The following is a 54,804-nucleotide window of genomic DNA, read 5'->3' as shown; positions in this document are numbered from 1 at the left end:
AGGTGCCCGTCGAGCGCGGTCGGCCACGGCGCGAAGACCGGCCCGTCGCCGGGGGCCGGCCGGCCGTCCGGGTCGAGCGCGCAGTAGCCGCCGGCGCCCTTGCACCAGTACCACATCGCCCAGCCGGAGGAGATCGTCTCCATCGCCGCGACCTGCCGGCGGACCAGCTCGGTGTTGCCCGGCCGGCGGGAGTCCGGCGGGCCCCACTCACCGATCAGCACCGGCAGCCGGTGGGCGGCCGGGTAGGCGGTGACGGCGGCGACGTACGCCTCGACGAAGCCGCCGGCCGGGTCCCAGTCGGCGCCGGACTCGACGGCGGTGTCGTAGAAGTGCGGGGCGTAGCCGAGGCGCGGCGGGCCGGGCCGGGGATCGGTGAAGCCGGGCAGCTGGGTGGGGACGCCCTGGCCGACCAGGACGGTGGGTTCGACGAACAGCCAGGCGCGGTCGTCGGCGGCGCGGACCGCCCGGATCAGCCGGCGGTACATGTCGGCCAACCGGCCGCGTTCGAGTGCGGCCGAGCCGGCCACCTGGTCGGCCGGATCGGTGGGGTCGCCGGGGATCGGGCCGAACGGCTCGTTGAACAGGTCGTAGCCCAGCAGCGAGCGGTGGCCGCGCAGTTCGCGGGCGATCCGGGTGTAGAAGTCGCTCTGGGCGCGGCGCAGGTCAGGGTCGTCGTAGAGGTGGCGGAAGGCGGCCTGGACGGCGGGCTGGAAGTACCCGGCGAACCAGTCGTCCGGGTCCGGGACGAAGGGCAGGTCGTCGTCGCGGGTGGCCCAGAGCGGGATTCCGCGGTCCCCGCCGCCGAACTTGGGCCCGTAGACGTCCTGGTGGAAGTCGATCAGGGCGAGCAGCCCGTACCGGTCGGCCCGGTCGAGGAGTTGGTTCAGGCGGTCGAGTTCGGTGCGGTCGTACCGGCCGGGGCCGGGCTCCAGCCGGGTCCAGGAGACCGCCACCCGCAGCAGGGTGAAGCCGTGGGCGGCGATGGCGCGGACGTCGGCTTCGGTGGTCTCGGCGTACTTGTCCAGGTTGAAGCCGTGCAGCCGCAGTTCGCGCCCCCGGGCGTCGGTGAGGGCGGTGCGGCCGTCCGGCGAGGTGCTGGTGCCGGTGGGGAACTCCGCGTGACGGCCGCGGGGTTCGGCCGCCCCGGCCGGGGATCCGGCCAGGGCTGTGGCGGTGGCGAGCAGGAGGGCGGCGGCGGTACGGAGCAGGCGCATGGGGCTACCTCGCTGGGCCGGCGGCGGTTTCGGGTGGGGCCCGATGATGCCCGACTGGCATGTACCGCACAAGAGTTCAGTCGGCCGGCGCGGCCGCCGGGGCCGGCGGGGTGGCGGACGGCAGCTCCGCGGCCGCGGCGAGCCGGCCCCAGAGCAGGTCGGCCAGGGCCTGCACCATCCGGGCGCGCGGGCAGGGTTTGGTCTCCAGCCACCAGTCCCCGGCCGCCAGCACCATGCCGGTGATCCCCCGGCCCCAGGCCTCGGAGAGCAGCGGCGTCTCCGGCCCCAGGTCGACCTGGACGGCCACCGCGTTGGTGATCTCGTCGGCGATCTGCTTGAGGGCGGGCGCGAGGGCGTTGCCGGCGCCGGTCGGGTCGCCCGCCTCCGGGTGGGTCAGCAGCCGGTAGACCTGCGGGCGCGACTCGATGCCGGCCAGGTAGGTGTCCAGCACGTGCTCGACCCGGTCGCGGCGCTCCAGCGGCTCGTTCAGCGCGGCCCGCACGGCGGCGAGCAGTCCGCCGGTGTGCCGTTCGGTGAGGGCCCGGATGAGGCCGGTGCGGTCGCCGAAGTGGCGGTAGAGGATCGGCTTGGTGATGCCGGCCTCGGCGGCGATGGCGTTCATGCTGGCGCCCGGGCCCTCCCGCTGGACCACCCGGTCGGCGGCGTTCAGCAGTTGTTCCCTGCGGGGCTCGCCGGGGGTGGCGGGGTCGGCGGGCGGCACGGGCGGCTCCTGGCTGGGGTGCTGACGCCCGGTCGGGCGGCGCTGGGCGGGGCGCCGGGGTGCGGCGCCGGGGTACGGGCGGGCTGACGCGGGGTCGTGGCGGGTGGTCGAGGTCCGGGTACGGGGGCCGGGTCGGGCCGCCGGGGCCGCCGCGGGCGTTGACATTTCCTACGTATCAGTAGCAGACTCCCAGCGATGTTACCGGCGGTAACCCCGGTACGACACCCCCTCCTCGCCACACCTCCCCACACGGCGGCCCGCCGCTGCCGGACCCCTTCGACCGGAGGCACCATGAGCACCTTCTCGCTGGACCCGGGCCCCGACCAGATCGCCGTCCGCGACTGGCTGCACGGCTTCGCCGCCGACGTGATGCGCCCGGCGGCGGCCGAGTGGGACGAACGCGAGGAGACCCCCTGGCCGGTCATCCAGGAGGCGGCCGAACTCGGCATCTACTCCCTGGACTTCTACGCCCAGCAGTACTTCGACCCCTCCGGTGTCGGCATCCCGATCGCCATGGAGGAGCTCTTCTGGGGCGACGCCGGCATCGGCCTGTCGATCGTCGGCACCACGCTGGCCGCCGTCGCCGTGCTCGCCAACGGGACCGAGGAGCAGATCGGCACCTGGGCGCCGCAGATGTTCGGCACCCCCGACGACGTGAAGGTCGCCGCCTTCTGCTCCTCGGAGCCGGACGCCGGCTCCGACGTCTCGGCGCTGCGCACCCGCGCCGTCTACGACGAGGCCAAGGACGAGTGGGTGCTCAACGGCACCAAGACCTGGGCCACCAACGGCGGGATCGCCGCCGTGCACGTGGTGGTCGCCACCGTGGACCCGGCGCTCGGCGCCCGCGGCCAAGCCTCCTTCCTGGTCCCGCCCGGCACCGCCGGGCTCGCGCAGGGCCAGAAGTTCAAGAAGCACGGCATCCGCGCCTCGCACACCGCCGAGGTGGTGCTGGACGGCGTCCGGGTGCCCGGCCACTGCCTGCTGGGCGGCAAGGAGAAGCTGGACGAGCGGCTCGCCCGGGCCCGCGAGCGGGCGGCCGCCGCCGCGAACGGCGACACCAAGGGCGCGTCCGGCAAGGGCGGTTCGGGGAAGAACGCCGCGATGGCCACCTTCGAGGCGTCCCGGCCCGCCGTCGGCGCCCAGGCCATCGGCATCGCACGGGCCGCCTACGAGGTGGCCCTCGACTACGCGCGGACCCGGGTCCAGTTCGGCCGGCCGATCATCGACAACCAGGGCGTCGCCTTCACCCTGGCCGACATGAAGACCCGGATCGACGCCTCCCGGCTGCTGGTCTGGCGGGCCTCCTGGATGGCGGCGAACCAGCAGCCGTTCACCTCGGCCGAGGGATCGATGTCCAAGCTGTACGCGGGCGAGACGGCGAAGTGGGTGACCGCGCAGGCGATGCAGATCCTCGGCGGCAACGGCTTCACCCGGGAGTACCCGGTGGAGCGGATGCACCGGGACAGCGCCATCTACTCCATCTTCGAGGGGACGAGCGAGATCCAACGGCTGGTGATCGCCCGGACCATCTCCGGGATGCCCATCCGGTAGACCGGGCCGGCGGGGTCCGTCCGGCCGGGCCGGGCGCCGGGTCGGCGCCCGGTCAGCGGGCGGCCCAGAAGGTCAGGCCGGCGCTCAGCGCGCCGACCAGGGCGCCGGCCACGGTCTGCGCCCTGGTGTGGTCCCGGAGCACCACCCGGGACCAGCCGATCACCGCGACCATCGGGTAGAGCAGCAGCCACCAGGCACCCAGCGCGATCGCCAGGCAGGCCACGGCGCCGCTCGCCACGGCGGTGTGGACGGAGATCTTCCACCAGACGGTGATCACCATGATCGGCACCAGGGCGGCGAACATCGCCAGCACCATCGCGGTCATGTCGGTCGGCGCGTCGACCAGGAGCATCACGGCGAAGCTGGTGAGCACCGACAGCATGATGAACGGGATCACCACCAGCCGGCGCCGGCGCTGGCCGACGTGCCGGTCCTCCCACTTGCCCTTGCGCATGCCGCGCCGGATGAACCAGGTGGGGATCACGGCGGCGAACAGGGCCGCGAACAGCGCCCAGCCGAGGCCGGTCCAGCCGTAGCGCAGCACACCGACCAGCGGCAGCACGGCGATGATGACGTTCTTCGGCTCCACACCGTCGGTGACCCGCCGGGCCCAGGTGGTCTCGGTCATCGGGTTCTCCAGAGGGCGTACGGACGGGTGTCCGATGATCCTATCGCCGCCGGCGGAGCGCTCAGGTCCCGGTCCACGAAGGCTCGTTGGACGACGTACGGCTGCCCGCGCCGGGGTCCGCCCGCCGCCTCCCCGGCCCGGACCGTGCGGTGGGCGCGCCGGGTCGACGCCGGGCCGGCTCCGGCCCGGCGCCGGTCAGAACCGGGGCTCGCGGCGCTCCAGGAAGGCGGCCAGCCCCTCCCGTACGTCGGGGGCCTCGCGGGAGCGGCGGGCCCACGGCTCGATCGCGGCGGCAGCCTCCTCCGGCGGGCCGGCCAGGGCCGCCTTGACGGCGCCGATGGTCTGCGGCGAACGCTTGCCGAGCAGGACGGCGAACTCCAGGGCGCGGGCGTCCAGCTCGCCGACGGGGACGACCTCGTCCAGCAGGCCGATCTCGGCGGCCCGGGCGGCCGGCACCAACTCGCCTGAGAACAGCAGGTACTTGGCCCGGGCCGGCCCCACCAGCCGGGCCAGCCGCAGGGTCGGCACGGCCGGGTAGACCACGCCCAGCTTGGCCGGGGTGATCCCGAGCCGGGCGTCCTGCGCGCCGAACCGCAGGTCGCAGGCGACCGCGAGCTGGCAGCCGCCACCGACGCAGGCCCCGTGCACCACCGCCAGGGTGGGGTGCGGGAAGGCCGCGAGCGCCTCCTCGGCGGCCACGTTCTCCTCGTGGTAGGCGTCGGCGCGCCGGGCGTCGCCGTACACCTCGGAGAGTTCGGAGATGTCGGCGCCCGCGCTGAAGGTGCCGCCCGCGCCGGTGACCAGCAGCGCACGCACGCCGGGCTGTTCGGCGAGCAGCGCGAGGACCTTCGGCAGCGCCTGCCAGATCGCGAGGGTCAGCGCGTTGCGCTTGTGCGGGCGGTCCAGCAGCAGCACCGCCACGCCGTCCGGGCCGGTGTACGCCCGCAGGCCGTCGACGCCGGTGGGGAGCGCGGCGCGCCCCTGGAGCAGCGGTGATCCGGTCATGAGTACCTCCGGGGAGCGGGTGGGCGTGCACCGGACACTCTCGCAGGGCGGCGGGCCGGACCGCCCCGCAGGGCGGGCCGGCGGGCCGGACCGGAGGGCGGCGGGCCGGGTGTTGCCCGACCGCTTCGCGGGTGCGGGGTGCGGCGGTCAGCCGCCGCAGTAGTCGCCCAGCCCGTTCTCGACCAGCGCGAAGGCGCGCAGGGCGTTCGCCCGGGCATCGGGCAGGACGCTCGCGGCCGGTTCGCCCGCGAGCATCCGGCGCTGATTCTCCCGCACCAGGGTCCTTCGGGTGCCCAGCAGCAGGGCTGCCGCCAGTCGGGCGGTGAGCCGGTCGCCCTCGCGGTCGCCGTCGCCGTCGCGGTCGGCGGCGCCGAGCTCGGCCGCGAGCAGCTCCTCGGCGCGGGCCATGGTGGCCTGGGCCCGCAGGGCCAGCGCCGGCGTGCCGCGGATCAGCCGCAGCACGTCGAGCACCGACCCCTGGTCGCAGAGGCCGGAGGCCGGGTCCTGCGCGTCGAGCGCGGCCAGGTACTGGCGGCGGACGGCGGCCACGGCGGAGCAGCCGGCCGGGCGCTCGCGCACCACCTCGGCGACCTCCCCGGTGTGCCGCTCCATCGGGAGCAGGACCAGGTCCTCCTTGGTCGGGAAGTAGTTGAAGACGGTCATCTTGGAGACCTCGGCGGCGGCCGCGATCTCGGCGACGGAGACCTGGTCGAAGCCGCGCTCCACGAAGAGGCCGATCGCGACGGTCCAGAGCTTCCGGCCGGTCTGCTGCTTCTTGCGCTCGCGCAGGCTCAGCTCCTCCGGCGCGTGGGTGGCAGCGGGTGACTTCGGCATGGCATCACTGTACCAGGATCAAAGATGTACCAAGCAAAAGAATTGACTGACTACAAAAATATCTGCCATGGTGGCGCTGCCGTCCGGACCACCAGGCCCCGCCGGCCACCACGCACCCATCGCACCGGGGGGACTTCCCATGCCTGCTGCCGTACCACCGACACCCGCCGCACCATTGGCGGTCGCCGCACCCGCACCCGCACCCGCCGCCGTGCCGTCCGGCCCCGCCCCGTCCGGCCCCGCACCGTCCGGACCTCCGGCGACCGCCGCCCGGCGCGGGCTCGCCAAGATCATCTGCTTGGTGACGATCCTCCTGGCGGTGCTCGACATGAACATCGTGTCGGCGGCCACCGTGCCGATCGTCCGTGACCTCGACCCGGTTCACGGCGTCGACCGGCTGCCCTGGCTGGTCAGCGCGTTCGCCCTGGCGGCCACCGCCCTGCTCCCGCTCTACGGCAAGCTCTGCGACCTGTACGGCGCCAAGCGGGTCTTCCTCGGCGCGGTCGCCACCTTCCTGGCCGGCTCGGCGCTCTGCGGGGCGGCCGGGTCGATGGACCAGCTGATCGCCTTCCGGGCCCTCCAGGGCATCGGCGGCGGTGGGCTGATGAGCGTCACCATGGTGGTGATGGCCCAACTGCGCGAACCCGGGGACGAGGGCGGCGGGGGCAGCATCGGCGGGATCGTCGGCGGCGCGGGCATGGCGGTGGGGCCGCTGATCGGGGCGCTGCTCGCCGACCACTTCAGCTGGCGCTGGATCTTCTACGTCAACCTGCCGGTGGGGCTTTTCGTCCTGGCCGGGGCCGCGTTCGCGCTCAAGCTGCCGCACCGCACCGGCCGGGGCCGTCTCGACTTCCTCGGGGCGACGCTCGCCGCGGCCTTCGCGACCGGTCTGCTGCTGGTGACCGAATGGGGCGGCAAGGAGTACGCCTGGTCCTCCACGCCGATCCTTCTCCTCGGCGCCGGCACCCTGGCCGCCCTCGGGCTCTTCCTCCATCGCCAGGCCACCGCCGCCGAACCGGTGCTGCCGCTGTCGCTGTTCCGGATCCCCGCCCTGCGGACCGGCTTCGCGGTGCAGGGCCTGGTCGGGATGGGTCTGATGGGCTCCGTCGTGTACGTGATGCTGTACCTGCAGGTCGCCCGCGGTGTGGCCGCCACCTCCGCCAGCCTGTTCCTGATCCCGATGGCGGCCGGGATGACCGCCGTCGGCCTCCTGGTCAACCGGCTCTCCCGGCGGGGCCGGTCACCGCGCACCTTCCTGGTGGCCGGTGCCGGCTGCTCGGCGCTCGCGCTGCTGCTGCTCGGTCTGAGCGGGCCGGACACCGGGCTGTGGACCGTGCGGGCCGAGCTCGCCCTGCTGGGCGTGGGCTTCGGGCAGTTGGTGGGCCAGCTGATCGGGGTGGTCCAGGACGCCGCCCCGGCGCACCAACTGGGCGTCGCCACCACCGCCGTCCGGTTCTTCCAGACCTTGGGCGGCGCGCTCGGCGCCGCACTCTTCGGCACGGTGCTGGCCCGGGTCTTCGGGGCCGCCGAGCCCGGCACCCCGCTCGGCGCGGTGGCCACCCTCGCCGGCGCGGAGCACGAGCAGGCGGTGCGGGCCTTCGTGGACGCCGCCGACGTGGTGTTCCTGTCGGCGGGCGGGCTGATGGTGCTCGCCATGCTGTTGGCGCTCCGGCTGCGGCCGGTGGCAGGCCGGGTGAACGGGTCATCTGCCGCGGGTGCCACGGGAGTCGGACAAAACGGGTGACCGTCGGACCGGTTCGGGGCGGCTGCGGGATGGCGCCCGTGGCCGCCCTGCGCCGGCGGGCGGTCGCTCCAGGACCGCCGTGCGATCGGCGGGACCGGCCACTGGGGGAATGAACTCCCAGGTCAGGCACTGTGCGTGCCCCCAGCAGGATTCGAACCTGCGACCTACCGCTTAGAAGGCGGGTGCTCTATCCGCTGAGCTATGGGGGCGTGACCGGCCGACCCGGACAGGGCGTGACCGTCGCCGGGATCGGGTGTCGAGTGCCCTTCGGCGCCCGGTGCCCGGCCCCGTCGTGGGGGTGCGGTTGGGGTTGGCGGAACCCTTGCCCTGTTGGGGACAGGATAAGGGTGCCCGGTTCCTCCACCGGGCCTGACAACACCGTCGCGGGTGTGTCGGCTTCGGTGGGGCGGTCCGATAATCGCAGGTGGAGACCGTGCGTGCAGCGGTCTGGCAGGCTCTGGCGCCGGACGTTGTGCAGTCGTTACGGGGCTGTCGCCCCACCCGTTATGGATTCGGCGCGAAGAAAGTGCCGCCGTCGACGCGGGTGGGGGGCGGCATTCGGGTTCCTTCGGTCGGATGACGTGGGTGGATAGGCTTCCCGGCCACCCGATCGGGGCGCCTCGGGGGCGCGGGAGTGTACGGACGGTTGTCATGACCGCGCAGGTGGGAGCCGGGTGGCGGCGCGAGTATGCCACTGGCGTGGGCCCCCGGCCCGGCGGTGCGGACCGTCGCGGGATCCGCCCCGGGCGGGCTCGGTGCGGATCCCGGGGGCGAGTTCCGGCCGGAGGCGCGCGGACCGGGAATTTCACTCCTGCGGGGGATGCAGGTTTTCCACATGCGCGAGTTATCCACAGGATTTCGGATCGGGCTTGTGAGGATTTTCGGTGAAGGGCACTCTCGTCCCGTGCCGGTCGATTCCGTACGGTGCATCACTGCGAACGGAGTGTGTTCCATGAACGAGACCCTGGTGACAATGGTCGGCAATGTCGCGTCGGTGGTGAGCTATGCGCAGACGACGGGCGGCGTGCCGGTGGCCAACTTCCGCCTGGTGGCCACCGAGCGGCGCTACGACCGGGTGAAGGGCGAGTGGGTGGACGGGGACACCCACTGGGTCACGGTGGTCGCCTGGCGCTGGCTGGCCGCCAACCTGGTGAGTTCGTTGAGCAAGGGCGACCCGGTGGTCGTCAGCGGCCGGCTGCGGGTCCGGGAGTGGGAGGAGGGCGAGCGCCGCAGGAGCGGGGTCGAGATCGACGCCCGTTCGGTGGGGCACGACCTCAGCCGTGGGACGTCGGCCTTCCGGTGGGCGGTGCGGGGCAAGTCCGAGCAGCAGTGGGGTGGTTCGGGGGGTCTGCCGATGACCGGCGGGCCGGCCGGGCCGGCGCCCGCGCCGCTCGCGAGCGGGCTCGGCGGCGGCGTCGGGGCAGGGGTCGGGGCCGTGGGTGGAGCGGTGGCCGGCGGCGCCCCGGGGCCCGTCGCCGAGGCCTTGGCGGAGCCCGACGTGCCGGACTGGATCGTCGCCGCGGTGCATGCCCGGCGGGCGTCGGTGGCGGCGGCCGAGGTGTCCACCGGCGGTCCTGTGACGGAAGGAGAGGTTGCCGTCGTATGACCGTTCGGTGCCCCCGGCTGCGTCCAAGTGTGCCGAACGGGATACTTCTTGACCTAACGAAGGCGTAATCCTGAGCATCGATCGAATCATGACGAGTTTCTGGCGGAGCGTCAGAGCGCGTCGGTGATCGCCGGGCTGATAACGATACAGATACGGTATCGTCCGGATTCAGCACGTTGGTTTACGGGCCGGTAGGGCTCAATAGGATGCGTCTGGTTCACACAAGTGCAGCCGCGTCTCAGGGGATGCGGCAATGCAAGACGGGCTGTGATCGGCATGGCCCGGCCCGGAGGGATCACACATGTTCCACAGGCAGGGGCGGATTCTCCCCCGCATAGCAACTGTCATGCTCACGTCGACCCTGGTGGCCGGCGGAAGCCTTCTCGGAGCCGGTGCGGCGTCCGCGGCCGACGGGCCCGGGGCGGGGGTCAGCGCGACCCTGCAGGAGACGATGGTCAGCGGTCAGATCACCGTCCAGGGCGAGGGCAAGGTGGCCGGCGGCCTCTTCACCCTCAAGACCGCCGACGGTGAGCTCCTCCAGACGTACTGCATCGACTTCGGGCACGGCGTCGACACCACCGCGAAGGTGCAGTACCAGGAGGCCGACTGGAAGTCGAGCTCGCTCGGCGCCAAGGGCAAGACGGACGCCGCGGCGAAGATCCGCTGGATCCTGGAGAACTCCTACCCGCACGTCAAGGACCTCGGCGCGCTGGCCAAGACCGCCGGCATCAGCGGCGAGTTCACCGAGCAGGACGCCGCCGCCGGCACCCAGGCCGCGATCTGGCACTTCTCCGACGGGAAGAAGGCCACCCCCGACGACCCGCAGGGCGCGGCGCTCACCGCCTACCTGCTGAGCGACAAGAACAAGGGGATCGCCGCCGAGCCGAAGCCCTCGCTCAGCCTCACCCCCGAGAGTGTGGCCGGTAAGAGCGGCGGCAAGCTCGGCCCGTTCACCGTCAACAGCGGCGCCGACGAGGTCAAGCTGTCGGTGTCCGGCGGGCCCGCCACGGTCGCCGTGGTGGACAAGGACGGCAAGCCGCTCGCCTCGCTCAAGGGTCCGATCGCCAAGGACACCCAGTTCTTCCTGGACGTCCCGGCCGGCACGGCCGACGGCTCCGCCACGGTGACGGCCGCCGCCTCCACGGTGGTGCCGAGCGGCCGCGTCTTCCTGAGCAAGGGCTACACCGCGGACAAGCACAGCCAGACGATGATCCTGGCCGGCTCGGAGAAGGTCGCCGTCTCGGACGCGGCCAAGGCCAAGTGGACCCAGGAGAAGGGCCCGCTGCTCGCGGCCACCTCCAAGGTGGACTGCGTCGAGAACGGCGTCGAGGTGACCGTCACCAACACCGGTGACCAGCCGGCCGCCGTCACCGTCAAGCCGGGCAAGGACCTCACCGTGCAGCCGGGCAAGTCGGAGAAGATCACCGTCCCGGTCGCCGAGGACACCGCGTACGACATCAAGGTCACCGGCCCGAACGGCTTCGCCCAGCAGTTCCAGGGCGTCCTGGACTGCAAGGTCGCCGTCCCGACGCCGTCGGCCTCGCCGTCCCCCGCCAACAGCGGCTCGGCCACCCCGAGCACCGGCACCACCCCGAGCACCGGCACCTCCACCGGCCCGGCGGCCACCACCGCCGGCGGCGGTCTGGCCGCCACCGGTGGCAGCAGCGCCACCCCGGTGCTGGCCGGCGTCGCGGGCGCCCTCGTCCTCGCCGGTGGCGCGGCCGTCTTCGTCCTGCGCCGCCGCGGCCGTCACAGCGGCAACGCCGCCTGAGTCCCATCTCAGGCATAGCGGCCCGCCGCAAGGCAGCCGTGCAAGGTCCGGTGGCCCGGTCCTCCACTTCTCGTGGAGGACCGGGCCACCGGTCGTCGCGGCCCCGGACCGCGCCCGGGCCGGGGCCGCGACCACGCCTGCGGCCGCGGCGCCCGGCGGGATCAGCCGCCGGAGGGCGCCGGTCCGGTTACGGGCGGAGGCCGGCCGGCCACGACGGGCGTTCGGGAGGTCCGGCCGGGTGCGGCACAATGGAAGGCTGCAAGCCGAATACTCCCGACGACGCCGGAGCGATCTCACGTGGCGGAATTCATCTACACCATGCGCAAGCTGCGCAAGGCCCACGGCGACAAGGTCATCCTTGACGACGTGACGCTCAACTTCCTCCCCGGGGCGAAGATCGGTGTCGTTGGCCCCAACGGCGCCGGTAAGTCCACGGTGCTGAAGATGATGGCGGGCCTGGAGCAGCCGTCCAACGGTGAGGCGTACCTCTCGCCCGGCTACTCCGTCGGCATGCTCCTCCAGGAGCCCCCGCTCGACGAGACCAAGACCGTCCTGGAGAACGTCGAGGACGGCGTGCGCGAGGTCAAGGGCCAGCTCGACCGCTTCAACGAGATCGCCGAGCTGATGGCGACCGACTACTCGGACGAGCTGCTCGACGAGATGGGCAAGCTCCAGGAGAAGCTGGACCACTCCAACGCCTGGGACCTCGAAGCCCAGCTGGAGCAGGCGATGGACGCGCTGGGCTGCCCGCCCGGCGACTGGCCGGTCACCAAGCTCTCCGGTGGTGAGCGCCGCCGGGTGGCGCTCTGCAAGCTGCTGCTGGAGGCGCCCGACCTGCTGCTCCTCGACGAGCCCACCAACCACCTCGACGCCGAGTCGGTGAACTGGCTGGAGCAGCACCTGGCCAAGTACCCCGGCACCGTTGTCGCCGTCACCCACGACCGGTACTTCCTGGACAACGTGGCGGGCTGGATCCTGGAGCTCGACCGCGGCCGGGCGATCGGCTACGAGGGCAACTACTCCACCTACCTGGAGGCCAAGCAGTCCCGCCTCAAGGTCGAGGGCCAGAAGGACGCCAAGCGCGCCAAGCGGCTCAAGGAAGAACTCGAGTGGGTCCGCTCCAACGCCAAGGGCCGTCAGGTCAAGTCCAAGGCCCGCCTCGCGCGGTACGAGGAGATGGCGGCCGAGGCCGACAAGATGCGGAAGCTGGACTTCGAGGAGATCCAGATCCCGCCGGGCCCGCGTCTGGGCAGCATCGTGGTCGAGGTCAACAACCTCTCCAAGGGCTTCGGCGACAAGGTCCTGATCGACGACCTGAGCTTCACCCTGCCGCGCAACGGCATCGTGGGTGTGATCGGCCCGAACGGCGCCGGCAAGACCACCCTGTTCAAGATGCTCCTCGGCGAGGAGCAGCCGGACAGCGGTTCGATCAAGGTCGGCGAGACGGTCAAGGTCAGCTACGTCGACCAGGGCCGCGCCAACATCGACCCGAAGAAGACCCTGTGGGCCGTCGTCTCCGACGAGCTGGACTGGATCAACGTCGGCCAGGTCGAGATGCCGTCCCGCGCGTACGTCTCGGCGTTCGGCTTCAAGGGCCCGGACCAGCAGAAGCCGGCCGGCATCCTGTCCGGCGGTGAGCGTAACCGCCTCAACCTGGCGCTCACCCTCAAGCAGGGCGGCAACCTGCTGCTCCTCGACGAGCCGACCAACGACCTCGACGTCGAGACGCTCTCCTCGCTGGAGAACGCCCTGCTGGAGTTCCCCGGCTGCGCCGTGGTCATCTCCCACGACCGGTGGTTCCTGGACCGGGTCGCGACCCACATCCTCGCCTACGAGGGTGACAGCAACTGGTTCTGGTTCGAGGGCAACTTCGACTCGTACGAGAAGAACAAGATCGAGCGGCTGGGCGCCGACGCCGCCCGCCCGCACCGGGCCACCTACAAGAAGCTGACCCGAGGCTGATCGCCACGCGGCAACGCTGCCGCAACAACGGCCCGGCAGGCTGACCTCAGGGCGGTCTGCCGGGCCGCTGCCCGTAGTCTCGGAAGGGACCGGCGGGGCAACGGAAGTTTGAGGAGAACACTTGTGGCACGCCACATCTACGCCTGCCCACTGAGGTGGTCCGACATGGACGCCTTCGGACACGTGAACAACGTGGTCTTCCTGCGCTACCTGGAGGAGGCCCGGATCGACTTCATGTTCACCCAGGCCGCCGAGGCCGGCGCCGGGGAGTTCGCGGGCGGTTCGGTGGTGGCCCGCCACGAGATCGACTACAAGCGTCCGCTGGTGCACCGCCCGACGCCGGTGACCATCGAGACCTGGGTCACCAAGATCGGCGGTGCTTCGCTGACCGTCTCCTACGAGGTCAAGGACACCGCCGAGGACGGCACCGAGACGGTGTACGTCCGGGCGTCGACCGTGGTCGTGCCCTACGACCTGGCCGCGGCCAGGCCGCGCCGGATCAGCCCGGTGGAGCGCGAGTTCCTCAGCCGTTTCATGGACGTCGAGGAGCCTGTGGCCGCCGTGGCCGCCTGACCTGCCCCCCCGGTCCGTACGGCGGGCACCCGGAGCGTGCTTGCCGGAGCCCGGGGACGCCGGGCCGGCCCGTGCCGGGGCCCGGACGCCCCGCCTCCGCCGGCTGCCCGCGTGCACCGGCGGTCCTGAGGGGCCGGCTCGCCCGCCGGGCCCCGCGTGCCCGGTGTGCCGCGCCCCGGTGACCTCCCCGACCACCGGGGCGTCCGACCACCGGGTCCGTCCGATCACCGGGTCCGTCCGACCGCGTCCGGTGCCGGCGCCCTTCGGCGCGCGGCCCGTGTGCGCGAACGCCCCGCCGACCTTGAGTGAGTTCCTCGTGACCAGCAACGCCCGTCTTGTCCTCGCCGACGCGGGGGAGGCCGCGGACCTCGCCGCCTTCCTGGTGCGCCTGCTGCGCTTCGACCGGGCGGCGGCGGTCCGTCTCCAGGTGGTGGGTCGGTTCGGCGGCGCGGGCGGGAGCCGCGGCGGAGCCGGTGCCGAGGGCGGCGGCGAGGCCGCCCCGGAGGGTGCGGCCGGGGTGCTCGCGGTCTTCGGGCGGCTGCCGCTGGGCAGTTCGGGCGCGATCGCCGTCCGCACCGCCCGGCTGGCCGGGCCGGACGCGCCGGTGGACCGTACCGTCTCGGCGGGCCGGCTGCTGGACGACGTCGACGAGAGTGCCGACACCGTCACCCTCCCCGCGCCGGTGACCGGCCCGGCCTGGGCCGGCCTGCTGCCGCCGCGGACGGGCTGGCGCCTGCTCGCCGAGCCGCCCGCCGTCGAGGTGGTTCCCGAGCTGATGGCGGCCGTCCGGGAGTTCAAGGAGCGCAGCGAGGCGGTGCCCGAGCACCACCGCACCCGCGCTGTGCTGGACGGCCTGGCGGACGAGATCTGGTCCCGCCCGCTGTCCGCGGTGCCGGAGCTGCCGTTGCGCGCCGCGCACGCCTCGTACGTGATCGGGTTCCTGAAGCCGGACGCGCGGCTCACGGTGCACCGGGCAGGCAGCTGGCTGCGGCTGAGCGCGCCGGCCGGTTCGATCGCGGTGCGGACGGCGGCGGCGCCGGGGGCGGGGCTCGGGCTCAGCCCGCTCCGGGGCTGACATTCGAACGCGCCCCCTGGCCGGCGGGTGCCGGAGGGGGCGGTGAGGGGGTCGGGCGGCCGGGTCAGTCGGCGCTGTTGATCATCGAGGCGGCGGCGTAGGTGAGGTAGTCCCACAGCTGGCGCTCGGCGTCGACGGGCAGGGCGAGTTCGTCCACCGCCGTCCGCATGTGCCGCAGCCAGGCGTCGTGCGCCGCGCGGTCGACCTTGAACGGCACGTGCCGCATCCGCAGCCGGGGGTGGCCGCGTTCCTCGCTGTACGTGCGGGGGCCGCCCCAGTACTGCATCAGGAAGAGGGCGAACCGCTCCTCGGCCGGGCCGAGGTCCTCCGGGTACATCGGCCGCAGCAACTCGTCCTCGGCGACGCCCTGGTAGAACCGGTGCACCAGTCGCCGGAAGGTCGACTCCCCGCCGACCGAGTCGAAAAAGGTCTCCTCGCTGAGTGTTTCACGCCCGATTTCAGTCACCTGACCATGGTCGCAGACGGCGCGTGGGTCGTACACCAGGACTTTCGGCGTACGACCCACGACACTTCGTGACACTCGGCGCGGGCCCGCACCGGGGCCTTCACCGGCCGGGAACCCGTCCGGCCGTCCCGTCAACGGGCGGCCGGCGGGTGCTCGGTCAGGCGTCCTCCCAGCGGAAGAAGCGGGAGGCGATCGCGGTCAGGACGGCGGCGAAGAGCAGCAGCCCGCCCATCGTCGGCAGGGCGTCCGACAGGCCGCCGCCGCGGGTCAGCACCGACTGGGAGGCGGTGACCAGGTGCTTGAGGGGCAGGGCGTCCGAGATCATCTTGAGCCAGCCCGGTGCGTCGTCCATCGGGAAGAACGAGCCGGACAGGAAGGACATCGGCAGCACGATGATCTGCGAGATGCCGTTGGCCGCCTCCTCGGTCTTCGCCAGCGAGCCGGCCAGCAGGCCGATCGACATGAAGGCGACCGTGGCGCAGACGACCAGTGGCACGATCAGCCACCAGTCGCCGGTGAGCTTCAGCCCGAAGTAGGGCGTGGTCGCCACCAGCAGGAAGACGGTGGTCTGGGCGAGCGCGGTGAGGATGCTCACCGAGATCCGGGAGACGATGATCGAGCCCGCGCTGACCGGGGCCAGCCGCAGCCGGCGGAGCACCTTCTTCTGCCGCCAGGAGACCAGCGTGAGCGAGGCCCCGAAGACGGCGCCGGTGGCCACGGCCCAGCCGAGCAGGCCGGGGGTGAGGAACTGGATCGGCTTGAGCGAGTTGTCCTCGACCTGGACGGACTCCAGGGTGAAGGCGGCGGGCTTGCCGGTGGCGGCCTGGTTGGCCTGCTGCACGATCGAGTTGACGATGCCCTGCACGCTGCCGGCCCGGACCTGGTCGGCGGCGCTGAAGCGCAGCTCGATCCGGCCGTCGGGGCCCTGCTGGATCAGTGCGTCCAGGTCGCCCTTCCTGACCTTGGCCAGGGCGTCGGCGGCGTCGTCGGTCCTGGTGATGGCGAGGACCTTCTCCAGGTCCGCCCGGCCTTCGCCCTGGACGGCGTCCAGCACCTGCACCGCCCCGACCTGGGCGACCTTGGCGTGCGGGCTGCCGGCGCCCTTGAGCAAGGTGCCGAAGAGCAGCAGGAACATCAGCGGGAAGACCAGGACGAAGAACACCGCGGTCCGGTCCCGGAGGAAGGACACGATCATCACCCGGGACAGGCTGAGGAACGCGCTGGCGCGCTCCTTCGGTGCCTCGGCCGTCCCCGCCCCGGCCGGTCCGCTGGCGGCGGTCCGCTGGGCGGGGACCGCCGGTGCCTCGGTGGGCTGTGCCTCGGTGGCCGGTGCCTCGGTGGCCCGCGGCTCGGTGCCCGGCTCGCTCACGGCATCACTGCGCTCGGCGCTCATGCGCGGTACTCCCGTCCGGTGAGCTGGAGGAACACGTCCTCCAGGGTGGCGCCGCGTACTTCCAGGCCGCGCAGGGCGCCCTGCTCGGCGAGCACGGAGAGCACCGGGGCGGGGGCGCGGGTGGCGATGGCGACGGTGGCGCCGTCGTCCTCGACCGAGCCGGTCTCGGCGCCGGCGGCGGCGAGCAGCTCCCGGAGGCGGTCGAGGCCGATCTGTCCGGACTCGACGCTGACCCGCACGGTGTCGTCGATCTCGCGCACCAGCGCGGCGGGGGTGCCGGTCTTGAGCACCTTGCCGTGGTCCATCACCGAGACGCGGTCGCAGAGGATCTCGGCCTCGTCCAGGTAGTGGGTGGTGAGGACGACGGTGCGGCCCTCGCCGTTGATGTCCCGCAGCAGGTCCCAGAGGTTGCGGCGGGCCTGCGGGTCGAGGCCGGTGGTGGGTTCGTCGAGGAAGACGAGCTCCGGGTCGTGGGCCAGCGCGCAGGCGATGGAGAGGCGCTGGGCCTGGCCGCCGGACATCTTGTCGGTCATCACGGAGGCGGAGTCGGTCAGGCCGACCCGCTCCAGCATGGCGTCGGCCCGCTTGGGCCCGACACCGTAGAACGAGGCGAACGTGCGGATGGTCTCCCGCGCGGTCAGCTTGTTGAAGAACGCCGAGGCCTGGAACTGCACGCCGATACGCGGCAGCAGGTCACGGTTGCGCGGCCAGGGAGCCATCCCCAGCAGCTCGATCCGGCCCTCGTCGGGCTTCCGGATCCCCTCCAGGATCTCCAGAGTGGTGGTCTTGCCGGCCCCGTTGGGCCCAAGAATTCCGTAGAACTCGCCAGTCTCGACGGTGAGTGACACCCCGTCGACAGCCTGGACATCCCCGTACCGCTGACGTATGCCGTCGGCGGTGATAGCTGCAGTCATGTGCCCTGACCTTAGAGGAAGGTCCAGCTGGCGGGTGCTGCGTGTTCGATTTTTTTGAAGATCATTTTACTTGGACGGGGGAACAAGGCGGGGGCGACGGAACCTGATGCTCCGTCGCCCCCGTGCCGAAGGGCCGCCGCCGACTGCTCCGCCGGCGGCCGTCCCGGCGGCGGCCGTGGCCGTCCCGGTCGTCAGGCCCGGTGCAGGGTGATCGTGGTCCACGCCCCGACGTGGACGCGGTCACCGTCGTTCAGCGGCACGGCTGTGTGCGGCGCGATCGACTCCGCGCCGCCGTTGACCGTGGTCCCGTTGGTCGAGTCCTGGTCCACCAGCACCCAGCTGCCGTCCTCCTGCTCGGCGAGCAGCGCGTGCTGGTGGGAGGCCCCCGGGTCCTCCGGCGGCACCGACAGGTCGATCTCCGGCACGGTCCCGCGGTGCTGGGAGCGCCGTCCGATCCGCAGCTGGCCGCGCCCGGTCAGCGGGATCCGCCGCTCGGGGCAGTAGGGCGGGAAGAACAGGCCGGCCGCCTCCGGGCCGCTGCGCGCCATCATGTCGGTGAAGTAGTCGCGGTCGGCCGAGACCACCGCCATCCAGGTGGTGCGCTGGGGCTCCGGCGTCGCGGTGCCCTCCGGCCCGGCGCCGGCCAGCGGCGGGGCCAGCTGGAACGAGGTGCCGAACTCCTCGCCCTGCGCGGTCGGCCCCTGCTGGGCGTACACCGGGCCGGTGCCTCGGCGGCCGTCCGGCTGCTCGTACGGTGCCTGGCCGGGCCGGCCGGCCGGCTCGAACGGCGCCTGCTCGTACTGCTGCGCCTTCTCGTACGGCTGCGGCCGCTCGTACTGCTGCGGTTCGTAGGGCGACTGCTCGTACCCGCCGGCCGCGGGCTGCTGCGGGGCCTGCTCGTACCCGCCGGGCGCCGGCTGGGGGTAGCCGTAACCGCCCTGGCCGCCGTGTGCGGGCTGCGCGGGCTGCTGCGGGGCCTGCTCGTAGGGGCCCGGCGCCTGCTGCGGGTAGCCGTAGCCGCCCTGGCCGCCGGATCCGGCCTGCGGGTAGCCGTAACCGCCCTGGCCGCCCGGTGCGGGTTGCTGCGGAGCCTGCGCGCCGCCGTACGCCGCGGGGATGTTCAGCGGCGCGGACGGCGGCGGGGGCGCGAGATGTCCGGAGGCCGGCGCGGGCGGCTGGCGGCGCGAGGGGGAGGAGAGGTCGTAGTCGTACCCGCACTCCTCGCAGTACCGGCCGGTCTGCGGGCTGCGGCAGATCGGGCAGACCACCAGGCCCTCGGTGACGTCCGGGAAGCCCTGGGCCTGCGGCGGCGCGGCCGGGGCGGGCGCCACCGGCCCGGGCGGCGGCACCTGGCCGGGCGCGGGGTGCCCGGGGGTGAGGTGTCCGGCCGCGGGCGCGCCGGGCACCGGCAGCCCCGGTGGTGGTGTCATCGGGAAGCCGCAGAAGTCGCACCAGTCCTCGGCCTGCGACTCGTGGCCCCTCGGGCAGATCGGCATCAGGTCCCCCCTCGTTTCCAGCCTGTTGGGGCCGCTTCCGTCCGGGTGTAGGCCCGGGTCACTTCTTGACGCGCACGGTCTTCGTGGACCGGGTCTCCAGGGTCTTGGAGTCGGCCTCGCTCACGTCCTTACGGAACCGAACCGTACCCTCCTTGGGATCCACCACGTCCACCACCTTCTGCAGCAGCTTGAACGTGCCGTCGTTGCCGGTCGCGTGGGCGATCCGGACGGCCGCGCCGAGCTTGGCGGTGGCCCGGGTGAAGTCGCCCGCGCGGTGGGCCTCCAGGCCCTCCTGGATGGAGGAGGCGAGCTCCGCCTGGCCGGTGTAGTGGGCGACCTGCGGGCTGATCCGGGTGGAGGAGGACAGGTCGTCCGTCCAGACGGCCTTGACCAGGCCCTGGGAGAGGACCTCGGGGGCGGCGCCGCCGGGCTGCGGCAGCACCAGGCTGATCCGGGCGGCGAGCATCACGTTGCCGACGCCCGCGGCCGGGACCTCGATGCAGACGTGGTAGTCGCGGCTCTCGTCCCCCCAGGAGCCGGTGGGGTAGTCACCGGCGCGCGGGCCGGCCTCGGTGCGGCGTCCGCTGAGGTCCTCCACGCTGGGCGCGACCTGCTTGACGAACTTCACCATCGCGTTGGCCGGTGTCCAGACCCGCAGGGCGACGTCCGCGACCTGCTTGCCCATCGCGTTCTCCATCATCGAACGGAAGTCGTCCACCAGACCGGACGGCTCCGCCACGATGTCCACCGAGCCGAGCAGGGCGGAGGAGATCTTGCGCAGTTCGTCCACCCGCCAGTCGGTGCCGACACCCCGGCAGTCGGCCGTGAAATGGCCGGTGACCTGGGCTATCGCCTTGTCGAGGTCGGCGGCGGACTCGTGTTCGTTCTTGCCGTCGGTGAGCAGGATCGCGTGCCGCAGCGCGATGTCGCGCCGGCTGAGGAAGAGCCGGTCGGCCTTGGCCAGCCAGGTGCCCATGGCGGTGCCGCCGCCGGAGGTGAGGCGGCGCAGTGACTCCTTGGCGGCGCTCCGGGTGGCCGGCCCGGCGACGGCGAGCCCGCCGTCGCCCGGGTAGACCTCCTTGGCCTCGTGGGTGCCGGCCACCACGGCGAAGGCGACGCCGTCGCGGACGGTGTCGATGGCGGCGGCGGTGGCCTCCCGGGCGCCGCGCATCTTGGTGGCGGGGTACTCCATCGAGCCCGAGCAGTCGACCAGGATGATCACGGCCGAGGACTGCGCCGGCGCGCCGGCCGCGGTGGCGTCGGTCGGCAGCGGGCGGCCGCCGGAGGTGCCGCCGCCGGTGGCGGTCACCGTGACGATCGCGTTCACCTCGCGGGCGCCGTCCGCGAGGTACTCGTTCTGGAAGATGTCCACGTCGAACCGGGGCAGATTCGACTTCGCCAGACTTGCCATGGCCGTGGGCTCCTGTCGGATGGTCAGGATGGGCAGGGACGGGTCGGGGTGGTGCGGCGGACCGCCGGCGGGCGGGGCGGGGCGCCGGCGCCCCGCCGGCTCCGGCCTCAGCGGGCCGGCGGGTGGTCCGGCGGCGCGGGTGCGGCGGGCGGGACGGGCGGCGCGGCCGGCGGGTGCGGCGGCAGCGGCGGGAGCGGCGCGCGGGGCGAGCCGATCACCGGCAGGTCCGGCAGCGTCTCGTCGTGCGGGTCGTACTCGGGCCGGGCCGCCGCGTGGCCGGCCCCGATCACCGGCAGGTCGAGCAGGGTGGCGGTGCGGTCGTCCGGCCGGGCGGTGCCCGCCAGGTCGGTGGCGGGCAGGACCGGCAGCACGGCGACGGTGATGTTGTCGTGGCCGCCGGCCTCGATCGCGAACCGCACCAGGGTCCGGGCGGCGGCCAGCGGCTCCGTCCGGGCGTCGGTGCGCACGACGTGGGCCAGGTCGGTGGCCGCCTCGGCGTAGTTCCACAGCCCGTCGGTGCAGATCAGCAGGACGCCGGGGACGTGCGGGGTGAAGTCCAGGGTGTGCGGGACGACCTCCTCGGCGTCGGCGCCGAGCCAGCCGGTGATCGCGTGCGCCCGCGGGTCCGCGTACGCCTCGGCCTCGCCCATCAGGCCGGCCTCGACCATCTTGGCGGCCCAGGAGTCGTCCTGGGTGAGCCGGAACGGTTCGGCGGACACCCGGTCGTCCGGGATCCAGTACGCCCGGGTGTCGCCGACCCAGCCGATGGTGATCCGGCCGTCGGCGGCGATCGCGCTGACGTAGGTGCAGGCGGGCGCGTTGATGTCGGGACGGGTGGGGGAGCTGCCGTCCTCGGCCAGCGCGGCCACCGCGCGGGCGGCGTCGGCGATCGCCGCGCGCATCGCGGTGCCGGGGGCGACGCCGCGCTCCAGCGCGGTCAGCAGCGATTCGGAGGCGCTGTCGACGGCGGTCTCCGAGGCCTCGTCGGGCCGGTCGGAGGAGGAGACGCCGTCGCAGACCACGGCCACCACGGCGGGCGCGCCACCGGGCAGCGAGGTGGCGGCGACGGTGAAGGAGTCCTCGTTGCGGTGGTGGCGCACGCCGCGGTCGCTGACCCCGGCGACGCCCGCGAGCACCTTCTCCATGTGGTCGCGCGGGCGCGGCTGGGCGCCGCCGCAGTCCTCGCAGTAGCCGTCGGTGGCGACCTGGGCGGCGCCGCAGTGCGCGCAGACCAGGCCGGGGGCGATGCCCGGGCCGCCGCTCCGCGGGGCGGGCGGTGCGGGCATCGCCGGCGGCGCGCCGCCGGCCCGGTCGTCGGCCACCCAGCTGCCGGGCAGGGAGGCGGTCGCGCGCGCGGGCTCGTGGCGGCCGGCGCCGCAGCTCCCGCAGTAGGAGTCCTCCGGGTCAAGCGGTTCGGAACAGCTCGGGCACACGGTCTGCTGCATTGCTTACACCCACGTCCTGGGGCGGGTCCGGTTGGCCCGTTCCACCATCTCGATCCTGGTCTGCGCCCGGTCTGCCAACCGGGCGAGTACCCGGTAGGAGTGTTCCAGGGCGAAGCGCAGTTCCCGCTCGGCGACGGGCTGTCCCAGCACCGTGGGCGCGCCGGACGCGCCGGGGCGTCCGGCGAGTGCCCAGCCCAGGGCGGCGTCGAGCACCTCGACGGCGAGCTCCTCGTGGCGGCGGTCGTCCAGGCCGAGCCGGCCGAGCTGTTCGGAGCAGGCGTCGAGGTCCGGGCCGAGCGGGTCGGTGGCGGGCCGCTCGCGCAGCCGGGCCCGGACGGCGCCGACCCGGGCGGCGGTCCAGTGGCTGGAGGTGGCGGGCACGGACTCCAGGGCCAGCACCGCGCCCGGCCGGTCGCCGGCGGCGAGCCGGACCCGGGCCAGGCCGAAGGCGGCGCTCACGTACGCGTGGTCGGTGCTCCACACCAGGCGGTGGAACTCGGCCGCGTCGTCGCCGTTGCCGAGCAGTTCGGCGCAGACGGCGAGGCCCAGCTTGGGTGCGGCCTCGCCGGGGAAGGCGTCGTAGAGCGCGTCGAAGGCTTCGGCCGCGGCCTCCAGCCGTTCGGTGCGGGCCTGGTGGCCGCGGGTGCTGTCGCCCGCCCCGGCGGCGGCCGCGAGAGCGGTCAGGCCGCGGTACCAGAGCACCCGCCAGTCGCCCTGGTGGGCGCTCTCCAGGGCGGTCAGGGTCTGCTGGGCGTCCTGCTGGTGGCCGAGTTCGAGGTGGGCGCGCAGTTCCCGCAGGGTGCGTTCGACCGAGTCGGCGGGGGCGCCGGCCAGGGCGGCGAGTGCCTCCTCGGGGGCGGTGCCGACCAGGGCGGCGAGGAAGCCGGCGTTGGGGTCGGCCGGGTCGACCCGGGGCACCGGCAGGGCGAGGGCGGCGGCGGCCGGGTCGAGGGCGACGACCCGCGGCCCGGCGGTCAGGGCCAGGGCCGGGGCCGGAGCAGTCGGGGCCGGGTCGGGGGTCGGGACCGGGGCCGGGGCGGCGGTGGCCGGGGCGTTCGCGGCGGGGGCGCCGACCACGGCGCTGCCGGTGACCAGTCGGCTGTCGACCACGCGGAGTTCGGGGCCGAAGAGGGTGGACAGCGCGGGCCGGGGCCGGCCGTCCTTGAGGGCGAGGATCTCGCGCAGGACACCGGTCAGCTGGTCGGCCATCTCCTCGGCGGAGGAGAACCGGCGGGCCGGGTCGGGGTCGGTGGCGCGGACCAGGAAGCGGTAGTAGGACTCGTACTCGGCGAAGACCGGGACGTCCTCGGGGCCGGGCAGTTCCTCGCGGTAGGTGGTGCTGTAGCCCTGGAAGTCGAAGCTCAGTACGGCCAGGGTGCGGGCCACCGTGTAGAGGTCGGAGGCGGGGGTGGGTCCGTCGGTGGCGATCTCGGGGGCCTGGTAGCCGATGGTGCCGTAGATCGGTCCGTCGTCGTCGAGGCGGCGGACGGCGCCCATGTCGATGATCTTGAGCGAGTCCTCGCTCTGGATCACGTTGTCGATCTTGAAGTCGCAGTACACCAGCCCCCGGCTGTGCAGGTAGCCCAGCGCGGGCAGCGCCTCCAGCGCGTACGCGATCGCCTGCTCCACCGGCAGCGGGTCGCGCCGCCCGTCCGGGGTGCGGCGGTCGTTGGCGATGTCCTTCAGCGACTTGCCGCCGATGTACTCCATGACGATGTAGCCGTCGGTCGAGCCCGTCCGCAGGTCCGGGTGCTCGGCGAAGTTGATGATCCGCACGATGTTCGGGTGGTCCACCTCGGCCAGGAACCGGCGCTCGGCGACCGCGACCGCCAGCGCGTCCTCGTCGCCGGTGTCCAGCAGGCCCTTCAGGACCACCCACTTGTCGTTCACCCGGCGGTCGATCGCCAGGTAGATCCAGCCGAGCCCGCCGTGCGCCAGGCAGCCCACCACCTCGTACTGGCCGCCGACCAGGTCGCCGCGGGCCAGCTTGGGCGTGAACGAGTACGGCGTGCCGCACTTGGTGCAGAAGCCCTCCGGGCGGCCCGGGCGGCCGTTCTTCTCCCGGCCCACCGGCGCCTCGCACTTGCTGCAGTACCGCTTGCGCTCGGGCACCTCGGGATTGGCCAGGACGGCCGCCGTCGGGTCCAGCCGGGGCACCGTCGGGACGGTCACCAGCCCGGCGCCGAGCCGGCCGCGGCTGCTGGTGCCGGTGCTGCCCCGGCCGCTGCGCACCGACAGGGACCGGCTGCTGCCGGTACGCGTGGAGCGGTGCGAACGCGAGCGGCCGGACATCGAGCGGGCCGAGCCGGTGCGGGTGGAGCGGTGCGAGCGGGAGGAGTCCGGGGCGAGCCGGGCGGACGGCAGGTGCGGCTGGGTCAGACCGGTGTCGGCCTCCGCCGCGAGCCCGCACTCGTCGCAGTAGCCGTCCGGGTCGATCGTCCCCGGGCAGTCGTGGGCGCAGGGGGAGCCCGGGCCGCCGCCGCCCGTCCGGGCCCCGCCGCCGGTACCGCCTGTCGTGCTCCCGGCGGCCGGGGCGGCGACGGCGACGGCCGGGGCCAGCCCGCACTCGGTGCAGTACCCGTCCTCGTCGATGGTCCCCTCGCCGGTGCAGTCCGGCCGTGCACACGCCTCGCTCATGAAACTCAGGCCCCCTGACCGTTGCTCTGGACGCTGTCCTGCACACTGCTCCCGACGCCTGGCCGGTCGTCGGCCGGGCCGCCGCCGGGCCCCTCGCCCGGACGGCCACTGCCCGGGGCGATCCCGCCCGGTGCGCCGCCACCCGGCGCGATGCCGCCCGCCGCCGCCTCGGCGACCGGCCGCAGCGACTGCTGGAACCGCGCCACCGCGCCCGCGGCCGCCCGCAGGTCGCAGGGCGCGCTCCACAGCAGCCAGCGGGCCTTCTCGTAGCGCTCGATGACCTCGGGATCCTCGGCGACCCGCAGCCGGGCGGCCATCGCCTTGTACGCGTCGAGGCGGCCGCGCAGTTCGGCCCGGACGGCGAGCGGCTGGGTCACCTCGGTGAGCGCCTGCCGGGCGCGGCCCAGCTCCTTGGCGGCGGCGTCCTCCAGCTGGTCCAGCAGCGGGGCGAGCCGGTGCCACTGCCCGCTCTGGCGCAACTCCAGTGCCAGCACGACGCGTTCGCGCAGTGCGGAGGCCGGGCCCGGCACCGCGGGGACTTCGGTGGCGGCGATCTTCGCCAGCACCTCGCCGCGGGCCCGGCGGGCCTCGCCGAGGGTGGCGTCGGCCCGCTGCAGCAGGTCGCCGACCTGCTGCAGGCGCTCCTCGGCGTCGTCGCGCAGCCGCAGCAGGCCCTCCAGCTCCAGGCGGATGCCGTCCAGGGCGCGGCCGGCCCGGTCGAAGCGCTCGGTGTCGACCAGCCCGGACGGGCCGGCCAGTGCGGTGCCGTCGGGCACCGTGCCGCGCTGGGCCGGCACCCGGGAGGGGCGCCAGAGAGCCAGCGGGTCGGCCACCACCTCGGCCCGCAGGGCCGTCAGCGCGCTGTCCAGCTCGAGGAGGTCGTCGCCGAGCGGATGGGCGCCGGCCCGGACGCCGAGCGAGCCGGCCAGGCTCTGCACCCGGCGCAGTTCGGCGAGCAGCAGGTCGATCCGGGCGGGCAGCGCGGACCAGACGGCGTCGGCGGCGGTCACCACCTCCAGCACGGTGGCGTACCAGGCGTTCATCCGGTCCATCAGCTCGGCCAGGCTGACCTGTTCGACCAGCCGGGCCGGTGCGCCGGGGCGCTGCCCGCCGTCCGGCAGCGCGCCGCCGGGCACGGTGACGGCGGTGCCGCTGAGCAGTTCGCTCAGTTCGGCGAGCTCCGCGCCGCCGGGTCTGGCCTTGCGGGCGCGGACGGCGCGGGCCGAGGCGAGGGCCTCGGAGTAGCGGTCGAAGAGGGCCCAGAGCAGTGGCAGGCCCTGCCCGGCGACGGACCAGCGCTCCTCCGTCCGGCCGGTCAGCGAGGCCCCCTCCAGCAGTCGGCGGCCAGGGTGGTCCTGCAACGAGAGCAGGGCCGCCTCGACGGCGTCGCGCTCCGCGCCCAGGCGTGCCAGTGCGCGGTCCACCTCCTCCCGGCTCATCACCGGGCCAGCAGATCCTGCCAACGCGAGGTCCTCCTTCTCCGCTCGTGCGGCCGGTACCGTCGGCACCGTCCCACCGCTCCGTCCTTCACCTGCTCAACCGCTCGACCGTCCTTGTCGCCCCGGTGCCCCTGGCGCCCTGGCGCACCCGCCGCCCGCTCAGGGCCGGAAGCGCTCGGCGTCGTCGTGCATGGTGGGCTTGAGCCACTTGTCGTAGCTGTCCCGCCAGGCGCCGCTCGCCTGGTAGTCGGCCAGCACCTGGTTGACCCGGGCGACCAGGTCGGTGTTGCCCAGCTTCATCGCCACGCCCATCACGCCCGGGCGGACCTGCTCGTCGAGCAGCGTCACGGTGGTGTCCTGGGCGGCCTGTCCGGCGGCCAGGCCGTCGTCGGTCATGGTGGCGTCGACCTTGCCGAGCTGCATGAGGACCAGGCAGTCGAGCTGGTTCTCCACGGTGACGAGCTTGGAGCCGTGCGGGTTGCTCTTGAGCTCGTCCTCGGCGGAGGAGCTGCGGGCGGCGCACGCCGTCCGGCCCTTCAGTGCCTCGTCGAAGGTTTTCACGCCCCTGGCCTTCGGCACCAGCAGCCGGTTGGCGGTCTTGAAGTAGGGCTTGGAGAAGGCGACCTGGTCCATCCGCTCACAGGTGATCGTCATGGTGCGGACGATCATGTCGACCTTGCCGTCCTGGATGAACTTGATCCGCTCGGCGGTCGGCACCGCCTTGAAGGTCACCTTGTTCGGGTCGCCCATCAGGGCGGTGCCTATCGCCTTGGCGAGGTCGATGTCGAAGCCCTCGATCTCGCCGGTGGCGGGGTTGCGCGCACCCCACCGGTAGCTGTTCTGGTCCACCCCGATGACCAGCGTCTTGTTGTCCTTGATCGCCTTCACGGCGGGGCCGTCCACCGAGCTGGGCGGCACGCTCCGGCCGGTGTCGCAGTTCGGGTCGGCGGCCGGCGCGGCCTGCGGGGCCTGCTGCCGGGGCCCGCCGCCGGCGGCCGGCAGTCCGGCGCCCTGCGGGCTGCCCGCGCCGAGCAGGGTGGCGCCGGCCGCGAGCAGTGCGACCACGGTTGCCGCCCGGCCCCGGCGGGCCCGGCCCGCGCCGTCGGCGCCGGCCGGGTTCGCGCCCGAACCGCCCGTACCCGAACCGCCCGTGTCCGCCACGTCCGTGCTCCGCGCTGGTGCTGTACGCATCGTCATCTCCCGCCCCTCTACCGGTACTCGGCCAGGCGGCGGCCGAGGCCGCGCACCGCGCTGGCGGCCGCCACCAGGGCGAGCACCGCCGCGCCGGCGGCCAGCGCGTCCAGCAGCCCGCCGGTGCCGCCCGCCGCGGCCTTGAACCTCGCCAGTTCGATGCCCGCCGCTCGTTCCAACTGCTGGTCGGTGGCGCTGAAGGAGGCGTCCGAGGTGTTCGGGACGTCGGCCTCCTTCACGGTGATGGTGGAGTCCAGGGCCCCCTGGTAGTCGCCGTCCACGGTCTCCTTGGTGATCGCCGCGGCGTGCCGGGCGGACCAGGTCGTGTACTCCTTGCGGGCCTGGTCGACGGCGTCCGCCGCGTCCCTGGGGGCCAGCCGCCGGGCCTCGCCCAGCGCGCCGCCGGTGCCGGGGGCCGCGTCGCCGCCCGCGATGCCGGTCAGCTCCTTGGTGGTCGACGCCCAGAGGTCGGCGTACTGGGTGCTCGAACCCCGGGCGACCAGGTGCAGGTTCTCGGCCAGCCGGGCGGTCAGCACGTCGACCCGGGCGGTGTTGAGCGCGCGCAGCGGCGCGGAGCCGTCCCGTTCGCTCTCGTCGAGCCGGGCGCCGGTGATCCAGCTGCCGGCCAGCAGCCACAGCACGGCGGCCAGCACCGCGGCGGTGGAGCCGACCAGCCCGATGTTGAAGACCCGGTTGGTCCGCCGGAACAGCACCTGCTGCACCCGGACCAGCGCCACCAGCGTGAGCAGCCCCAGCACGAACGCGGCCCACGGCACCGCGCGGGCCTCGGCGTAGTCCCGCGCCAGGGCCTCGTTCTCGGCGTCGGCGAGCTTCGCGGCGTCCGGCAGCAGGGTGTCGCGCATCTGCTGGGAGGCGTAGCGCAGGTAGGCGCCGCCGAGCGGGAAGCCCAGCCGGTTGTCGGCCCGGGCGGTCTCCACCAGGCCCGCGTAGACCGGGATCTGCTGGTTGAGCGAGGAGAGCCACTGCTGGGCGGGGGAGGAGGCGGTGGTGCGGGCGGCCGCCTCGGCGATCAGCCGGGAGGCGGTGGCGAGGTCCTTCTCGTAGCGCTCACGGACGGCCTTGGGCTCGGCGCCCGCGAGCAGGAAGCCGGTGGCGGCGGTGGTGTCCGCGTCGGCCAGCGAGCGGTGGATGTCGGCGGCGGCCTGGCTGAGCGGCTGGCTGTAGGAGACCACCCGGTCCGCGGCCTGCGCGCGTGAGTCGACCTGCCAGGCGGTCAGCAGGCCGAAGGCCACCGTCAGGACGGCGAGCATTGCGCCGGCCAGCCGCAGCCGCCCCGGCGCGGTGTGCCGGGCGTCGGCGATCCTGGTGATCCGCCCGGACAGGTCGAGCCGTCCCGGCGCCCGGGCCGGTCGTCCGGCGGCCGGCGTTCTCGCAGGTCCGGCGTCCGGACGCGGGGCTGTGGCACCGGTCGTGCCCGGCGCCGGGCCCTGCTCCTCCGTGCGTACTGGTGTCGCCACCGCCCCACCCTCCCCAGTGACCCGACCCGCCGACGGGGCCCGGTCGTTGCCAGCAGTATGGCCGCCGGTCGTGACAGTCACACCCGACTTGCGCCGATCTTGAGCTTCGACCTGCCTGCCGGGTCGGGCCGCCCGTGCTCGGGCCGTCCGTCCGGGGCCGGCCAGGCGGTGCCCGGCCGTCTCCAGTGCGACGCGGGTTGCACCCTATGCGGTTGCGCCGGGCGCCGGACGGGCCGGGGCGCGCTCCCGGGCTTCCGGGGGCCGGAGGCGCTCCGTACCATGGGCGCCATGCGCCTGCTCGGAACGATCTCCCCCGACCGCCCGCTGATCGTCGTCGCCGTCCAGGAGGAGGCGGCGTACCTCGGCGATCGGCTTCCCGTGCTGCTCACCGGCATGGGGAAGGTCAATGCGGCGGCCGGCCTGGCCACCGTGCTGGCCCGCGGCGAGCGGCCGTCGGAGATCGTCAACCTGGGTACGGCCGGCGCGCTGCGCCCGGGCTGGGAGGGCACCCACGAGGTCGTCGAGGTGCTCCAGCACGACATCGACACCCCGGTGCTGCGGGAGCTGACCGGCCGTTCGTACGGTGCCGCGATCACCCTCAGCGACCGGAAGGGCCCGACGCTCGCCACCGGCGACCTGTTCGTGTCCGACCCGGAGGCCCGCGACCGCCTGGCGCGCAGTGCGGACCTGGTCGACATGGAGGGCTACGCCCTGGCGACGGTCGCCCGGCAGGCCGAGGTGCCGATCCGGCTGATCAAGCACGTCAGCGACGAGGCCGGCACCGGCGCGGCCCGCACCTGGCGGGAGTCCGTGGACGACTGCGCCCGCGAACTCGCCGACTGGGCCCGCGACCAGGGCCTCTGACCGTACGGTCGGCGTCGCGGGCCCGCCCGCGGCCGGTGCCGGCCACGGGCGGGGCAGCGGGTCAGGAGGCGATCGGCTGGCCGGTCAGGCCGGGGACGAAGACGTCCAGCTCGGTGCGCCAGTAGCGGTGCACGTTCAGCCGGGTGGACTTCTCCTCGCCGGGGAAGTGGAACTGCAGGGCGCTCCAGAGCGGGTTGCGGCGGATGTCGCTCACCAGCGTCCGGGCCTGCTCCAGCGGCACCACGTGGACGATCTCCTGCGGCCGGTTGGAGAGCCGCGAGGCGCGGTGCACCACGACCACACGCTCGGTCAGCGTGACGTAGTAGTACTTGACGAACAGCTGGCCTATCAGGCCGAGGGAGTTCATCAGCCAGGGGCTCGGCCCGGTGATGGTCTGGAAGGTGACGATCGGGCGGTCGTTGGGCTCGATCGAGGCGATCGCCTGGGCGACCTGCTCCTGAATGGTGGACTTACGGATCGCCATCCGGCGTGCTCCCTGTGCATCGGATCCCGTTCGCGAGGTGCGGACGGAACGGGCGAGCGTAGTGAGCACGGAATGCGGCGGCAACGGCCAAAAGCGGCATACCGGCCGCGCGGCGAAATGTTCATCAGTTCGATACGCCGGAGCCGGAGCCGGAGCCGGAGCCGGAGCCGGAGCCGGAGCGGGAGCGGGAGCGGTTGCGGGAGTGCGAGTACGAGTGCGAGTACGAGTACGAGTGTGACCCGCTGTCTCGCCGGTGGCGCCCCGCCGCCCGGCGCGGGCCACCCCGCGCCCCGTCCACGCCATCCGCCCCCGTCCACGCTGTCCAGCCCTTCCACGACGACCCGCCGACAGTGGTCGTCGTGGAAGGGGCGGGCGCCCGCCGGGCGGGGTCAGGCCGCGGCGGCGGCCAGTACCGCGTCCGTGGTGACCACCTTCGCGAAGCGGGCGGTGTGCAGCACCGCCGAGGTGGCGCGGGCGAGTTCGGTGGCGGGGATGAGTTCGCCGTCGGGGCCGGCCATCGCGAAGGTGTGCATGGCGTCGGCCGGGAAGATCACGTCATAGCCGAGGTTGCCGCCCATCCGGGCCGTGACCTCGTTGCACACATTGGTCATGATGCCGACGACGACCAGCTGTCGGGCGCCGCGCGCCTGGAGCCACTCGTGCAGGTCGGGGGTGCCGTAGAAGGCGCTGTTGACCGACTTCACGATGTGCAGGTCGGGTTCGACGGCCGCGATCTCGGGCTTCAGCTCGTACCCGGGGGTGCCGGCCACCAGAGGCCCGGCGGCGGAGGCGTGCTGGACGGTCACGATCGGCCGGCCGGTGCTCTGCCAGCTCTCGATCAGCTGGACCATCCGCTTCTCGGCGTCAGGGTTGTCCCGCGGGCCCCAGAACTTCTCCTCGTCGAAGCCCTGTTGGACGTCGATCACGATCAGGACGGCATCGGGGGCGAGGGTGAGTGGGGCGTCGAATGCGCTGGTGTTCGTCATGCGTCGATCGTGCCGCCGGGCGGTTCGGGCCGGTGAGTGGCGCCGGTGCCAGCGATCGATACATTCCTGCCAGTGCCCTTCGAGCGTCCGAGCGGGCCCGGTCGGACGTCCTCGTCGGTCCTGCGCGGTCCGCCGCCCTGGCCGCCCTGGCCGCCCTGGCCGCTCCGGCCCGGGCGGAATGCCAGGTCCGGTGACGCGAGGCGGCGTCGATCGATAGATTTCTGCCATGCGCACAGTGGGCTGCCTGATCTTCGACGGCGTACGGGCCTTCGACTACGCGGTGATCGGCGAGGTCTGGGCGAACCGGGTCAGCCGACCCGGAGTGCCGGCCTTCGACCTGCGGGTCTGCGGGCCGGACGGGGCCAGGGTCCGGCTCGGCGGCGGGCTGGAACGGACGCCGGACCACGGGCTGGACGCCCTGCTCGACTGCGATCTGGTGGTCGTCCCCGGGGTGGAGCAGCCGCTGGCGCCCACCGCCCCCGCTGTGCTGGCGGCGCTGCGGGCGGTGCACGCGCGCGGCGTCCCGATCGCCTCGCTCTGCGCCGGGGCGTTCGTCCTCGCGGACGCCGGGCTGCTGGACGGCCGGGCCGCCACCACGCACTGGTGCGTCGCCCAGGACCTGGCCGCCCGCCACCCGGCCGTCGACGTCCAGCCGGAGGTGCTGTTCACCGGCGACGGTGAGATCTGGACCTCGGCCGGGGTCGCCGCCGGCATCGATCTCTGCCTGCACCTGGTCCGCTCCGCGCACGGCCAGCAGGCCGCCGCCACCATCGCCCGGGCGATGGTCACCGCGCCGTTCCGGGCCGGCGGCCAGGCCCAGTTCATCCCGTCCCCGGTACCCGAGGAGGCCGGTGACGACGCGCTGGCCCGAGTCCGGACGGAGGTGCTGGCCGGCCTCGACACCCCGTGGACGGTCCGCCGGATGGCCGGTCTCGCGCTGATGTCCGAGCGTTCCTTCGCCCGCCGCTTCGTCGAGGCCGCCGGCACCTCCCCGCTGCGCTGGCTGCTGGAGCAGCGGGTGCTGGCCGCCCAGCGCCTGCTGGAGGAGACCGACCTGCCGGTCGACGAGGTGGCCGGCCGCTGCGGCTTCGCCTCCGCCGTCTCGCTGCGCCCGGCCTTCGTCCGCCGGGTGGGGCTCGCCCCGCGCGAGTACCGGCGGTCCTTCCGGGGCCGCGAGGTGGGCTGAGGCACCGTCCGGTCGGAGCGCCCCCTTCTCGTCAGACGTCCCTCCGGCGCACCACCACCAGCGCGAGGGCGACCGCGACCAGCGGCCAGAGCGCGTACACGGTCCAGGACCCGGCGTACGAGGCGTAGTGGTCGACGGCGGACGGCGATCCCCAGGTGCGGGTGAGGCGCTGCCAGGCGCTGAGCACCAGCATGTGGTTGAGGTCGACGGTCGATCGGTTGTTGGCCGGGAGGATGAGCGTCGGCAGGATCAGCAGGACGAGGACACCGGCCAGCACGGTGGTCGCGGCGTGCCGGATCAGGGTGCCGAGGCCGAGGCCGACCAGTGCGCAGACCGGGCCGAGCAGGACCGTCGCCGCCAGGGCGGTCGGCGCGCCGGGGGCGGTGATCGCGATGCCGGCGTCCCGGCCGTCGAGGATGCTCCAGGAGAGCAGGTACGAGCAGGTGACGGTGACCGCGCCGACCACCGTCCACAGCAGGAGTTGGACGGCGGCCTTCGCCAGGATCACCGACCCCCGGGCGGGGACGGCCACCGTGGTGGTGCGGATCAGCCCGCTGCCGTACTCGCTGACCACGGCGATCGCCCCGAGGCTGCCGGCGGCGAGCATCAGCATCAGGTAGCCCTCGGGCGGGAAGGCGTCGTGGAGGGCGAAGGTGGGCTCCCACGGCGAGCCTGGGTCGCGGCCGGGGATCGCGTCGTAGTCCGCGAACGAGACCAGCCCGGCGGCGCCGACGGCGACCAGGACGACGAGTCCGAGCAGCCAGGGAGTGGAGCGCAGCGACCGGATCTTGATCCACTCGGCGGCGACCAGATCTCCGAAACGGACGGGCGGCGCAGTGCCGGCGGCGGTCCGGGGCGCCAGGTCGCGGCCGGTCGCCCGGCCTGGCCGCGCGCCGGTGACGGGGGTGCTCATCGGGATCCCCCCGCCTGGTACTCGATGCTGTCGGCGGTCAGTTCCATGAAGGCTTCCTCCAACGAGGCGGTGCGGGTAGTCAGTTCGTGCAGGGTGATCAGGTGTTCGGCGGCCAGTGCGCCGATCCGGCCGGCCGGCAGGCCGGTCACGGTGAGCCGTTCGGCGCCGGCCGAGCCCTCCGGCAGCACGGTCGCGCCGGCGGCCGTCAGCAGGTCGGCCAGTTCGGCGGCCTGCGAAGTCCCGACCAGGACGCTCGGCCGGCCGGCGCGGGCGGCGAACGAGGCGACCGACTCGGCGGCGATCAACCGACCTTGGCCGATCACCACGAGCTGGTCGGCCGTGTGCTCCATCTCCGTCATCAGATGGCTGGAGAGGAACACCGTGCGGCCCTCGGCGGCGAGCCGACGGAAGAGCCGGCGCACCCAGAGCACCCCCTCCGGGTCCATGCCGTTGACGGGTTCGTCGAACATCAGCACCGGGGGGTCGCCGAGCAGGGCCACGGCGATGCCGAGCCGCTGCTTCATGCCGAGCGAGAACCCGCCGACCCGGCGCCGGGCCGCCCCGGCCAGGCCGACCTCCTCCAGGACCTCGTCCACCCGGCGGGCGGCGATGCCGTTGCTGCGGGCGAGCGCGGCGAGATGGGCGGCGGCGGTGCGCCCGCCGTGCACCTGCTGGGCGTCGAGCAGGGCACCGGCGTGGTGCAGCCCGCGGCGGTGGTCGCGGAACGGGACGCCGTTCACGGTGGCGGTGCCGCCGGTGGGCGCGTCCAGGCCGAGGATCATCCGCAGGGTGGTGGTCTTGCCGGCCCCGTTCGGGCCGAGGAACCCGGTGACCTGCCCGGGGCGCACGGTGAAGGTGAGCTGGTCGACGGCGGTCTTGCGGCCGTAGCGCTTGGTGAGTTCGTTGACTTCGATCACGGTGCCAACCCTGCCGGTGCGGGCACCGCCTGACATCGGGCCGCGGGCGACACCTGTCCGGCCGGTACTGGCCGGTGGGCTTACGCCCGGGGGCTGATGTCCGCCGGTCGCAGGCCGGTTAGTCTCGCCGGATGGACGTCACACCGGCAGCTCCGCCCTCGCTCGCCGCCGCGCACCGGATGCGGCCGGCGCTGCTGTGGGCGGGCGCCACCATACTGATCGTCACCATCGCGGAGAGCCTGCTCGGCGAGCCGTACGGTGTCGACCACGGGGTTCAACGGCCGGGCCCGCTGGCCGCGGTGAGCGTCGACCTGCTGGCCGCCGTCCTGCTGCGGCGCTTCCCCGTGCCGGTGTTCGGCATGCTGCTGTCGGCCGGCCTCGGTATGGCCCTGACCGAGGAACTGCTGCCGCTGAATCTGCGGATCGGTCATCTGCTGCCCGCCGCGGCGGCCCTCTGCTACCTGGTGACGGTCCGATCGGGCACGGTGGCGATGCGGGCGCTGGGCGTCTCCCTCGCGCTGATGGCCGGGTACCAGGTGGTCCAGGCGGTGCTGGGGGTGGATGTGCAGCTGGGGCAGGTCCAGTACCCGGCCGCCCTGATGATGCTGTTCGCCTGGCTGATCGGCCTTTCGGTGCGGCAGGCCCGGGAGGCCGCGTCGGCGTCCCGGGCGCGGGCGACCGAACAGGCGATCACCGCCGAACGGCTGCGGATCGCCCGGGAGCTGCACGACATGGTCGCCCACAGCATCGGCATCATCGCGATCCAGGCGGGGGTCGGCAGCCGGGTGATCGGGACGCAGCCGGACGAGGCCAGGAGGGCGCTGCAGGCGATCGAGGCGACCAGCCGGGAGACCCTGGCGGGGCTGCGGCGGACGCTGGTGGCGTTGCGTCAGGCCGATCCGCAGGGTGTGGGCCCGGTGTCGTCCGAGCCGGTGGCGGGGCTGGCGGACGTGGAGCGGCTGGCTGCGGCGACCGCGGCCGCCGGGGTGCGGGTGGAGGTGCGACGGAGCGGGGAGCGGCGGCCGCTGCCGCCGGACATAGAGCTGTCGGCGTACCGGATCGTGCAGGAGGCCGTGACGAACGTCGTCCGGCACGCGGGCACCGGCCACTGCCGGGTGAGCGTCGACTACGGGGACGAGGAGCTGTCGGTGGAGGTCGTGGACGAGGGGCGGGGAGCCGGCGGGTCGTCGGCGCGCGGGTTCGGCCTGCTGGGGATGCGGGAGCGGGTCGGGTTGCTGCACGGCCGGTTCGAGGCCGGGCCACGCCCCGGGGGCGGGTTCCGGGTGGCGGCCGTGCTGCCGTTGCCGGCCGGCGCGCCCGCTGTCGTGACGGCCGCCCCGGCGCAGGCCCCGGACGCGGTGGAGGCGGCCCGGTGACCGTCCGGGTGGTGCTGGCCGACGACCAGCCGCTGGTGCGCTCGGGGCTGCGGGTGCTGATCACCGACACCCCCGACCTGGAGGTGGTCGGCGAGGCGGCGAACGGCGAGGAGGCGGTCCGGCTGGCCGCCGAGCTGGCGCCGGACGTGGTGGTGATGGACATCCGGATGCCCGGCATGGACGGGATCGAGGCCACCCGCCGGATCATGGCCGGCCCGGGCAGCACCCGGGTGCTGGTGCTGACCACCTTCGACGAGGACGAGCACGTCCACGGCGCGCTGCGGGCCGGTGCCAGCGGCTTCGCGGTGAAGGACATGGCGCTGGACGACATCCTGGCGGCGATCCGGGTGGTCGCCGCCGGGGACGCGCTGATCGCGCCGGGTGTCACCCGCCGCCTGATCGCGGACTTCCTGGCCGGCTCCCGGGCGGCTCCCGGTCGCGCCCCGCGGTCGCTGGGGGGTGTCACCGACCGGGAGCGCGAGGTACTGACCCTGGTCGGGCGCGGCCGTTCCAACAGCGAGATCGCGGAGGACCTCTTCATCTCGGTGGCCACCGCCAAGTCGCACGTGGCGCGGCTGCTGTCGAAGCTCGGCGCCCGGGACCGCGTGCAACTGGTGATCACCGCGTACGAGGCGGGCCTGGTCGCCCCGCCGGGCTGAGCCCGTCCGCCGGCGAGCCTGCCCGCCTGCCTCCGTCCACCCGGACGACCGTCTTCGGGACGTACGCCGGCGACGGCCCCGGGCGGGGGTTCCTGGCAGGATGGAAGCTCCGGGCGGCCGCCCCGCCACCCGGGCCGCCCGTCCGTACGAGGCCGAGATCGGAGCCCGACCCGCACCATGCGCCTGCTGCTCATCCGCCACGGCGAGACCTTCTCCAACCTCGGCAGACTGCTGGACACCGCCAGGCCCGGCGCCGAGCTGACCCCGCTCGGACGGGAGCAGGCCGCCGCGCTGCCCGCCGCCCTGGCCGAGGAGGACGTCGACCTGCTGTACGTCTCCACCCTGGTCCGCACCCAGCAGACCGCCGCGCCGCTGGCCGCCGCCCGCGGGCTGGAGCCGCTGGTCCGGGACGGCCTGCGGGAGCTCTCGGCCGGCGACCTGGAGCTGCGCGGGGACCAGGAGGCCGGCGAAACCTACATGCGGACGGCCTTCGCCTGGTCGGCCGGGGACACGGCGCTGCGGATGCCCGGCGGCGAGAACGGCGTCGAGGCCCTCGCCCGGATCGACGAGGTGATGGCCGAGGCGGCCGACTCCGGGGCCGGTACCGTCGCCATGATCAGCCACGGCGCCGCGATCCGGATGTGGGCGGCCGCCCGGGCCGAGAACGTGGACGTCCCCTTCGCCGCCCGGCACCCGCTCGACAACACCGGCGTGGTGGTGCTGGACGGTACGCCCGAGGGCGGCTGGAAGGCCCTGTCCTGGATGGGCTCCCCGCTGGGCGGCCCCACCCGGTCGGACCAGCAGGCGGACAGCCCCGCCGGCCGCCCGGTCACCCCGGTGCCGGTCACGCCCGCCCCGGTCACGCCTCCGCAGGACTGATCCGTACCTCCCCGACGTCCCGGAGCGGCGGCCGGCGGTACGGCCCGTGCACCCGGTGCCCGTCCTCCGGGGCGAGCGCCAGTAACTCCACCCGCACCTGGACGGGCCGCCGCCCGGCCGCCGCGATCTCCCCGGCGAACACGCACGCCCCCTCGAAGGGCCGGTCCGCGCCGAGCGCCCGCAGCAGGTAGGCGCGGACGGGCGCCAGCACCTGGGGGAGGGTCTGCGGCCCACCGGCGGGGAGCATCAGCTCGACGGCATCCAGCAGGTCCGCCGTTCCGGCACCCGTAGGCGTACCCATAGCCATACCCGTACCCGTACCCGTACCGGCATCGTCCGCCGAGGTGGCCCGGGCCAGTTCCGCCGCGATCCGGGGCCACCGCCGCCCGGCCTGCCGTGTCATGGCGTACCCCGCCCTTCCGCCGTCGCCACTGCCGGCCCCGATCCCGCGTCGCCGGCCCCGCCCCCGGACTCCCCGGCGGGGGCGTACTCGAACCAGACGCACTTCCCGATCCCGCCCGCTCGCGGACAGCACCCCCAGGCGTCCGACAGCTCTCGGACCAGCAGCAGCCCCCGGCCCGCCTCCGCGTCCGGCTGAGCAGGCACGGGCCCCGGGACCGGCCGCTGCGGGCTCGCGTCGTGCACCTCCACCCGCAGCCGGTCCGCCTCCAACGCGAACCGCACCTTCACCAGCCGCCCGGCCGGCACCCGGGCGTGCTCCACCGCGTTCGCCACCAGTTCGCTGAGCAGCAACTCACCCACCTCCGCGAACCGCTCACCGTCCGCGAACCCGCCCAGGAAGGTCCGCAGCAGCAACCGCGCCACCCCCGGCGAACGCCGGTGACGCGGCAGCCAGCAGGCGTACTCGCCCTCCACGGTCGCCGGTCTGTCGAGTGTCTCGGCCATGGGGCCCACCTCCGGTGTACGAGCTGCCGAAACGCGCCCCACACGGCGCACGCGACCGTCGCCGGGCGCGCACGCTCACGCAGAGCGAGGGAACAATTCCGTTCCGCTAACAAGCATCGGCCTGCGGAGGTAGCGTGACGAGCGATCAAGGGTGCCAAGGTCCAATGTCACTACGGGGGTTGGCTGTGCCACGTCCCAGGCCCGACACGGGTTCGACCATCAGTTCGGCCGTGTTGTTCGGCGGCGAGTTCCGCCACGCCCGCGAGGCGGCCGGCTACTCCCAGGCCGGACTGGCCAAACTCCTGCACTGCGACCGGACGCTCATCACCCGGATCGAGAACGGCGGCCGGATCCCGCAGGAGAAGTTCATCAAGCAGTGCGACGAGGTGCTGCTGATGGGCGGCGTCCTGATCCGGATCTGGAAGCGGGTCGACTGGTACGCCGAGGTCGAACATCCGGACTGGTTCCAGCGCTTCGCGCAGATGGAGGCGGAGGCGGTCGCCCTGCGCAAGTTCCAGATCCAGCATGTGCCAGGCCTGCTGCAGACTGAGGACTACGCGCGAGCCCTCTTCGCGAGGGGTGCGGGTGTAGGTGATCCCGATCTGATCGAGGAGCGGGTCGCTGCCCGCCTCAGTCGGCAGCATCGGTTCATGGCGCCGGACGGGCCACTACTGGTGGTGGTCCTGGATGAGAGCGTTATCCGGCGCTCGGTCGGTGGACCTGCAGTGATGAGTGGGCAGATGGAGCATCTGCTGGAGGTTGGCCGCCGTCCGAACATCGTGCTTCAGGTTGCCCCCTTCGATGTGGGCGGCCTGAAGCCACTCAACACCTCCATGTCGCTGGTCATGCTGCCTGACCGCCATGAGTGGGTGTACTCGGAGAGCCTTGACCGAGGCCACTTCAGCGATGATCCAGCAGTGATCGACCGACACACGCGGACCTATGATGTGCTACGAGCTGACTCTCTCTCAGCCGTGGAGTCCGCTGCCGTGATCACCAGTGCGATGGAGGGGTACAACGCCCATGACGATTCCCGATCTCGACGCAGCGACCTGGTACAAGAGCAGCTACAGCGGAGACAACGGCGGCGACTGCATCGAGGTGGCCCCCGGATTCCCGGGCCTCGTCCCCGTTCGTGACTCCAAGGACCCGTCCGGTCCGGCGCTGGTCTTCCCGGCGGCCGCCTGGCAGTCCTTCGTCGAGGGCGTCCGCGCCGGCGACTTCCGCACTCACCGCTGACCGACGGCGTGGATTCCCCCGCAGGGAGTTGGCGCTCCCGTGACCCGGAGAGGTGAACGCCCATGACGATTCCCGATCTCGACGCAGCGACCTGGTACAAGAGCAGCTACAGCGGGGACGACGGCGGCGACTGCGTCGAGGTGGCCCCCGGATTCCCGGGCCTCGTCCCCGTTCGTGACTCCAAGGACCCGTCCGGTCCGGCGCTGGTGTTTCCGGCGGCCGGCTGGCAGTCCTTCGTCGAGGGCGTCCGCGCCGGCGACTTCCACACCGACCGCTGAGCGCACCGGGGGTGAAGCCTGGCGGCCCGGCGGTGCCGGACCGGGACGCCAGGCGCCGCGCGCCCGAACGACTCGAGCCCTGGGGGCCCGGGCCTCAGCCCTCGCGCGTGATGAGGTCCTTCAGGGCCTCGCTGAGTTCGTAGCCGCGCCACCCCCTCCGGACGTGGCGGTCGGACGTCACCAGGGCGACGGCGGTGCGCAGCCAGGCGTCGTCGCCGAGGCGCTCGGCGCGGCCGAGTTCGACGGCGGTGCTCAGCAGCGCGTCCAGCGCGAGGATCTCGTTCACGGGGTACCACCAGCGGTGGTGGATGAACCGGGGCACCCAGACGTCGTACGGGTGTCGGACGGTGGCGCGCAGGGTGGAGCCGTGGATGGTGATGCCGTCGTACTTCGTGAGCAGACCGCCGACCGGTGTGCTGAGGAATCGGTTGCTGGTGACGGCAACCGTGAGGTCCATGAGGCGGTCCCAGGTCACGAGGTGGGGCTCGCGGCCCGCGACTCGGTGCTCGAACCCTCGAGGGAGCAGCGCGATGTGGGCCTTGCGCTCGTGGTCGCCGATGAACCACCGGCCCTCGACCCGCACCAGCGGGCCGAGCCGGTCGGGGGCGGGCGTGTTACCCCCGCGGGAGGGGTGGTCGGTGGGGGCGGGGACGATGTCCACGGGGGTCTCCTCGGGCAGGCGCGGCTGACTCACTCGCCGACCAGACTTCCCGGCACACCTGATGTCACCTTACATTCCGCCGTGCTCAAGCCGGTTCGGATCGGCCGAACCGGCAGAGCCTCGCCCGGCAGCACCCGAGGCCGCCTTCCCCACCAGCAGCGGGGGGAACGGCGGCCTCAGGGGCGAGCGGGGGCATCTGCCGGAGCGGCTCGGAGATGCTCCACCCCTCAGGGAGCCGGATCGGCGGGACGAGCAGCGGTTCCGCCGATCCGGAGGTCACTTGTACGAGGGCAGGTGCCAGTAGCAGCTGTTGCCGTCGCCGTCCTTGGTGGCCTGCAGCATCACGGTTCCGGTCTGCGGGCCGACGATGCCGTCCTGCCGCAGGCTCGCCCACTTCTGAATGGCCTTGATCGCCCCGTAGGTGTCCTGGCCGAAGTGGCCATCCTCGGCGACGACGTGGTAACCGGTCTGCCAGTGCAGCATGTTGGAGAGGATCTGGGTGCAGATGACGCCCTCGTACTCGTTGGGCTGCCCCGGCCCGATGTACGACTGCCCGGGCTCGGCCTGAGCACTTCCACCCAACGCGCCGACACTGGCCAGGGCGACCGCCGTCACGAGGAACACACTGCGCAGCTTGAGGGTCTTGCGGGCCACGAGGGGCTCTCCTTGCTCGAAGGTGATCGACAAGCAGCACTCTGCCGCGCCCCACCAACAGCCCACCAACGCCGCCCCAACAGAGGCCGCCCGGAGCCCCCGGCCCGCCCCGCCGCTACTTGCCGCTGTCCTCCGCGAGGGTGTGCGCGACGAGGGCGTTGGCGTGGCCGTGGCCCATCCCGTGCTCGGTCTTGAGCCAGGTGACCAGCTCCATGTGCTTGGTCGGCGGGGAGGAGCGGATCGCGTCCTTCCACTCGGCGATCGGGCGGCCGTACTTCTTCTCGATCGAGGGGAAGTAGCTGGCGGGGCCCTTGACCGGCTCGGTCATCTCGGTTCGTCCTGACTGTCGGCGCTGCTGGTCGTGATCATGGAGGATCTTCGTCGGCGGGGTGGTGCGGTGTTCCCGTCCGTCCAGCAACCTACGGGCCGCCACCGACAACGGCCCGGCGGACACCCCGGCCAGGAGCCGGCGCACGGAAGCCGTTGCCCGGGAACCGACCTGACGGATGATCGGGAGAGCGGCACAATCGGGGCATGCTGAGAATCGGAACGGTGGTCCTGGGCGCCCAGGACGTACGGCGGGCGGCGGAGTTCTGGGGGCGGGCCCTCGGCTACGTCCCGCGCGCCGGCGAGCCCGCGGACGACTGGGTGGTCCTGGTCCCGGCGGCGGGGGTGGCGGGCACGCCGGTGGCGCTCGGCCGGAGCGTGACGCCCGTCCAGGAGCACCCACGGGTCCACCTCGACCTGTACGCGGACGACGCGGCGGAGCAGGCCACCGAGGTCGAACGGCTGGTCGCGCTCGGCGCGGTACGGGTCGACTGGGACAGCTACCCGGAGGACCCCGACTTCATCGTCCTCGCCGACCCGGAGGGCAACCGTTTCTGCGTGATCGACAGCAGTCACGGGTGAGGGGGCCTGCGGCGGCCGGCGGGTCCCGTCCGCTCCCTGGGAGAGCAGGGAGCGGACGGGAGTCGGTCACATGAGGCAGTTCACGAAGGTGTCGCCGGTGTGGGCGAGGCCGTCCTCGGTGCCGGTGCCGCCGGCCCGTTCGGCAGGCCTGAGGCTCCGTAATTTGTCCGTGGCATAGTCCGGAGCGTAGGCGCTCGGCGCCTGTCCGTCACCGGCGCGTGCCGGGTCTGACCGGATATCGCCGTCGTGACTCCTCCCCGGCGTAAACGCCGGGGCTTCTCGTTAAGCCGGTTGGGCTTCGCGACGGACCAGCCCGGCCCGTAGAACGTTGATGGCTCCCACTGTGTCGGCGTGGGCCTTGTGCCCGCAGGCGACGCAGTGGAAAGTCTCCTGGTTGGGCCGGTTCTCCGCCGCGACGTGCCCGCACGGGGGGCACGTCCGGGAGGTGTTGCGGGGGTTCACGGCGATCACTTCTCGTCCGGCGCTCTCAGCCTTGGCGTGCAGGATCGTCAGGAACACCCCCCATCCGGCATCGGCAATGCCGCGGTTGAGTCCGGTCTTGGCCGCCGCGCCGTTGGGCAGGAATGCCCCTGCCCTCTCGGGGTCGGGCTTTGGCGCGACGGTCTTGACCATGTTGCGGATCGTCAGGTTCTCGTGCGCGATGAAGTCGTGCTCACGGACCAGGGTGACGGCGGTCTTGTGGGCGTGGTCGAGCCGTTGGCGGCGGACCTTTCCGTGCAGCCTGGCGACCTTCTCAACAGCGCGTTGGTGGTTGCTGGTGCGCTTGTCCCGGCGGACGCGCGGGAACTTGGCGAGGGCCTGCTGTGCGGCTTCGAGCTTCGCCGCGTCGGTTCGACCGTGGCGGGGGTTGGGGACGAACCCGCCGGTCGAGTCGGCGAGGAAGTTCGCTATCCCGAGGTCGATGCCGACAGCGGAGCCGGTCGCGGGAAGCGGCTCCGGCTGGTCCTGCTCCGCGGTCAGCACGACGAACCACTTCCGGCCCTCGCGCTTGACGCTGACTGTCTTGACCCTACCGGCCACGGCCCGGTGCTGATGCACCTTGACGTGCCCGACACCTTGCAAGCGCACGCGGGTCACCGGGTCGTGCGGCGTGGAATCCCAGCGGCAGCCGTCCCCGTCCTTCGGAAACTCCACCGTGTCGAACCAGTTCACGCCCCGGAAGCGCGGATAGCCGGGCGTGTCACCGGACTTGGCCCGCCGGAAGAACGCCGCGAACGCCTTGTCGAGACGACGAAGCGTGGCCTGCTGCGAGCTGAACGACCAGCGGCCCTGGCGCTCACGGTCGAACGCCCGGATCTCCTTGAGCTGCGCGGACTGCATCCCGTACTTGATGCTCGTCCTCGACACGTGCCGGTAGGCGTCCCGGCGTTCCTGCAACGCACCGTTGTAGAGCGAGCAGTGATCCCGCAGCATCTCGGACAGCGCCTGTGTCTGGCCCACGGTGGGCCGCATGAGGAACTTGTATGCACGGATCATCCGGCCCACCCCCTTCCTTGGTCAGCTCGAAGAGCATACTATAATTGGCCCATGTCACCACGCTGGGAACCAAACCCCGACATTCGCCGGGGAAACCACGTCATCTACAACCTGCACGCCCACTTGGTGTTCGTCACCAAATACCGCCGAGAGATCTTCGATGACGCCATGCTGACGCGCTGCGAGGAGATCATGCGGGACGTGTGCGAGAGCTTCGGCGCGGAGCTGCGCGAGTTCAACGGCGAGGGCGATCATGTGCACCTGCTCGTGCACTACCCGCCAAAGGTCGCCCTGTCGAAGCTGGTCAACAGCCTCAAGGGCGTCAGCTCCCGCTACCTGCGGGCTGAATACACCGGACGCATCAACCGCATCGGGATGGGGTCGGTGTTCTGGGCGCCCTCGTACTTCGCGGGTTCATGCGGCGGCGCGCCGCTCAGCATCGTCAAGGACTACATCGAGAACCAGAAGCGGCCCACCTGACCGTCAACCCGGAGCCGCAGAGAACTCCGCCGCTTCGCGGCTCCGGGCCAAGGATCGCATTCCCGCCCGGCCTAAAGGCCGGGATTCCCTGCGAAGATCAGGGGATGGCGCGAGGGTCCGGCCGGGCGATGGCAAGCCAGGCCGGACGCCGGGAAAACCGGTCGGCCGTTCGGGGTTGCCGGGTCTACCGTTCCGGATCATGGGATCACGAGCGAACTACGTGGTGGTGGAGGGCGGCGACTGGACGCTCCACCGCTCGCACTGGGGTGCCGGCCGGGTGGCGACCGACCTGGCCCACGGCCCGGCCGCGGCCACCCGGTGCTTCCGGGCCAACAGCCGGGTCGACGACGCCCTGCGAACCGACCCGGACGGCTGGCTCGACGACGTCTGGTGCGAGGGCGCCGCCCTGGTCGACCACGACCGGAGGATGCTGCTCTGGTACTGCGACGAGTGGGACGGCTGGGCCCGGTACGCCGCGCAGCGCGCGGTGCTGGCCCGGACCTGGCCCGGCTGGGAGATCCGGTGGGCCTCCGACGGCCTCGGCGACCTGCACGACCACCTCGGCCTGGGCCGTGGCTTCACCCGGCGGGACGCGGAGCCCCAGGAGGCCGGTGCACCTTTCTGGGAGCGGCCCGACGAGGACGACACCCGTACGCTTCTGACGGTCCGCCGTCCGGACGGCCGGGTACGCGCCTGGGGCTCCCCGCTGGAGGTCGTGGACCAGCTCGGCGGCGGCGAGGCCCTGCTCGGCCTGCTGCCCGACGACGCGTCCGTGCCGGGGCTCGCCACGATGCCGGACAGCGGGATCCACCTCGACCAGCTGACCCGCACGATCGGGGTGTGGACCACCGTCCCCATGGTCGGCCTGCGTTCCTGGCCGCTGCCGGGCTGGGCGGGCTGGGAGCTGTGCCTCTGGGGCGACGACCACACCCGGCAGGCGGCGGCGTCCGACGACGTGGTGCACCTGCCCGAGGTGGATCTCACCGCCGAACTCCGGAGGTGGCTCGAACGCGTCGGCGAACCGCCGCTCGACAGCTGGCCCCGCATCCTGCAGGCCCTCGCGCCGCCGCCGGGGTCGGAGCTGACGGCGGTGGTCAACCCGTCGGCGGCCGTGCCGCACGCGGGGCCCGAGCCCACCGGTGCGGAGCGCGTCGCGCTGCGGGCCGCGTTCGCGGCCGTCCTGGCGGAGCAGCCCGGCGCCGGCGGGTGACCCCGGGGTGCGCCGCCGCCGCGCCGAGATCCGGTTCGGGCGGCCCGGTGGGCTGCCGTTCGGCCTGGGCTCAGGTGTGCTCCATGACGATGACGGCGGTGGTGTCCGGCGTCAGCGCGCGGAAGATGTGCGGGGTGTCACCGGGGTAGGCGATGTAGTCGCCGGGGGCCAGCTCGACCGGGTCCTCGGCGGGGCCGACCAGGGCGCGGCCGGTGCTGAGCAGCAGGTGTTCGGTGGTGCCGGGCATGTGCGGGTCCGAGGCGCGGGCCTCGCCGGGCTGGGCCTCGATCCGGTAGATGTCCCGGCGGGCGTTCGGCGGGCAGGAGGCCAGCAGGGTGGCCGAGTAGTCGGCGCGTTCGGAGTGGGTGACCGGGCCCTCGCCGGCGCGGATCACCTTGACGACCGGCCGGGGCGGGTCGACCAGCCGGCTGAATGGTACGTCGAGGGCGACACCGAGCGCCCAGAGGGTCTCCACGCTGGGGTTGCCGACGCCTGATTCGAGCTGCGAGAGGGTGGACTTGGCGATGCCGGCGCGCTTGGCGAGCTCGGTCATGGACAGGCCGGTCCGCTCGCGTTCCCGGCGGATGGACACCGCGATCAGCGCGATCGGGTTGGGGCCGGGCCGGTCGCTGCCGGTCGTCCCGACGGTCGTCCCGCCGTTCGGTGCGCTGTCTTTCGTGCCGTCCGGCTCCGTGCCGTCCGGCTCCGTGCCGTCCGGCTCCGTGCCGTCCGGCTCTGCGCCGTCGGCCGCGCCCGCTGCGGTGCCCTCTGCCACGTGTTCGCTCCAGAAGTCTGCTCGTTCGACTTGACGAACGCATCCACTGTCTCGTTCACTCTAATGGACAGACGTTCGCCATGGCGAACATCAGGCAGTGCGGACCGGATGAGTGTGACCGGATGAGTGTGGAACGGGACCTGCCGACCCTCGCGGAAGCCCCCGCCGGGACGGCCCCCGCCCGGAAGGCCGCAGCGGCCGTCGTCCGCGACTCGCTCGGCATCGGGCTCACGGTCGGCGTCTCCGGGCTGGCCTTCGGCGTGGCCGGCAGCACCGCCCACCTCAGCGTCTGGCAGACCTGCGCGCTCAGCCTGCTGGTGTTCACCGGCGCCTCGCAGTTCGCCCTGGTCAGCGCACTGGCCGCCGGGGCCGCGCTGCCGGCGGCCGTGCTCGGCGCGCTCTTCCTCGGCGCCCGCAACGCCTTCTACGGACTGCGCCTCGGGCCCCGGCTGGAACTCTCCCGCCTCACCAGGCCGTTCGCCGCCCACCTGATGATCGACGAGAGCGCCGCCGTCGCCCTCACCCAGCCCGACCGCCGCACCGCCCGGCTCGGGTTCGCCGTCACCGGGATCAGCCTGTTCGCCACCTGGAACCTCTGCACCCTGGCCGGTGCCCTCGGGGCCGACGCCCTCGGCGACCCGGCCGTGTACGGGCTGGACGCGGCCGGCCCGGCCGTCTTCCTGGCGCTGCTCGCGCCCCGGCTGCGGGAGGGCGCGACCGAACTGAAGGTCGCCGTCGTCGGCGCGGCCCTGGCGCTGGCCGCCACCGTCGTGCTGCCGACCGGCGTGCCGGTCCTGCTCTCGATCGCCGCCGTGCCGATCGTGCTGGCCGCCACCCGCCCCCGCGGCCGGTCCGGGGGCGGCGGGCCCGGTGGGCCCGCCGGCTCCGGCCTCGCAACCGCCCCCGGCCACACCGGCAAGGAGGACCTCGGATGACCGTCTGGATCGCCGTCGGCGCGACCGCGCTGGGCTGCTACCTGCTCAAACTGCTCGGCCTGAGCATCCCGGCCGGACTGCTGGAACGCCCGGCCGTGCGCCGCTCGGCCGCGCTCGTCCCGGTCGCCCTGCTGGCCGCCCTCACCGCCCTGCAGACCTTCGGCAAGGACGGCGGTCTCACCCTGGACGCCCGCGCCCTGGGGCTGGCCGCCGCCGCGCTCGCCGCCTGGCGCCGCGCGCCGTTCCTGCTGGTGGTCGCCCTCGCGGTGCTGGTCACCGCGCTGGCCCGACTGCTCGGCCGATGAGCCGTCAGGGTCATTCAGGAGCCGCCGGGTACAGCTAGGAGGAGACCCGGGGCCTCGCGTCGCCGGACACCGGCACCGGCCGGTCGTCGAGCAGCAGCGCCAGGTCGTCCGGGACGGTCATCGGGGTGAACAGCCCCGCGGACGTACGGCCGTTGTTCCCGAGCGGGGCACGGCCGGTCAGCGAACCCGGCGCCGCCACCAGCAGCCGGACCACCTGGCCGACGGCCTCCCGGCGGTCCCGGTGGCGCAGCGCCAGCCGGAACATCGCCCAGTGCGCCCGGGTGTGCGGCCAGGCCCAGGGCTGGGAGAGGATGTGCGCCCGTTCGAGGGCGGTCCACATCCCGGCGGGGTCTGCGCTCGTACGGGCCCGGCGCAGCTCGCCCTCGAAGGCTTCGCGCACGCGGGGCGGCATGGTGGACGGCTTGGTGGACGGCATGGCTCCTCCTGACGGGCCGGTCCGCTCGGAGCCGGCGCGACACCCAGCCTGCCGGGCGCCGGCCGGCCTGACTTGAACGAACCTGCTGCGATCCTGCGGGTGCGGGCCGATGACAGCGTGCCCGTCGTCCTCCACGCCTTCACCGTCGGTCGGCCGGTTCGTCCGTCGGTGCCCGGTGCCCTGCCCGCAGGCGCAGGTGTGCGGCGAGGCCGACGGCCAGTGCGACGACGGCGGCGAGGGTGCCGGTGATCAGCACGGGGTTGACCCAGGCCGGGACGAGCTCGGCGCCGCCCGGCGCGCAGTGCGCACTCATCGGGAAGGTCGTCCGCTCGACGACGTCGGCACCCGCGAAGCCGCTCAGCGCGCACCACTCCCTGGGCGTGGTCCAGTCAAAACCCGGCCCGACCAACCGGCCGGTGACGTAGGCGCAGGAGGCCGCGAACGCGGCACCGTCGGCGGCCAGGAGCAGGGCCCGGGCCGTCGACGGCACCCCCTCCGAGAGCGCCCGGGTCAACCGGGCCGTCAGCACGAACGCGACGATCAGCAGGACGAACGGCGAGAGGAAGGGCAGCAGCTCGACAAGGAGCAGCACGTCCCCGTCACCGGAGGCGAACGACGAAATGGTGGACACATGCAGGGGACCGTCGAACCGCCGGGGCCGGTTCCGTGATCCGCGTCACCGGGCAGGGCCGGCGACGCGCCGGCACACGAGGTCGAAGGGCCCGGACCTCGCCCCGCGGGCTCCACAGCCGCTACGAGCGCAAGGCCGGCCACTTCGCGGCCTCCGCCGGTGAGCGGCACGCCAGGTGGGTGAAGGTCTACGGCCGGGTCGGCGAGGCCGGCCGGCCGCCCGACAGCCCGGGCAGGCCCGGCGGGACCGCCCCGGGCGACCAGCGGACCCGGTGGGCGAACTCCGACGGCGGGATGCCGAAGGTCCGGCGGCAGGTTCGGGTGAGGTGCGCCGCGTCGGCGAAGCCCGCCTGGTGCGCCGCCGCCGTCAGCGAGGCCCCGGCGGCGATCAGCTCGGTCGCCCGCCGCATCCGCAGCCAGCGCACGTACGGCCGCAGCGGCAGGCCCAGTTCGGCCCGGAACAGGTGGGCCAGCCGGCTCTCCGACAGACCCGCCGCGGCGGCCAGGACGCCGATCCGTACCGGGCCGTCCGCGACCAGTTCCGGCAGCCGCGCGACCGCCCGCGCCACCGCGGGGTGGCGGGCCTCCGACGGGCCGGCGCCGGGCGTCGCGTCCACCAGCGCCCCGATCTGGGCGAGGAGTTCCTCGTGTCCGCCACCGGTCACCGGCGGCAGTGCCGCCCCGGCGCGGGCCCAGGCGGCCGCGCACCCGGGCGGCTGCGCGCGGCGGGCGAGTTCGCGGCCGGTCACGGAGTCCGGGTCGAGCTGCGCCAGTACGCCCTCGGCAGCGCCCCGCAGCACGGAGTGCGCGGTGTCCGCGGGGACGATCACGGCCCGGCAGGCCACCCGCAGGCCGGCGGCGTCCGCGAGCTCCAACTCGCCCCGGGCGGCCACCAGCAGCTGGACCGAGTGGTGGGCGTGCATCGTGGCGGCGCCGATCCGGCCGCCGAAGAGCAGCATCCCGGGCCGTACGGTGGCCGCTCCGGTCCATCTGTCCACGGCCGTCGCACCCCCTCGCCTTGCCGGTCGGGGGAGTCTACGTCCGCCGGGCGGGGCGGAGTTCGCCCGGCGACCCCGGCCCGGCTTCGGTCACCGGCCCGGTGTCGTCCGCCGTCCCGGCACCGGCCACCGGTTCGGCGTCGGGCGGGCGGAGGGCCGTCGGTACCAGGGTGGCGGCCAGCAGCGGGAGAGCGACGGTCAGGCCGTACGCGAGGCCGAAGCCGCGCGCGCCGATCAGCTGGGCGGCCACCGGCGGCACGCAGGCCGCGACCGCGTTCTGGGCGGTGGTGTGGACGCCGAGGGCGCGGCCCGCCCAGCCGGCCCCCGCGTACTCGGCGACGGCGGTGAACGAGAGCCCGTTGGTACTCACCGTCAGCACCCCGGCGGCCACCAGCGCCACCGTCGCGACGGGCGAGCGGGTCAGCACGCTCACCGTCAGCGCCGCCAGCGCCCCGGCGGTCACCAGGGCCAGCACCCGCATCGGACCGGTCCGGCTGCCCACCACGTCCGACCAGCGGCCCGAGGCCAACCGGACGCCCGCCCCGCCGACCTGGACGCAGGCCAGCAGCGCACCGGCCGTGGACGGCGCCCAGCCCCGCTCGTCCACCAGCAGCACCAGGGCGAAGGAGCCCACCACGTACTGCGGCACCACCAGCAGCGTCGCCGCGCCGTGCAGCCGCCACAGCACCGGCGTCCGGTACGGCGACCCGGCCCGCTCCACCGCGTCCCGGGCCGGCCGGGCCGGATCGCGGACGGCGGCCACCACCAGCAGGGCCGCCGCCATGCTCATCGCGCCCAGCACGGCCAGCGCCGTCCCGCGCCCGTGCGCCGCCGTCCGGGGCAGCAGAACGGCGGCGAGCGCCATCCCCAGCGGCAGCGAGGTCTGCCGCAGCCCCATCGCGACACCCCGTTCCCGGGCCGGGAACCAGCCGAGGATCAGCCGCCCGCTGGAGGCGTGCGCCGAGGCCCCGGCCGCACCGGCCAGCACGAAGCAGGCACCCAGCGCGGCCGTCCCGTGCACCTGCCGTGCGGCCAGCAGCACCAGTCCGGCGAGGCCCAGCCCGCCCGCCAGCACCCAGCGTTCGCCCCAGCGGTCCGCCGCCGAACCCCAGGCTGCCAGCGTCAGCACCAGCCCGAACACGGGGCAGGCCGCCAGCAGGCCGGCCTGCCCCAGCGTCAGGCCCTCGTCGCGCAGGGCCGGGATCAGGTAGGGCAGCCCGTACTGGAACGCGCAGCCGGTGGCCATCGCGAGCATCCCGACCGCCAGCACCACCCAGCGCCGCCGCTCGGGCGCCGGCCCGCCGTCCGTCGGCGCCACGCCTCGCGAGCCTCGCATCCTCGCCACCTCCTGGTCGACCGCCCTGCCCGCCCGACACTCAACCCGAACAGGGCGGGCGGGGGCCGGGGCGTCCAGCAGGTAGACGGCGGGCCGCGCCCGGACAGGGCCGGGGCGGGCCGCGCGGGGCGCCCGGAGCCGGCCCGCCTACGGCAGGAAGGCCCCGTGCGGGGTGCCCGGCACGATCGTGCGGGCGGCCAGCCAGGCGGCCGCCATGGTGGTGTCCCCGGCCACCAGGACCTGGCCGGGGAGGTCGGCCAGGGCGGCCGTCAGCGCGTCCCGCACCGGGCCGGGGGAGGCGGCCACGGCGCCGGCCAGCACGATCGGTTCGGGCGGGGCACCGGCCGGCAGGGTGGCTTCGACCAGGGTGCCCAGGTGGGCCGCCGCGCGGGCCGCGATCCCGGCCGCGGCCTGGTCGCCGGCCGCCGCGGCGGTGCTGACCAGCGGCGCGAGGGTGGCCGGGGCGGTGGCCGGCGCGTCGTAGACCGCGCGCAGCAGGCCCGCGACGGCGCCGGCCCGCGGCCTGGCGGGGACGTCCAGGGCGGCGAGTACGGCGGTGGTCAGCGCGTCCGGCGCGCCGGACGGCGACCCCAGGGTGTCGAGGGCGTGCCGGGCGGCCTCCCGGCCGAGCCAGAACCCGGAGCCCTCGTCGCCGAGCAGCCAGCCCTGGCCGCCCCGGACGGTGCTGACCCGGCGGCGCTGGAGCCGGCAGGCGACCGCGCCGGTGCCCGCGATCAGCACCACGCCGTCCGGCGCGGCGGTGCCGGCGGCGAAGGCCACCTCCGCGTCCGGTCGCAGGGACAGGCGCAGGTGGCCGGGGACGGCCGGGCCGGCGGCCGTCCGGCACTCCTCGGTGAAGGCCACCGCGGCCGCGTCGGTGGCGAACCGGCGGTGGCCGGCCAGGCCGATCACGCAGGCGGCGAGCCGGCCCGGGTCGTGGTCGCCGAGCGCGGCCCGGACCGCCTCGCCGATCCGGTGTGCGGCCGCCGGCCCGCCTTGGGCCTGCGGGTTGCCGCCGCCGGTCCGGGCCTCGCCGAGGCGTCGGCCCGTCAGGTCCGTGAGGACGGCCCGGACGGCGGTGCCGCCGGCGTCGACGCCCAGCACCAGGCGCTGCTCGGACCAGGGCAGCGGTCCGGTTCCCGGCTCCCGCGCGGTCGGACCGGGGCGGGCGGCCGGGGCGGTGCCGGGGCCGGTTCGCAGGCCGGTGGCCTGGTCGTCGGGCGTGCTCATGAACGGTCCTCCGGGTCGTGGACGTCGGGCGCGGCCGGCGTTGCGGCCGCTGGTGCGGCCAGCCGCCGGACGGCGGCCAGCGGCAGGCCTCCCGCCGCCTGCAGCGCGGCCCCGGCGGCCTCGGGCCCGACGCCGGCCAGCAGCGAGACGAGTGCGGTCGCGGTCTCGCCCCCGCAGGCCCGCAGCGTCCGCTCGGCCTCGGCGGCCGGCACCCCGCAGGCCAGGGACAGCGTACGGACCGCCCGCCGGTGCAGTTTCGCGTTCCCGGCCGAGGCGGTCACCATCAGGTTCGACCAGGTGTGCCCGGTGCGGACCATCAGCGCGGTCGAGAACATGTTCAGGGCGAGTTTCTGCGCGGTCGCCGCCTTCATCCGGGTGGAGCCGGTGACCACCTCGGGGCCGGTGGCCAGCACGATGTGCAGGTCGGCACGGGCGGCCAGCGGGGCGGCCGGGTCCGCGGAGACCAACGCGGTGACGGCGCCGGCCGCCCGGGCGTGGGTGAGCGCGGCGCCGACGTAGGCCGTCCGGCCGCTCGCGCTGATCCCGATCACCAGGTCGCCGGCCCGGACGTCGGCCGTGTCGGTGCCGTCCGCGCGGTCCTCCGCCGCCTCGTCGGCCGTCCGCCCGGCCGCCGGTCCGCCCGCCAGGTGCGGGCAGACGGTCTCCGGTCCGACGCCGTAGGTGGGCAGCAGTTCGGCGGCGTCGGCCAGGGCGGCCCGGCCGGAGGATCCCGCCCCGAAGTAGTGCACCCGGGCGCCCCGGGCGAGGGCCGCCAGGCCGGCCTCCACCAGGGCCTCGATCGCGGGCAGCGCGGCGGCGACGGCGGCCGGCACGCCGGCGTCCTCACGGTTGATCAGGGCCAGCAGTTCGGCGGTGCCGAGCCGGTCCAGGCCGGTGCTGGCCGGGTTGCGCCGCTCGGTCGGGGGCAGCGATTCCTCGGACGGCAGCGGGTCTCTGGGCACCGGAGAGTGCTCGGGGTCGGGCGGGCCGGCGGCGCCGGGACGGGTCACTGGACGTCCTTCGCGGGCGGTACGGGGCGGGCGGACCGGTGGCTCAGCCCTGCCCGTCGTCCCCCTGGTCCCCCTCGTCCACCCCGTCCCCCTCGGGCGCGGCCAGCCGGGCCGGGAAGCCGCCGGTGGCGATCGGGCCCCAACGGCGCGGGGTGATCCGGATCAGCGACTTGCCCTGCTTGACCATCGCCGCCCGGTACTCGTCCCAGTCCGGGTGCTCGCCCGCGATGTTGCGGTAGTACTCGACCAGCGGCTCGACCGCCTCGGGCAGGTCGACGACCTCGGCCTCGCCGTCGATCTGCACCCACGGTCCGTTCCACTCGTCGGACAGCACCACCACGCTGACCGACGGGTCACGGCGGGCGTTGCGGACCTTGGCGCGCTCCGGGTACGTCGAGACGACGATCCGGCCCGCGTCGTCCACGCCGCAGGTGAGCGGCGAGGCCTGTGGGGAGCCGTCGGCCCGGCGGGTGAGCAGGAGCGCGCGGTGCCGCGGCCGGACGAAGTCCAGCAACTCGGCAACTTCCACACGGGTGTTCGAGGCGATGGAGGGGCTCATGGGGAGGAGCGTAGACGAGCCGGGCCGTCCGGCCGGTGAGGCGTCCACCGCCGCCGGGCCGCAGGATGTCACGTCCGCAGGTGGCGGGCCCGGACATGACGGCGTCCGCCGGGGGAGCCGGCCGGGCAGGCGTGCGGGCCCGTCCGGCCGACCTCCCTGGCGGACGCCGGGTCGGAGGGTGCTGCCCCGAAGGGCGGGTGGTGCTGCCCCGAAGGGCGGGTGGTGCCGGGCCGGCCTCAGGCCGCGACCTGGTCCTGGAGCGCGTACGCCAGACGCAGCCGCTCCTGGGCGGCGGGGCCGCCGCCCAGGCCCGCCGCCGTCAGGTGGTCCAGGCCGAGCAGGGCGGCGCCCAGCACCGGCGGGGCGACCACGATGCGCGGTTCGGCCCGCGGGGCCGCGGCCGCCAGCCGGGCCGTCACGTTGTCGATCAGCAGCGGCTGGCGGGAGGCCAGCACACCGCCGCCGAGCACCACCGGGGTCGGCTCGTCGAGCAGGCCGAGCCGGGTGAGGGCGACGATCGCGAGGCGGGTGATCTCGTCCGCCTGGCGGTTGATCAGCTCCAGCGCCGGGGCGTCGCCGGCCTGCGCGGTGGCGAACAGCACCCGGACGATCTCGTGCAGCCGGCCGCGGTCCAGCTGGCCGAGGTGCATCGCCTCGGCGACGGCGCTGGAGCTCGGCAGGCCGAAGTGCGCGGCGATGGCCGCGGCCAGCGCGGTCGGCGCGCCCCGGCCGTCCTCGGCCCGCACCGCGTGCCACATGCTGCTGGCGGCCAGGCCCGCGCCGCCGCCCCAGTCGCCGGTGAGCTCGCCGAGGGCGGGGAACCGCGCCGTCCGGCCGTCCGGCAGCAGGCCCACGCAGTTGATGCCCGCGCCGCAGACCACGGCCACCCCGCGCGGCCCGTCGGTGCCGGCCCGCAGCAGGCCGAAGGTGTCGTTGACCACCTCGGCGGTGACGCCCCACGGCTGCTCCGCGATGGCGGCCTGCAGCAGCCGCTCCTCCACCGGGAGGTCGGCGTTGGCCAGGCAGGCGCTGACGTGGCTGGTCAGCGGTCTGTCGCCGAGGGCGTGGCCGGCCTGCGCGGCCGCGGCCGTGACCAGCGGCACCAGGGCGGCGATCGCGGCCTTGGGACCGACCAGGTGCGGCTGGAAGCCGCCGCCCCGGGCGCTGCCCAGGACGGTGCCGTCGGCACCGACGAGGGCGACGTCGGTCTTGCTGTTGCCGGCGTCGATGGCCAGGACGCCGGGCAGGAGTGGATCGGGCTGGTGGGTCATCAGGTCCCCGCGCTCGTACGTGCCCCGGCCGTCGTCCCGACCGGGGTTTCTGGGTGCTGCTGAGGGCTGCTCAGGCCCAGCTGAGGTGCTCGCGGTTGTTGGCGAGCAGGCTGTCCGTCAGCTTGTCCGCGAGCTCCAGCTGGCCGACCAGCGGATGCGCGAGCAGGGCGTCGAAGACCCGGTCCCGGCCGCCCTTGAGCGCGGCCTCCAGGGCGAGCTGCTCGTACGCGGTCACGCCGGCGATCAGGCCGGCGTAGAGCGGCTCCACGGGGCGCTGCGGCAGCGGGCGCACGCCGCCGGCGTCCACCTCGGCCGGCACCTCGACGACGGCGTCGTCCGGCAGGAACGGCAGCACGCCGTCGTTGCGGGTGTTGACGACCTGCACGGTGGTCCGGCCGTCGGTGCCCAGCAGCGAGGCGATCAGCTGGACGGCCGCCTCGGAGTAGAACGCGCCGCCGCGCTGCGCCAGCAGCTCGGGCTTGGTGTCCAGCGCCGGGTCGGCGTACATGTCCAGCAGCTGCCGCTCGATCGCGGCGACCTCCATCGCCCGGGAGCCCTTGGCCTTCAGCTCCTGCACCACCACGTCGTGCTGGTAGAAGTACCGCAGGTAGTACGAGGGGACGACGCCGAGGCGCTGGATCACCGGCAGCGGCAGGTGGAGGTCCTC

Annotated in this window: 55 protein-coding genes and 1 tRNA gene (2 of these 56 cut by a window edge); 20 read left to right on the top strand and 36 right to left on the bottom strand. The window is 74.1% G+C overall.

The annotated features are described in order from the left end of the window. Together OG689_RS14300 and OG689_RS14295 are read right to left on the bottom strand one after the other, a co-directional pair. Positions 1 to 1,214, bottom strand: partial view of a cellulase family glycosylhydrolase gene (locus OG689_RS14300; RefSeq protein ID WP_266320612.1) — the 5' portion only. The gene continues 253 nt to the left of window position 1, outside the view; the window shows 1,214 of its 1,467 coding nt (coding positions 1–1,214); it begins with the start codon at positions 1,212 to 1,214; the stop codon falls past the left edge of the window. Positions 1,215 to 1,290: 76 nt separating this feature from the next. Next, the gene (locus tag OG689_RS14295; protein WP_266320610.1) at positions 1,291 to 1,935 is read right to left on the bottom strand and encodes a TetR family transcriptional regulator; all 645 of its coding nucleotides are present in this window, start codon (positions 1,933 to 1,935) and stop codon (positions 1,291 to 1,293) included. A 291-nt stretch (positions 1,936 to 2,226) separates the two neighbouring features. Between OG689_RS14295 and OG689_RS14290 the strand changes: the two genes are divergently transcribed. After that, positions 2,227 to 3,486 carry an acyl-CoA dehydrogenase family protein gene (locus OG689_RS14290; RefSeq protein WP_266320609.1) on the top strand — a complete coding sequence of 420 codons (1,260 nt, stop codon included), beginning with the start codon at positions 2,227 to 2,229 and terminating at the stop codon, positions 3,484 to 3,486. 52 nt (positions 3,487 to 3,538) lie between these two features. Here OG689_RS14290 and OG689_RS14285 read toward each other — a convergent pair whose 3' ends face one another. The 3 genes from OG689_RS14285 to OG689_RS14275 all read right to left on the bottom strand — a co-directional run bounded on the left by OG689_RS14285 (position 3,539) and on the right by OG689_RS14275 (position 5,953). Then, positions 3,539 to 4,114 carry a hypothetical protein gene (locus OG689_RS14285; RefSeq protein WP_266320608.1) on the bottom strand — a complete coding sequence of 192 codons (576 nt, stop codon included), beginning with the start codon at positions 4,112 to 4,114 and terminating at the stop codon, positions 3,539 to 3,541. 195 nt (positions 4,115 to 4,309) lie between these two features. Beyond that, positions 4,310 to 5,119 carry an enoyl-CoA hydratase/isomerase family protein gene (locus OG689_RS14280; RefSeq protein WP_266320606.1) on the bottom strand — a complete coding sequence of 270 codons (810 nt, stop codon included), beginning with the start codon at positions 5,117 to 5,119 and terminating at the stop codon, positions 4,310 to 4,312. A gap of 147 nt (positions 5,120 to 5,266) precedes the next feature. Continuing rightward, entirely contained in the window at positions 5,267 to 5,953 is a 687-nt protein-coding gene (locus OG689_RS14275; protein ID WP_266320605.1) for a TetR family transcriptional regulator, read from the bottom strand. 139 nt (positions 5,954 to 6,092) lie between these two features. Between OG689_RS14275 and OG689_RS14270 the strand changes: the two genes are divergently transcribed. Beyond that, positions 6,093 to 7,697, top strand: coding sequence for an MFS transporter (locus OG689_RS14270; protein ID WP_266320603.1), 1,605 nt, complete (start codon positions 6,093 to 6,095; stop codon positions 7,695 to 7,697). A 136-nt stretch (positions 7,698 to 7,833) separates the two neighbouring features. On the opposite strand, the gene OG689_RS14265 is transcribed toward OG689_RS14270, so the two are convergent. Then, positions 7,834 to 7,906 (bottom strand) — tRNA-Arg (locus OG689_RS14265). 743 nt (positions 7,907 to 8,649) lie between these two features. On the opposite strand from OG689_RS14265, the gene OG689_RS14260 reads away from it, so the two are divergent. The 5 genes from OG689_RS14260 (at position 8,650) to OG689_RS14240 (ending at position 14,684) form a co-directional block, all read left to right on the top strand. Next, the gene (locus tag OG689_RS14260) at positions 8,650 to 9,303 is read left to right on the top strand and encodes a single-stranded DNA-binding protein (protein ID WP_266320601.1); all 654 of its coding nucleotides are present in this window, start codon (positions 8,650 to 8,652) and stop codon (positions 9,301 to 9,303) included. A gap of 346 nt (positions 9,304 to 9,649) precedes the next feature. After that, a complete protein-coding gene (locus OG689_RS14255) occupies positions 9,650 to 11,074 on the top strand; it encodes a Cys-Gln thioester bond-forming surface protein (protein ID WP_266320599.1) in 1,425 nt (474 codons plus the stop codon). Between the two features lie 297 nt (positions 11,075 to 11,371). Then, complete coding sequence (gene ettA / locus OG689_RS14250; protein WP_266320598.1) at positions 11,372 to 13,036, top strand: energy-dependent translational throttle protein EttA; 1,665 nt, start codon at positions 11,372 to 11,374, stop codon at positions 13,034 to 13,036. 123 nt (positions 13,037 to 13,159) lie between these two features. Further along, positions 13,160 to 13,609, top strand: coding sequence for a thioesterase family protein (locus OG689_RS14245; RefSeq protein ID WP_073928979.1), 450 nt, complete (start codon positions 13,160 to 13,162; stop codon positions 13,607 to 13,609). Positions 13,610 to 13,925: 316 nt separating this feature from the next. After that, positions 13,926 to 14,684: a hypothetical protein gene (locus tag OG689_RS14240; RefSeq protein ID WP_266320596.1), complete on the top strand. Its 759-nt coding sequence runs from the start codon at positions 13,926 to 13,928 to the stop codon at positions 14,682 to 14,684. A gap of 64 nt (positions 14,685 to 14,748) precedes the next feature. On the opposite strand, the gene OG689_RS14235 is transcribed toward OG689_RS14240, so the two are convergent. The 10 genes from OG689_RS14235 to OG689_RS14190 form a co-directional block, all read right to left on the bottom strand. Then, positions 14,749 to 15,150, bottom strand: a complete 402-nt coding sequence (locus tag OG689_RS14235) for a globin (protein ID WP_266320594.1) — start codon at positions 15,148 to 15,150, stop codon at positions 14,749 to 14,751. Between the two features lie 157 nt (positions 15,151 to 15,307). Next, positions 15,308 to 16,543: an ABC transporter permease gene (locus tag OG689_RS14230; RefSeq protein ID WP_266320592.1), complete on the bottom strand. Its 1,236-nt coding sequence runs from the start codon at positions 16,541 to 16,543 to the stop codon at positions 15,308 to 15,310. Continuing rightward, positions 16,540 to 17,457 (bottom strand): ABC transporter ATP-binding protein, encoded by a 918-nt coding sequence (locus tag OG689_RS14225; RefSeq protein ID WP_266320590.1) that lies wholly within the window; start codon positions 17,455 to 17,457, stop codon positions 16,540 to 16,542. The genes OG689_RS14230 and OG689_RS14225 overlap by 4 nt, the downstream gene beginning before the upstream one ends. 191 nt (positions 17,458 to 17,648) lie before the next feature. Then, positions 17,649 to 18,953: an FHA domain-containing protein gene (locus OG689_RS14220; protein WP_266320588.1), complete on the bottom strand. Its 1,305-nt coding sequence runs from the start codon at positions 18,951 to 18,953 to the stop codon at positions 17,649 to 17,651. A gap of 58 nt (positions 18,954 to 19,011) precedes the next feature. After that, entirely contained in the window at positions 19,012 to 20,364 is a 1,353-nt protein-coding gene (locus OG689_RS14215) for a VWA domain-containing protein (protein ID WP_266320586.1), read from the bottom strand. A 107-nt stretch (positions 20,365 to 20,471) separates the two neighbouring features. Next, the gene (locus tag OG689_RS14210; RefSeq protein WP_323189287.1) at positions 20,472 to 21,809 is read right to left on the bottom strand and encodes a PP2C family serine/threonine-protein phosphatase; all 1,338 of its coding nucleotides are present in this window, start codon (positions 21,807 to 21,809) and stop codon (positions 20,472 to 20,474) included. A 3-nt stretch (positions 21,810 to 21,812) separates the two neighbouring features. Beyond that, on the bottom strand, positions 21,813 to 24,446 hold the full coding sequence (locus OG689_RS14205; protein WP_266320584.1) for a serine/threonine-protein kinase: 2,634 nt from the start codon (positions 24,444 to 24,446) through the stop codon (positions 21,813 to 21,815). Positions 24,447 to 24,451: 5 nt separating this feature from the next. Continuing rightward, entirely contained in the window at positions 24,452 to 25,885 is a 1,434-nt protein-coding gene (locus tag OG689_RS14200) for a hypothetical protein (RefSeq protein ID WP_266327119.1), read from the bottom strand. A gap of 159 nt (positions 25,886 to 26,044) precedes the next feature. Further along, the gene (locus OG689_RS14195) at positions 26,045 to 27,076 is read right to left on the bottom strand and encodes a glutamate ABC transporter substrate-binding protein (RefSeq protein ID WP_266320582.1); all 1,032 of its coding nucleotides are present in this window, start codon (positions 27,074 to 27,076) and stop codon (positions 26,045 to 26,047) included. A 17-nt stretch (positions 27,077 to 27,093) separates the two neighbouring features. Next, complete coding sequence (locus OG689_RS14190; protein ID WP_266320581.1) at positions 27,094 to 28,554, bottom strand: hypothetical protein; 1,461 nt, start codon at positions 28,552 to 28,554, stop codon at positions 27,094 to 27,096. Between the two features lie 288 nt (positions 28,555 to 28,842). On the opposite strand from OG689_RS14190, the gene OG689_RS14185 reads away from it, so the two are divergent. Further along, positions 28,843 to 29,418, top strand: a complete 576-nt coding sequence (locus OG689_RS14185; RefSeq protein ID WP_266320579.1) for a nucleosidase — start codon at positions 28,843 to 28,845, stop codon at positions 29,416 to 29,418. A 61-nt stretch (positions 29,419 to 29,479) separates the two neighbouring features. On the opposite strand, the gene OG689_RS14180 is transcribed toward OG689_RS14185, so the two are convergent. Together OG689_RS14180 and OG689_RS14175 are read right to left on the bottom strand one after the other, a co-directional pair. Further along, positions 29,480 to 29,902 carry a hypothetical protein gene (locus OG689_RS14180; RefSeq protein ID WP_266320578.1) on the bottom strand — a complete coding sequence of 141 codons (423 nt, stop codon included), beginning with the start codon at positions 29,900 to 29,902 and terminating at the stop codon, positions 29,480 to 29,482. Positions 29,903 to 30,291: 389 nt separating this feature from the next. Continuing rightward, positions 30,292 to 30,888, bottom strand: a complete 597-nt coding sequence (locus OG689_RS14175; RefSeq protein ID WP_266320577.1) for a cysteine hydrolase family protein — start codon at positions 30,886 to 30,888, stop codon at positions 30,292 to 30,294. A gap of 226 nt (positions 30,889 to 31,114) precedes the next feature. Between OG689_RS14175 and OG689_RS14170 the strand changes: the two genes are divergently transcribed. After that, positions 31,115 to 32,074, top strand: a complete 960-nt coding sequence (locus OG689_RS14170) for a helix-turn-helix domain-containing protein (protein ID WP_266320575.1) — start codon at positions 31,115 to 31,117, stop codon at positions 32,072 to 32,074. A gap of 31 nt (positions 32,075 to 32,105) precedes the next feature. Here the strand turns inward: OG689_RS14170 and OG689_RS14165 are convergent, their stop codons facing one another. Together OG689_RS14165 and OG689_RS14160 are read right to left on the bottom strand one after the other, a co-directional pair. Beyond that, positions 32,106 to 32,987, bottom strand: a complete 882-nt coding sequence (locus tag OG689_RS14165; RefSeq protein WP_266320573.1) for an ABC transporter permease — start codon at positions 32,985 to 32,987, stop codon at positions 32,106 to 32,108. Further along, on the bottom strand, positions 32,984 to 33,904 hold the full coding sequence (locus OG689_RS14160) for an ATP-binding cassette domain-containing protein (protein ID WP_266320571.1): 921 nt from the start codon (positions 33,902 to 33,904) through the stop codon (positions 32,984 to 32,986). Before OG689_RS14160 ends, OG689_RS14165 begins: the two co-directional genes overlap by 4 nt. A 131-nt stretch (positions 33,905 to 34,035) precedes the next feature. Between OG689_RS14160 and OG689_RS14155 the strand changes: the two genes are divergently transcribed. The 3 genes from OG689_RS14155 (at position 34,036) to OG689_RS14145 (ending at position 36,818) form a co-directional block, all read left to right on the top strand. Next, entirely contained in the window at positions 34,036 to 35,280 is a 1,245-nt protein-coding gene (locus tag OG689_RS14155; protein ID WP_266320570.1) for a sensor histidine kinase, read from the top strand. Then, complete coding sequence (locus OG689_RS14150; protein WP_266320569.1) at positions 35,277 to 35,939, top strand: response regulator transcription factor; 663 nt, start codon at positions 35,277 to 35,279, stop codon at positions 35,937 to 35,939. Before OG689_RS14155 ends, OG689_RS14150 begins: the two co-directional genes overlap by 4 nt. A gap of 177 nt (positions 35,940 to 36,116) precedes the next feature. Continuing rightward, positions 36,117 to 36,818, top strand: coding sequence for a histidine phosphatase family protein (locus OG689_RS14145; protein WP_266320568.1), 702 nt, complete (start codon positions 36,117 to 36,119; stop codon positions 36,816 to 36,818). On the opposite strand, the gene OG689_RS14140 is transcribed toward OG689_RS14145, so the two are convergent. Beyond that, positions 36,799 to 37,221 carry a hypothetical protein gene (locus OG689_RS14140; protein WP_266320566.1) on the bottom strand — a complete coding sequence of 141 codons (423 nt, stop codon included), beginning with the start codon at positions 37,219 to 37,221 and terminating at the stop codon, positions 36,799 to 36,801. The genes OG689_RS14145 and OG689_RS14140 overlap by 20 nt on opposite strands. Further along, positions 37,218 to 37,724, bottom strand: a complete 507-nt coding sequence (locus tag OG689_RS14135; RefSeq protein WP_266320564.1) for an ATP-binding protein — start codon at positions 37,722 to 37,724, stop codon at positions 37,218 to 37,220. The genes OG689_RS14140 and OG689_RS14135 overlap by 4 nt, the downstream gene beginning before the upstream one ends. Before the next feature lie 230 nt (positions 37,725 to 37,954). Between OG689_RS14135 and OG689_RS14130 the strand changes: the two genes are divergently transcribed. The 3 genes from OG689_RS14130 (at position 37,955) to OG689_RS14120 (ending at position 39,241) form a co-directional block, all read left to right on the top strand. After that, on the top strand, positions 37,955 to 38,863 hold the full coding sequence (locus OG689_RS14130; RefSeq protein ID WP_323189286.1) for a helix-turn-helix transcriptional regulator: 909 nt from the start codon (positions 37,955 to 37,957) through the stop codon (positions 38,861 to 38,863). After that, positions 38,826 to 38,963 carry a DUF397 domain-containing protein gene (locus OG689_RS14125; RefSeq protein WP_266320562.1) on the top strand — a complete coding sequence of 46 codons (138 nt, stop codon included), beginning with the start codon at positions 38,826 to 38,828 and terminating at the stop codon, positions 38,961 to 38,963. Before OG689_RS14130 ends, OG689_RS14125 begins: the two co-directional genes overlap by 38 nt. Positions 38,964 to 39,025: 62 nt before the next feature. Continuing rightward, positions 39,026 to 39,241 (top strand): DUF397 domain-containing protein, encoded by a 216-nt coding sequence (locus OG689_RS14120; protein ID WP_266320560.1) that lies wholly within the window; start codon positions 39,026 to 39,028, stop codon positions 39,239 to 39,241. A gap of 94 nt (positions 39,242 to 39,335) precedes the next feature. Here OG689_RS14120 and OG689_RS14115 read toward each other — a convergent pair whose 3' ends face one another. From OG689_RS14115 to OG689_RS14105, 3 genes are all read right to left on the bottom strand, one after another. Beyond that, positions 39,336 to 39,935, bottom strand: coding sequence for a hypothetical protein (locus OG689_RS14115; RefSeq protein WP_266320559.1), 600 nt, complete (start codon positions 39,933 to 39,935; stop codon positions 39,336 to 39,338). Between the two features lie 243 nt (positions 39,936 to 40,178). Continuing rightward, a complete protein-coding gene (locus OG689_RS14110; protein WP_266320558.1) occupies positions 40,179 to 40,556 on the bottom strand; it encodes a peptidoglycan-binding domain-containing protein in 378 nt (125 codons plus the stop codon). Between the two features lie 115 nt (positions 40,557 to 40,671). Continuing rightward, a complete protein-coding gene (locus tag OG689_RS14105; RefSeq protein WP_266320557.1) occupies positions 40,672 to 40,884 on the bottom strand; it encodes a DUF4287 domain-containing protein in 213 nt (70 codons plus the stop codon). 206 nt (positions 40,885 to 41,090) lie between these two features. Between OG689_RS14105 and OG689_RS14100 the strand changes: the two genes are divergently transcribed. After that, entirely contained in the window at positions 41,091 to 41,465 is a 375-nt protein-coding gene (locus OG689_RS14100) for a VOC family protein (RefSeq protein ID WP_266320555.1), read from the top strand. A gap of 282 nt (positions 41,466 to 41,747) precedes the next feature. Here OG689_RS14100 and OG689_RS14095 read toward each other — a convergent pair whose 3' ends face one another. Further along, positions 41,748 to 42,962: a transposase gene (locus OG689_RS14095; protein WP_266320554.1), complete on the bottom strand. Its 1,215-nt coding sequence runs from the start codon at positions 42,960 to 42,962 to the stop codon at positions 41,748 to 41,750. A gap of 51 nt (positions 42,963 to 43,013) precedes the next feature. On the opposite strand from OG689_RS14095, the gene tnpA reads away from it, so the two are divergent. Both tnpA and OG689_RS14085 read left to right on the top strand, forming a co-directional pair. Beyond that, positions 43,014 to 43,442 (top strand): IS200/IS605 family transposase, encoded by a 429-nt coding sequence (gene tnpA / locus OG689_RS14090; RefSeq protein WP_266320553.1) that lies wholly within the window; start codon positions 43,014 to 43,016, stop codon positions 43,440 to 43,442. A gap of 199 nt (positions 43,443 to 43,641) precedes the next feature. Continuing rightward, on the top strand, positions 43,642 to 44,652 hold the full coding sequence (locus tag OG689_RS14085; protein WP_266320551.1) for a hypothetical protein: 1,011 nt from the start codon (positions 43,642 to 43,644) through the stop codon (positions 44,650 to 44,652). Between the two features lie 70 nt (positions 44,653 to 44,722). On the opposite strand, the gene OG689_RS14080 is transcribed toward OG689_RS14085, so the two are convergent. Then, the gene (locus tag OG689_RS14080) at positions 44,723 to 45,259 is read right to left on the bottom strand and encodes an XRE family transcriptional regulator (RefSeq protein WP_266327115.1); all 537 of its coding nucleotides are present in this window, start codon (positions 45,257 to 45,259) and stop codon (positions 44,723 to 44,725) included. Positions 45,260 to 45,549: 290 nt separating this feature from the next. Here OG689_RS14080 and OG689_RS14075 point away from each other — a divergent pair, with 290 nt between their 5' ends. After that, positions 45,550 to 46,362, top strand: coding sequence for an AzlC family ABC transporter permease (locus OG689_RS14075; protein ID WP_266320549.1), 813 nt, complete (start codon positions 45,550 to 45,552; stop codon positions 46,360 to 46,362). Further along, entirely contained in the window at positions 46,359 to 46,667 is a 309-nt protein-coding gene (locus OG689_RS14070) for an AzlD domain-containing protein (protein ID WP_266320548.1), read from the top strand. Before OG689_RS14075 ends, OG689_RS14070 begins: the two co-directional genes overlap by 4 nt. Before the next feature lie 34 nt (positions 46,668 to 46,701). On the opposite strand, the gene OG689_RS14065 is transcribed toward OG689_RS14070, so the two are convergent. The 9 genes from OG689_RS14065 to OG689_RS14025 all read right to left on the bottom strand — a co-directional run. Beyond that, on the bottom strand, positions 46,702 to 47,103 hold the full coding sequence (locus OG689_RS14065; protein WP_266320547.1) for a DUF3703 domain-containing protein: 402 nt from the start codon (positions 47,101 to 47,103) through the stop codon (positions 46,702 to 46,704). Positions 47,104 to 47,242: 139 nt separating this feature from the next. Next, a complete protein-coding gene (locus OG689_RS14060; protein WP_266320546.1) occupies positions 47,243 to 47,734 on the bottom strand; it encodes a hypothetical protein in 492 nt (163 codons plus the stop codon). Between the two features lie 187 nt (positions 47,735 to 47,921). After that, positions 47,922 to 48,731, bottom strand: a complete 810-nt coding sequence (locus OG689_RS14055; RefSeq protein ID WP_266320544.1) for a helix-turn-helix transcriptional regulator — start codon at positions 48,729 to 48,731, stop codon at positions 47,922 to 47,924. A 37-nt stretch (positions 48,732 to 48,768) separates the two neighbouring features. Beyond that, complete coding sequence (locus OG689_RS14050) at positions 48,769 to 50,067, bottom strand: MFS transporter (RefSeq protein ID WP_266320543.1); 1,299 nt, start codon at positions 50,065 to 50,067, stop codon at positions 48,769 to 48,771. Positions 50,068 to 50,214: 147 nt separating this feature from the next. Further along, complete coding sequence (locus tag OG689_RS14045; RefSeq protein ID WP_266320542.1) at positions 50,215 to 51,297, bottom strand: BadF/BadG/BcrA/BcrD ATPase family protein; 1,083 nt, start codon at positions 51,295 to 51,297, stop codon at positions 50,215 to 50,217. Continuing rightward, positions 51,294 to 52,307, bottom strand: a complete 1,014-nt coding sequence (locus tag OG689_RS14040) for an N-acetylmuramic acid 6-phosphate etherase (protein ID WP_266320540.1) — start codon at positions 52,305 to 52,307, stop codon at positions 51,294 to 51,296. Before OG689_RS14040 ends, OG689_RS14045 begins: the two co-directional genes overlap by 4 nt. A 43-nt stretch (positions 52,308 to 52,350) precedes the next feature. Beyond that, positions 52,351 to 52,866: a PPOX class F420-dependent oxidoreductase gene (locus OG689_RS14035; RefSeq protein ID WP_266320539.1), complete on the bottom strand. Its 516-nt coding sequence runs from the start codon at positions 52,864 to 52,866 to the stop codon at positions 52,351 to 52,353. Positions 52,867 to 53,102: 236 nt separating this feature from the next. Further along, on the bottom strand, positions 53,103 to 54,137 hold the full coding sequence (locus tag OG689_RS14030) for a BadF/BadG/BcrA/BcrD ATPase family protein (RefSeq protein WP_266320537.1): 1,035 nt from the start codon (positions 54,135 to 54,137) through the stop codon (positions 53,103 to 53,105). 70 nt (positions 54,138 to 54,207) lie between these two features. Beyond that, a protein-coding gene (locus OG689_RS14025) for a 6-phospho-beta-glucosidase (protein ID WP_266320536.1) crosses the window boundary here: on the bottom strand, positions 54,208 to 54,804 show its final stretch. 696 nt of this gene lie beyond the right edge of the window; 597 of the gene's 1,293 nt are visible here — the last part of the coding sequence; the start codon falls outside the window, past its right edge; the stop codon is at positions 54,208 to 54,210.

This window comes from Kitasatospora sp. NBC_00240 (assembly GCF_026342405.1).
Lineage (GTDB): Bacteria > Actinomycetota > Actinomycetes > Streptomycetales > Streptomycetaceae > Kitasatospora.
The sequence above is the reverse complement of the archived record's forward strand: the minus strand, read 5'-3'. Positions and strand labels throughout refer to the sequence as shown.

Excerpts from the sequence above, each read along its gene's own strand:
- OG689_RS14290 (WP_266320609.1), top strand. The coding sequence starts at position 2,227 with ATGAGCACCTTCTCGCTGGACCCGGGCCCCGACCAGATCGCCGTCCGC.
- OG689_RS14285 (WP_266320608.1), bottom strand. The coding sequence starts at position 4,114 with ATGACCGAGACCACCTGGGCCCGGCGGGTCACCGACGGTGTGGAGCCG.
- OG689_RS14280 (WP_266320606.1), bottom strand. The coding sequence starts at position 5,119 with ATGACCGGATCACCGCTGCTCCAGGGGCGCGCCGCGCTCCCCACCGGC.
- OG689_RS14275 (WP_266320605.1), bottom strand. The coding sequence starts at position 5,953 with ATGCCGAAGTCACCCGCTGCCACCCACGCGCCGGAGGAGCTGAGCCTG.
- OG689_RS14270 (WP_266320603.1), top strand. The coding sequence starts at position 6,093 with ATGCCTGCTGCCGTACCACCGACACCCGCCGCACCATTGGCGGTCGCC.
- OG689_RS14260 (WP_266320601.1), top strand. The coding sequence starts at position 8,650 with ATGAACGAGACCCTGGTGACAATGGTCGGCAATGTCGCGTCGGTGGTG.
- OG689_RS14255 (WP_266320599.1), top strand. The coding sequence starts at position 9,650 with ATGCTCACGTCGACCCTGGTGGCCGGCGGAAGCCTTCTCGGAGCCGGT.
- OG689_RS14230 (WP_266320592.1), bottom strand. The coding sequence starts at position 16,543 with ATGAGCGCCGAGCGCAGTGATGCCGTGAGCGAGCCGGGCACCGAGCCG.
- OG689_RS14225 (WP_266320590.1), bottom strand. The coding sequence starts at position 17,457 with ATGACTGCAGCTATCACCGCCGACGGCATACGTCAGCGGTACGGGGAT.
- OG689_RS14220 (WP_266320588.1), bottom strand. The coding sequence starts at position 18,953 with ATGCCGATCTGCCCGAGGGGCCACGAGTCGCAGGCCGAGGACTGGTGC.
- OG689_RS14215 (WP_266320586.1), bottom strand. The coding sequence starts at position 20,364 with ATGGCAAGTCTGGCGAAGTCGAATCTGCCCCGGTTCGACGTGGACATC.
- OG689_RS14210 (WP_323189287.1), bottom strand. The coding sequence starts at position 21,809 with ATGCAGCAGACCGTGTGCCCGAGCTGTTCCGAACCGCTTGACCCGGAG.
- OG689_RS14205 (WP_266320584.1), bottom strand. The coding sequence starts at position 24,446 with ATGAGCGAGGCGTGTGCACGGCCGGACTGCACCGGCGAGGGGACCATC.
- OG689_RS14200 (WP_266327119.1), bottom strand. The coding sequence starts at position 25,885 with ATGAGCCGGGAGGAGGTGGACCGCGCACTGGCACGCCTGGGCGCGGAG.
- OG689_RS14195 (WP_266320582.1), bottom strand. The coding sequence starts at position 27,076 with ATGCGTACAGCACCAGCGCGGAGCACGGACGTGGCGGACACGGGCGGT.
- OG689_RS14185 (WP_266320579.1), top strand. The coding sequence starts at position 28,843 with ATGCGCCTGCTCGGAACGATCTCCCCCGACCGCCCGCTGATCGTCGTC.
- OG689_RS14180 (WP_266320578.1), bottom strand. The coding sequence starts at position 29,902 with ATGGCGATCCGTAAGTCCACCATTCAGGAGCAGGTCGCCCAGGCGATC.
- OG689_RS14175 (WP_266320577.1), bottom strand. The coding sequence starts at position 30,888 with ATGACGAACACCAGCGCATTCGACGCCCCACTCACCCTCGCCCCCGAT.
- OG689_RS14170 (WP_266320575.1), top strand. The coding sequence starts at position 31,115 with ATGCGCACAGTGGGCTGCCTGATCTTCGACGGCGTACGGGCCTTCGAC.
- OG689_RS14165 (WP_266320573.1), bottom strand. The coding sequence starts at position 32,987 with ATGAGCACCCCCGTCACCGGCGCGCGGCCAGGCCGGGCGACCGGCCGC.
- OG689_RS14155 (WP_266320570.1), top strand. The coding sequence starts at position 34,036 with ATGGACGTCACACCGGCAGCTCCGCCCTCGCTCGCCGCCGCGCACCGG.
- OG689_RS14145 (WP_266320568.1), top strand. The coding sequence starts at position 36,117 with ATGCGCCTGCTGCTCATCCGCCACGGCGAGACCTTCTCCAACCTCGGC.
- OG689_RS14140 (WP_266320566.1), bottom strand. The coding sequence starts at position 37,221 with ATGACACGGCAGGCCGGGCGGCGGTGGCCCCGGATCGCGGCGGAACTG.
- OG689_RS14135 (WP_266320564.1), bottom strand. The coding sequence starts at position 37,724 with ATGGCCGAGACACTCGACAGACCGGCGACCGTGGAGGGCGAGTACGCC.
- OG689_RS14120 (WP_266320560.1), top strand. The coding sequence starts at position 39,026 with ATGACGATTCCCGATCTCGACGCAGCGACCTGGTACAAGAGCAGCTAC.
- OG689_RS14105 (WP_266320557.1), bottom strand. The coding sequence starts at position 40,884 with ATGACCGAGCCGGTCAAGGGCCCCGCCAGCTACTTCCCCTCGATCGAG.
- OG689_RS14100 (WP_266320555.1), top strand. The coding sequence starts at position 41,091 with ATGCTGAGAATCGGAACGGTGGTCCTGGGCGCCCAGGACGTACGGCGG.
- OG689_RS14095 (WP_266320554.1), bottom strand. The coding sequence starts at position 42,962 with ATGATCCGTGCATACAAGTTCCTCATGCGGCCCACCGTGGGCCAGACA.
- tnpA (WP_266320553.1), top strand. The coding sequence starts at position 43,014 with ATGTCACCACGCTGGGAACCAAACCCCGACATTCGCCGGGGAAACCAC.
- OG689_RS14085 (WP_266320551.1), top strand. The coding sequence starts at position 43,642 with ATGGGATCACGAGCGAACTACGTGGTGGTGGAGGGCGGCGACTGGACG.
- OG689_RS14075 (WP_266320549.1), top strand. The coding sequence starts at position 45,550 with ATGAGTGTGGAACGGGACCTGCCGACCCTCGCGGAAGCCCCCGCCGGG.
- OG689_RS14070 (WP_266320548.1), top strand. The coding sequence starts at position 46,359 with ATGACCGTCTGGATCGCCGTCGGCGCGACCGCGCTGGGCTGCTACCTG.
- OG689_RS14065 (WP_266320547.1), bottom strand. The coding sequence starts at position 47,103 with ATGCCGTCCACCAAGCCGTCCACCATGCCGCCCCGCGTGCGCGAAGCC.
- OG689_RS14050 (WP_266320543.1), bottom strand. The coding sequence starts at position 50,067 with ATGCGAGGCTCGCGAGGCGTGGCGCCGACGGACGGCGGGCCGGCGCCC.
- OG689_RS14045 (WP_266320542.1), bottom strand. The coding sequence starts at position 51,297 with ATGAGCACGCCCGACGACCAGGCCACCGGCCTGCGAACCGGCCCCGGC.
- OG689_RS14035 (WP_266320539.1), bottom strand. The coding sequence starts at position 52,866 with ATGAGCCCCTCCATCGCCTCGAACACCCGTGTGGAAGTTGCCGAGTTG.
- OG689_RS14030 (WP_266320537.1), bottom strand. The coding sequence starts at position 54,137 with ATGACCCACCAGCCCGATCCACTCCTGCCCGGCGTCCTGGCCATCGAC.